This window comes from Pedobacter montanisoli (assembly GCF_022809115.1).
GTDB classification, from domain to species: Bacteria; Bacteroidota; Bacteroidia; order Sphingobacteriales; family Sphingobacteriaceae; genus Pedobacter; species Pedobacter montanisoli.
Genome location: NZ_JALGBH010000001.1, coordinates 1613794 through 1671464, shown reverse-complemented (window position 1 = coordinate 1671464; position 57671 = coordinate 1613794). Strand labels below are relative to the sequence as shown.

Sequence of the window (57671 nt, the reverse complement as noted above, 5' to 3'; positions counted from 1 at the left end):
TAGATGCAACAGACTTAAAAGGAGCTTATATCCTATTAGATGAAGCCTCGGTAACCGGAACTGCCAATATTGTAATGGCCGCTGTTTTAGCAAAAGGTACAACCACTATTTACAACGCTGCCTGCGAACCTTATTTGCAACAACTTTGCAAAATGCTGAACAGAATGGGAGCTAAAATTTCGGGCATTGGTTCTAATCTGCTTACGATTGAAGGTGTGAAAAAATTAGGTGGAACAGAACATCGCATGTTGCCGGATATGATCGAGATTGGTTCTTTTATTGGTTTGGCTGCCATGACAGAATCTGAAATCACCATCAAAAATGTATGCTATGATGAGTTAGGCGTTATTCCTGAGGTATTTAAAAAATTAGGGATCCAATTAGAACGTCGTGGCGATGATATTTTTATCCCTTCTCAAAAGCATTATGAGATAGAAACCTTTATAGATGGCTCTATTCTTACTATTGCAGATTCACCATGGCCTGGTTTTACACCAGATCTATTAAGTATTGTATTGGTGGTAGCTACACAAGCCAAAGGCAATGTGCTTATTCACCAGAAAATGTTCGAAAGCCGTTTGTTCTTTGTAGATAAACTGATTGATATGGGCGCACAGATCATTCTTTGTGATCCGCATAGAGCAAGTGTAAACGGTATCAACAAAAAATATAAATTACGTGGCATCAGCATGACCTCGCCTGATATCAGAGCCGGAGTATCTTTACTAATTGCGGCTTTATCTGCCGAAGGTAAATCTACCATCTTTAATATAGAACAAATTGAACGTGGCTATCAGGATATCGATGCCCGTTTAATTGCTTTAGGAGCAGATATTAAACGCGTGGATGCTGCCGCACCAAGTCACTAAGATTTAGTTTTGCTTGTTCTATCAAGCAGGACAAAATATTAAAAAGCAGGGTATTATATTTATAGCCCTGCTTTTTGCTTTTCCGTTCAGAAATCCCCCCTCAATCCGTTCATTTTTGCTTAAATCCAATTAAGCCAAAAATGTTAACAAAAGTTAAATTGTCGTCAACAGACAACCTTCTCTTAATCTTCATCGTCTTGAAATAAAAAACAAATTAAATTATGTATAAGCTTTTTTCCTTAGTACTGCTTTTTATTTCAGTTAATGTTTACGCCCAAACCACTATCAAAGGCATCGTTAAAAATCAAGATAACGAACCTATTCCCTACTGTTCCATCGGAATGAAAAATGCTACCATTGGTACCATATCAGATGAAAATGGCAATTATAAGCTTAGCATCCCTGATAGTCTTAACAATGAAATCGTTTTTAGTGCCATTGGCCATACAGAAAAGAAACAGTACAAAAACGAACTTATTAAGAATGGTAATATCGTTTTAGAGTACCATTCAACCGCTTTAAAAGCAGTTGTGATAAGCCATAAAAAAATGAAAGAGAAATTAATTGGTCAAAAATCAAGACCAATGTTAACTTTTTCTAAGATGTTTAACCAAAATGTGCCCACAATTGAACAGGGCAATATTTTCGACATTGAACCAAAAACAAGATTAAAGTCTTACAGTTTTTATGTTATTCCCAGTTCTAAATACCAACAGATCACATTAAAACTAAATATTTATGGGGTAGAAAATAGCATACCTGGCAATACGTTACTTAGTCAGAACATTGTATACACTGCAACAACCACAGGCTGGCAAAAAATTGATTTATCTCCATATAATCTTGTCTTTAATGATCTAAAACAAATTGCTGTAACCTTGCAGCTTGTAGATTATAAACCATTAGACAATGTAGATTTTGTATTTGGGGTATCTGCAAAGAAATCTCTTTCAAAAAATCTTCTGTTTCGTTACCAAAGTCAGGGAAAATGGGAGAAAAACGATGGTGTTTTTATTACCAACCTAGAAGTTGCCTATCTTAGGCATAACGAAGACAACGAACAATAAAGATATAGATATTATACAGTAAAGGCAGGGTTGTACATTAAATAATGTCAGCCCTGCTTTTTTCTTTCTTGATAAACTGTTATCCTATATTTAGACTATACAACCCCTGTTTTAAATAAATTCTGATATTTTTATAGGAAATTGAACAACCGAGCTTGCCCATTGGCATGAATATAAAATCAATCCCATAATGAAACAAACTATTTTAATTACCCTTCTTTTCTTATTTACACAAAGCATAACAGCACAAAAACCACAAACCCTACAAAGCGACATCCCCATTTTTTTTAAAGAGATTAAAGAAGCAACAAAAAAGAATACAAACCTTTGGGGCAAAGATTTATACGGAGCTATACTTTTAGTAGATCCGCAAACCCGCCAGCTTTTTGCAAATGAGCCCGATACTGCAAACATCTTAAAACATGATAGAAATATCTATACCGGAATACTGCCTAATAAAATCAATATTGCCAATACATCCATAAATTGGAGCGGAAAAAGATGGGCTATGATTATGCTTCCTCTTCCACAAAATAAAGAAGACAGAATCAATCTGTTGGCACATGAATTATTTCATAGTGCACAACCATCGCTAGGATTTACACTCAATAATCCAGAAAACAACCACCTTGACCAAAAAGATGGTAGAATTTACCTGCGCTTAGAGTTAGAAGCCTTAAAAAAAGCCATTCAATCAACTTCTGAAAAAGAATTGCAGCAGCACCTTACCGATGCATTGGCTTTTAGAAATTATCGCCATACACTTTATAATGGCTCAAACATAATGGAAAATTCCTTAGAACTAAACGAAGGAATAGCTGAATTTACAGGTGTAATAGTGAGTGGCAGAAATAAAACACAAGCTACAGCATTTTTCACCAAGGGTATCAGTAACTTCTTTACAAATCCCACATTTGTACGTTCATTTGCCTACCAGACTATTCCTATTTATGGCTATTTGCTGTACAACAAAGACAAAAACTGGAACAAAAAAATTAACTCAAAAACTGATCTAACAGATTATTTTACAAAAGCATTTAACATCAACATACCTACCTATTTAAAAAAGGCCGTTGAAAAAATAGCCGATGAGTATAATGGACAAACCATTATTCAGGAAGAAATCAAAAGAGAAGAAAAAATTAAGAAACTAATTGCCGACTATAAACTTAAGTTCATTGAGCAGCCTCATTTTGAAATAAGATTTGAGAAAATGAGCGTATCATTTGATCCAAGAAACATTATGCCAATAGAAGATAAAGGCACGGTTTATCCCAACATTAGAGTTACAGATTTGTGGGGTGTATTAACTGTTGAAAACGGAGCATTAATGAGTCCAAACTGGGATAAGATTTCAATAACCAATCCTATAAAAACAGAAGGTAAAAAAATAATTGGTGATGGTTGGACTCTTGACCTCACTAATGCTTATACCATAGAAAAAGATAAAATAAGCAACAACTATAAATTAACTAAGAAATAATACCCCACTAAACAAAAATTTAGAACGACAAGCCTTACTCTCAATATGAATACAAAACTATTAATGTCAACCAGTGCAATTTTAATGATAATGATCGGTTTGGTACTCAGTTTCATGCCAAAAGAAATCTTATCTGTTTTAGATATAACAACCACAGATCTTACAATGCCTCTGATCTTACAATTAACAGGAGCCTTATATTTTGGTTTTGGTATCATGAACTGGATGGCTAAAACCGTACTGATTGGAGGAATTTATGCTAAACCACTATGCATTGGCAATTTTGCACATTTTATGATAGCCGCACTTGCATTGATAAAAAACCTCATGTATAATTCAACCGCATCAAAATACATTTGGATATTAACTATAATCTATGCTTTACTGGCAATAGCTTTTGGTCTTATTTTAATGACAAATCCCGGCAAAAAGACTACTGATTAATCGACAAATGAACCTATTATTTATTTGCAGCAGAAATAAATGGCGAAGCCCTACAGCTGAAACAATCTATAAAAACAGACAAGACCATCAGGTTAAATCGGCAGGTACTGAACCCTCCTCAAAAAACAAGGTATCGTCAAAGCACATTCTATGGGCAGATATAATTTTTGTGATGGAAAGAAAGCATAGGCAAAGATTACAAGATAGATTCCCTAACGAAATGACTGATAAAGAAGTAGTCATTCTTGAAATTGAAGATGAATATCAATATATGAATGAAGAACTTGTTGAAATGATCAAGCTTTCAGTTGATCCTTACTTATAGATTGTAACCTTTCTTGCTCATACAACGTCGAAACCTTTCGAATTATCATAGAGAGACATATGGGCAATACAAATTTAAACAATCACCAAAATTTAGCTTTTAAACCAACATACTGGGTTGCATTTCTGGCCTTATGCATGGTTATGGGCGAGTTGCATGAACAAGCACATATACAAACAGGTTATTGGTTATGTGGTTGCTATGGTGAACGCAATTTTAATGTATGGGTTACTTGCTCAACTTGTAACGGCAACGGTTATATTGCTACACTCGCTGGCCCTTTATTTTCTTATGTCATCTATTGGCTCTGTGCCTATCGCATACGTTATGCTGCAACAACTACAGGTAAATGGTATGCATTTGCAGTGCTTTTTGCAACACTGCCCTTTGCACGTATTTTTACTGCGATTACTGGTGGAGGAGACGAGAAAGTATTTATTGCTTCGTTGATAGGAGAGTACTCTCCTACCACAGTACAGATAATTGCAATTCTTACGGTATTGATATTTTGCCTGCCACCTATTTTAATTGCAACCAGACAATTAACTGGAAAACGCAAATGGTGGTACCTACTGGCGCTGAACATCGGCCCATTGTTATTTGCTATGATATGGCAGTGGCAAATTATGAATAAGCTACTTGCGGCAGGAATACTGGCACAACCTTATGCCGGAACTCCATTATTGATATGGATTCATTTTCTGGTAATGCTGATCCTATTCTATTGTTTACGGTATAAATTAATACCTCAGACTAAAAGCAGATTATCACATTCAAGATCCTAAAATAAATTCAAGGCAACAGTATTTTAGTATCAAGACATCCCCTATAGCAAACCTGCGTCATACTGAACTTGTTGTTTCAACATCTAAATCTTAAAACAAAAATGCCCTTCTGTTTTTAAACAAAAGGGCATTCAAGAATAATTGATTATACCAATTATTTTTTATTATCTAAAGCTTGGTTAATTCTGTCAGATAAATCCTGTAAATGATATTTAGTCAATGTATCAGATGCAGATGCCGATTTAATGTTTTTCTCTAAATCACGCAATTGTCCTCTTACTACAGAAGAAACATCACTTAAGTTAACATCTAAGCCCGAACCTTGTGCTCTTGCAAATTGTTGTAATGCAGAAGAAGCTGGAGCTGGAGGAGCAATAACAGCGATCAATTTATCTACATAAGCTTTTTGTAAGTTTCTGCGGTAAGCATCAATAGCTGATCCACCTTTAAGCTCTGTAAAAATCGAATTATTCAAGCCATCAAACATATCAGAGATTTTATAGGCATTTGCTCCGTCTTTAGCTTCAGCAGTAATTAAGTTACCTAAAACTCTGGTCGATAATAAACGGTTAAGCGATATGTTCTGTAATCTTGAAACTACAGTAAGCGGGTTTTCGCCAATGTTATCTAATATCGTTTGATCTAATAACCATTTAGGTGTAGTAAATACCTGTTTAGATAAGAAATCCATTGCTTCTTTTTGTGTAGCGGCAGGTGTACGCTCATATACTGTACCCGGCTGATCTACAGTTTTAGGATTTTCATAAATACCACCAATATTTTTGCTTACATGACCTATATAACGACCTAATTGCGTAGTTAACTGACCATACATGTTACCTAATTCATCATAACTTTCTCCTGGCTGTTTAGTCCAGGCTTGTAGGTTCGATAAAATAACTTTTAAGTTCTTGATACCATACTCACTGGCTTTCATTGCATTGTCACTTAAATCTTCATTTTGTGAATGCGGATCATCAGGGTTAGTTTCGGTACCAAACCATAAACGTCTGTTTTTTGCAGCTTCTGTAGTCATTTTATCTAATATTTTCATATCAGACTCTACAGTCTTGCTATCAGGGAAATATTTATATCCCCATTCTATAGCCCATTTATCGTAATCGCCAATACGTGGATAAAGACCTTCTTTAGTAATATTATCTTCAGGTTGTGCTACATAGTTAAAGCGGGCATAGTCCATAATTGATGGTGTATGTCCATTAGCTTCAACCCATTTCTTGTTACGTAAATTCTCAACCGGAACGGTAGAGCTTGATCCATAATTGTGGCGTAAACCTAAAGTGTGACCAACTTCGTGAGAAGAAACGAAACGGATCAAATCACCCATTAACTCATCACTAAAGTTAACCGTTCTTGATCTTTTATCTACTGCAGCAGTTTGAATGAAATACCAGTCGCGAACCAGTTTCATTACATTATGGTACCAGTTAATATGGCTTTCCATAATTTCTCCGGTACGCGGATCCGAAATACTTGGACCACTTGCGTTAGCAATTTCTGATGGTTTATAAACAATTGCCGAGTTACGGGCATCATCTAAACTCCATGTAGAATCCTGAGCTTTAGTTGGTGCTACTTTACCAATGATCGCATTTTTAAAACCAGCTTTTTCAAAAGCTTTTTGCCAATCGTTAACACCTGCAATTAAATATGGCACCCATTTTTTAGGTGTAGCAGGATCAATATAGAAAACAATAGGTTTTGCTGGCTCAACCAATTCACCTCTTTTGTATTTAGCCATATCCTGAGGTTTAGGCTCTAATCTCCAACGTTTTACCAATTCGATATCTTTAACACCTTGAGGATTTTTATCGAAATCGATATAACCTACGGTGAAATAACCTACACGAGGATCAAAATAACGTGGTTTCATTGGATTTTTAGGAAGAATTACCAACGAAGTGTTCAACTCAACAGTAACAGAACCCGACGCAGCACCTCCACCCATAGCCGGGGCACCGCCCATACCCGAAGGAGCAGCAGTTTGTGCGTAAGTTTTTACAGTATTGATCTCTACATTGGTAGGAAAGCTCCTAACATCCTGGATATAGCTTCTGTCTGCAAGCTGAGCGCCCATTCTGAATCTGGTTTTTGCAGCAGGAGAACTGAAATAGAAAATGTCATTATCGCTGTTGATATAATCAGTAATATCAATTACACTTCCATCTTTACCCGGAGTATAAGCAGCAATATTAAAAGCAGCAGCAATAGGCTGAATACTAGAGTTTTTTAAAGACTGGTACATTGATCCAGTACTGTCTGCGCTATAAGCCCTGAAGCTCATTTTACGCATGAAGATTTTGTTATTAGGACCTTTTTCAAAACGGATAACAGCACCACCGATTTGATCGCCTGCGTAACCTTGTGCAGCTCTTACCTCTGCGCCTGATTTAGAGATACGGCTTACTACCAGAATATCTCTGTTAAGTGTAGTATCTGCTATCTCAAAAAAGTATTTATCCTCTATTTTATGGCTGGTAATCATCCCTTTACGTGTAAGGGCTTTATTGGTGATTACCTGATCATAAGGTTTTGGTTGTGGTTTTGCACTTGCAGCAGCTCCAGGCATTCCTGCCCTACGTGTAGTATCGCTGGCTGCACCACCCTGCGGCGGTCTAACCTGCGCATCAGCAAAGGCCACCACACTTGCGGTAATTAAGATTGTAAGTAATTGTTTTTTCATTTAAGTTAAGTAAGTTAAATTGTTTGTAAATATATACTTACAAAAGCAATAACCTCCATTAAAATAAATAACTTATTAGTTACAATAGAAACAAAAATCAGTGTAAAATTTTAAACAGCATTTCTTTCATTAAATCACCGTCAGTGGTATTTCCGGTGCTTTCGAGTCCTTTACTTTTCAAGTCATATTCACGCATCAGACTAATGACATCAAACATCTTTGGCAAACTAAATGTACGTGCTGCCTGTTCGTAATCTTTAATAAAATAAGGACTTACACCCAGTTCCTTTGCTGCATCTGCCTTATTAACAAGATAATGGTATTTAAGTATCTTAGTAAAGTATGAATTGAGATTGGCCATAACCATTACCATAGGATTAGCTTTGGGATTATTGGCAAAGTAATTAATGATCTGGTTACACTTAAGAATGTTTCGCCCGGCCAAAGCCTTTTGCAACTCAAACACATTATACTCCTTACTTATACCTATATTCTTTTGAATATGATCAGGCTCTATAAGCGTATCTTTATTGATGTTCAAACAAAGTTTTTCAACCTCATTTGCAATCTTGGAAAGATCTGCTCCTAAATATTCTGCCATGAGAGCAGCAGCCTGCGGAGCTATTCGATAACCTTTCTCTTTAATATAATCTTCTATCCAGGGCATTAATTTATAATCGCGCACCGGATCAGACTGAAACACAATGCCACTTGAACTAATGGCTTTGTATATTTTTTTACGTTTATCGAAATTACCGTACTTATATGCAAAAACAAGAATGGTGGTAGGCAATGGTTTCTCAAAGTAATTCAATACAAACTCTGCTTCCTTATTCCCCTCTCCTTCCTTTACCCATTTTAAATCTTGGGCTTCCTTAACAATGATCAGCTGGTATTCAGACATCATGGGATATCTCTTGGCCGCGTTAAGCACAGTAGCCATATCGGTATCTTTGCCATACAAAACGGTCTGGTTAAAACCCTTTTCTCCATCAGACAGGATATGCTTTTCCATATAGTCAACAATCTGATCTATGTAAAAAGGTTCTTCGCCCTGCAATAAATAAATAGGCTTAAATTTTCGTGCTTTAAGGTCTTTAATAATATCAACTGCGCTCATTGGCGGTAAATTTACAATTTAATTTATTTTGCTGCTATCTTTGTATCCGCTAAACTTATTAAAATACGGCATTGTAATGTTTAAACCCATTCCGTTAAATTTACCACCCTATCCTTTTAAAATTACCTTAAAAGATAATGGCCATTACATTTTTGACGAGATCAGGAAAAAACATCTATTCTTAACACCAGAAGAATGGGTAAGGCAGCATTTTATAAAGTTTTTGATCAATCAGAAAAAAGCACCCTCAACCCTTATCCAAATAGAAGGTGGCTTAAAGCTTAATCAGACCAGCAAAAGAAGCGATATTCTGATCTATAATAACAGTGGTGAAAAAATGATGCTGGTTGAGTGTAAAGCACCTCATGTAAACATTACACAGGCAACATTTGACCAGGCCAGCCGTTACAATATAATACATAAGGTAAAATGGCTTGTGGTTACCAACGGACTCCACCATTACTTTGCAAAAATAGATCACCAGCAGAATGCTTTTTCTTTTGTTGAAGAACTTCCCGATTTTGCAGAATTATAATTCTGACAACCGGGCTAACCTTTAAGGTTGTTAAAAATTGTTAAGTATTTTCTAGGTTTGCTGCCAATAATTAGTTTAGCTCTAATATTTTTAATTGACGGTATCGTATTATTAACTTATCTTTGCAGAATGTTTAAAATTAAACACTTAATTATTTTAAGTTTTACCCTGTCTCTCCTAACCTTAGGTGCATGTAAAAGCCGTTTCGAGAAACTACGTTTAAGTAACGACGTAGGCAAGAAATACCAGGAAGGGATCAGGTTTTACAATAAAAAGGATTATTCCAAAGCGCTGATACTTTTTGAAGGATTGGTTCAGAAATACAGAGGTACTGCAGAAGCAGAAGATTTAAACTATTATTATGCATATACACTTTACCGTTTAAAAGATTACACTACAGCCCGTTATAAATTCAAGGAGTTTGCTGATACTTATCCGGCAAGTAAAAATGCTGAAGAATGCAGGTATATGGCAGCTTATTGTTTTTATCTGGATTCTCCAAAATCATCATTAGATCAGGAGAACACTTATAAAGCCATAGACGCTTTACAGTTATTCATTAACTTGTATCCTAAAAGTGATAGAGCTGCACAGGCAGCAAAATATATTGGTAACTTAAGAGATAAATTAGAAACCAAAGCATTTGATAATGCTAAATTGTATTATGATTTAGGCGGATATGATATTACAAATTACAAATCTGCTGTAATTGCATTAAAAAATGCACAAACAGATTTCCCTGATATCAGGTATGCAGAAGAAATGAGCCTGCTTATTGTAAAATCGCAATATATGTACGCTAAAAATAGCTTACCTACACGTCAGGAAGAAAGATACAATGAAGCTATAGAATACTATAACGAATTTACCGAAGCTTATCCTAACAGCAAGTTTACTAAAGAAGCTGGTCAGCTAAAAGATGCCTGCATTGCAGGTATTGCCCAGGCAAAAAAATTAGTAGCTGAAGAGGCTAAGCTTATAGAAAAATACAAAGCTTTGAACGAGCAAAGCAAAACTGATACCTTAACAAAGAAATAAATTTAGCATACACGTTAATTAATATAAAAATGAGTACACCAAAACCTGCTATACCAAACACTACGGTAACCAGAAATATCCATGATCTGGATAGATCTACCGATAATCTTTATGAGTCGTTGGTAATTATTGCTAAAAGAGCAAATCAGATTTCAAACAACATGAAAGAAGAATTGCATAGCAAATTAGCTGAGTTTGCATCATCTAATGATAATCTGGAAGAAATTTTTGAAAACAGAGAACAAATAGAAATCAGCAAGCACTACGAGCGTTTACCAAAACCAACGTTAATTGCCATGGATGAGTTTTTGAATGATAAAGTATATTACAGAAACCCGTCAAAAGATCAAAAATAAGAATTTTGCATGGCGTTTTAAGCAATAGCGCATAAGCGCTATGCTTAACAGATACAAACACATGCTGGATAAAAAAAATATACTGATTGGCGTTTGCGGCAGTATTGCCGCTTATAAAGCTGCTACTTTAGTCAGGCTTCTGATAAAGGCTGGCGCAAACGTCAAAGTTATCCTCACTCCCGATGCGTGTAATTTCATTACACCGCTTACTTTAGCAACTCTTTCTAAAAATCCGGTATATACACAATACTTTGAACCCGAAACCGGTGTTTGGAGTAACCATGTTGAATTAGGGCTTTGGGCAGATTACCTGATCATTGCTCCGGCAACAGCCAATACCATAGGCAAAATGGCCAACGGTTTATGCGACAATCTCCTTACCGCGGCTTATCTCTCGGCAAAATGTACGGTATTTTTTGCTCCGGCTATGGATCTGGATATGTGGAAACATGAAACCACACAAGAGAACATACAAAGGCTGCAAGATTTTGGCAATATACTGATTAAGCCAAATAACGGAGAACTGGCAAGCGGATTACATGGTGAAGGTCGAATGGCCGAACCTGAAGAAATCATTGCATTCTTAAACCATCACATTAAAGCTTCATTACCTCTTTTGGGTAAAAAGGTATTGGTTACAGCAGGCCCTACTTATGAAGCCATAGACCCTGTTCGCTTTATAGGCAATCATTCATCTGGTAAAATGGGATTTGCTTTGGCACAGCAACTCTATCATCTTGGCGCAGAGATAACTTTAATTACAGGCCCTACGGTAGAAAAAATTGATCATGTAACCCGGATTGATGTAATAAGTGCAGCACAAATGCTTAATGCCTGTACAACACACTTTGCACAAAGTGATATCATGGTAATGAGTGCTGCGGTTGCTGATTATACCCCGGTTAATGTAGCCGAACAGAAGATCAAGAAGACCGAAAGCGAGTTCAATATTGCACTGAAAAAAACCACAGATATATTGGCTACTTTAGGTCAGCAAAAAAGAGAAAATCAGATTTTGGTAGGTTTTGCTTTAGAAACTAATGATGAAGAACATCATGCTAAAGAAAAACTGAAAAAGAAAAACCTGGATATGATCGTATTAAATTCTCTTAATGATAAAGGGGCAGGTTTTAAAACCGAAACCAATAAAATCACTATATTTAATAAAGAATTTAACAGCAAAAGCTTTAACATAAAAAGCAAAACTGATGTAGCTGTTGATATTTGCAATGAAATATTAAATTTAATGATTGCTAAACACCTCCTGCCTTAATGAAAAAGATCGCAGTTCTATTTGTATATTTTTTATTGGCTTTTAACACTTACGCTCAGGAAATCAATGCCCGGGTACAGGTTCTTGCACCAAACGTTACAAATTTAAATCGCCGCAATTTAGATGTTATGCAAAATAACATCCGTGATTTTATCAATAACAACAAATGGACAGCTGAAAGCTATCTGCCTCAGGAGCGCATAGAATGTAATCTCGTAATTACCATTACGAGCTGGGATGGCAATTCAACTTACAATGCCGAAGCACAGGTACAGTCTAACCGACCTGTATATGGCACTTCATATAACACTACCCTTCTAAATTTCAGCGATAAGGATTTTGCTTTCAATTATACTGAAGGTCAGTCTCTTGATTTCTCAGAACAAAATTATATAGGCAGTCTCAATTCACTGATTGGCTTTTATGCCTTTACCATTATAGGCTTAGATAAAGACAGTTTTAGCAAAACCGGAGGCAGTTTGTACTACCAGAAAGCACAAAATCTGCTCAATCTGGCGCAAAGCCAAGGTGGTAAAGGCTGGCGTGCAGCCGATGGTCTGAGAAACCGGTATTGGTTAAATGAAAATCTTTTGAGTAATCAGCTTAAGCCATTACGCATTTTCATTTACAATTATCACCTCAACGGATTAGATAAGCTCCAAAACAATTTAGGTTCGGGATTAAAAGGCATTATGTCTGCCCTTTCAGATCTGCAACAGTTCGATAAACAAAAACTAGGCTCTATCTTTCCTAATGTGTTTTTTGCAGGCAAAGCTGATGAAATGGTGAATGTTCTTTCAAACCTGAATGCTCAGGACCGTAACAAAGCCTTTAACCTGTTAACAGGCATAGATCCGGCCAACAATAACAAATACCAGGGCCTGAAAAAGCTATAATCAACTTATTTTTAACTTCTTATAATTTTTTCCATAAAAATATTTTGATATTACGAATATCTTCGTACATTTGAATACGAAATAATTCGTAGTAACAAATGGAGAAAAATAATATCAAACCAACGGAAGGTGAAATGGAGATTTTACAGGTGCTTTGGGCCAAAGGCAGATGTACAGTTCGCGAAGTACATGAAGCACTTGATAAAAAGGATGCGGGATACACTACTACGCTAAAATTAATGCAGATTATGCATGATAAAGGTATGGTAGAACGTGATACATCTTCTAAAACACACATCTACAACGCATTAATTAGTGAAGAAACCACTCAGCAGCAACTGGTAAATAAAATGATCGATAATGTTTTTAATGGTTCAGCTGCACGTCTGGTAATGCAGGCTTTGGGTAACCAAAAAACCAGCCATGAAGAAATAGAATTAATTAAAGATTATTTAAGCAAACTAGAAAACAAATAAATATGGAGGCAATAGTTCACAATTTGGTTAAAGCCTTAGGATGGAGCATATTACATTCGTTATGGCAGGGTGCAGCAATTTTTGCACTCTTATGTATTGGACTTGTTTTATGTAAAAACAGCACTGCCAGACTTAAGCATAATTTAGCATTTGGTTCGCTGGCACTCATTTTTGTGAGCTTTTGTATTACTTTCTTTAGTTTGTTTAAGTTACCGGGTAATGCTGTGGCTGGTTATGATGAAAACATAAATGCCCAGACCTATTATTTTTTATTGCAGCAAGCTAATTCACTCAATTTCAAAACCGAAAGATACTTCCCTTATCTTACAAGTCTCTATAGTATGGGAATTATTTTACAGTTATTTATCATTTTAAAAGGATATTTAGGTTTAAAAAGTTTAAAGAAAGCAGAGAACTTTGCAGTGCCTTCAGCATGGCAGAATGCTTTTGAGAACACCGTAGAACAATTAAATATCCGTAAAAAGGTAACTTTTTATCTTTCTCCAAAAGTTAATGTACCCTTAGTTATCGGCTTTTTTAAACCCGTAGTATTGTTTCCGGTTGCTTTGGCCACTCAATTAGATATACAACAGGTAGAAGCCATATTGATCCACGAATTATCTCATATTAGAAGAAACGATTACCTTATTAATTTAATGAAGGTAATGGTAGAAACCTTATTATTTTTTAATCCATTTGTTTGGTTAACCTCTCGTTTCATACAAATTGAACGTGAACATGCCTGCGACGATCTGGTTGTGAATTTCACTAACACACCCGTAACCTATGCACATGCTCTGTTAAAGTTAGAGTTAATTAAAAATAAACAAAAACCAAACCTTTCGCTGGCAGCGGCAGATAACAACTACCACCTATACCAGCGTATTAAAAGAATTACAAATATGAAAACCAATTACATCAACGTTAAACAGCAGTTATTTATACTGACTTTAACAATCGGCACAATCATATCTGTGGCATGGATCAATCCAACTCAGTCTGAAAAACATAAAACCATTAAAGCAAAATCAATACATGAGATTAAAAGCACGGCTACAGAAACAAAAAAACCTATTTCATTAGTACTTAAAGCCGATACTGATACCACAAAGAAAAAGAAAAGATCATTTAAACTGATTACTACTAATGATAAAGGCGAAACCATTACTTATACTTCTTTAGATGATGTTCCGGATAGTATGAGAGTTAAATTAGATGAGATGAAAAAAAGATTTGAATCTCCTGAGTGGAAAGAAAAAATGGCTAAGATAGAATTCAATGCTAAAGAGATGGAGAAAAAATTCAACTCCAAAGAATGGAAAGATCACATGGCAAAAATTGAGTTGAATGCCAAAGAAATGGAGAAAAAGTTCAATTCTAAAGAGTGGAAGGATAAAATGGCTAAAATTGAATTCGACAGCAAAGAAATGGAGAAAAAATTCAACTCTAAAGAATGGAAAGATCATATGGCTAAGATCGAATTTGATAGCAAAAAGTTAGAAGAAATGTTCAACTCTAAGGAGTGGAAGGATAAAATGGCTAAGATAGAATTCGATAGCAAAGAAATGGAGAAAAAATTCAACTCTAAAGAATGGAAAGATCACATGGCTAAAATTGAACTAAATGCTAAAGAAATGGAGAAGAAGTTCAATTCTAAAGAGTGGAAAGATCATATGGCTAAGATTGAATTCAACGGCAAAAAATTAGAAGAGATGTTTAATTCTAAAGAATGGAAAGATAAAATGGAAGAAATTAAAAAATTCCAGCAAACTCCTGAATACAAAGAATTAAGAAAGAAATATGAGAAAGACCTGGAAGAATTGAAAAAACAAAAAGGTATCTCAGGCTCTGCTTTCTTTTTTGAATCATCGGCATCACCTGTAAAATTAAGTTTGCCAGCAGTTTCTGAAAAAGATTTAGCTCTAGTTGCAAATTTAACTATCCCTACTCCACTGCCAGCTGTTCAGGTAATAGAGATTAAATAAACCAAACACACCATACAAACCTGAAGTGAAGGGTAGCTATTTTGATAGCTACCCTATTTTTTTGCCTGGACACTATTCCCAAAAGATAATTACTAAAATAGCGTTCTATTTATCTTCTTCGGTTTAACAATATTGAACTATAAAACCAGCTGTTATAAAAGCTTTTTAAATTCTTTTCTTTCCCTCAGTTTCATCTCACAATCAGAATAGGTTAATGATACCAAAAGAGATCAATCAACAAACTGTATTAAGAATTGGGAGATTTATATATGAGATTATGTTGGCAGAAGAAAAGTTCAATGATTGAAAATCATGCAAAAAAGAAAGCTTGGATAACATTCATTTAAAAAGAATTGCGGGAGATTATTATTGTTTTGGGTAAGTCTTACTTTTAAACAAAATCTATCATACTTTATTAGGTAAGAATGGAGTTTTGCAAATCTTTATGCTCAAGGCCAAACGATAAAATAATTATCCCTTTAACTGAATAATTATAAATGGTTAAAATATAAAAGGGCGTATAAAGGAGCTCAGATCCTGAAACAAGTTCAGAATGACGAGCCTTCCTTTTATACGCCCTCATTTATAAGCTTTGATTAAAGCTTAGTTGCTAGATTTCTTTGTATCGTCATTATTGATACGTCTTTCATTTTTCTTAATCCCGTCTGTAAGTTTCCCAAATTTCCAGTTCAAACTTGCAGTAAAACGACGGTAGATATTATAGTTTAAACGCTCTTGGGTAAAGTTGCTTCCCTCTGTTGAGTTTTTATAAACATTATACTGTTTAAAAGGGTTAGCTACCATAGCAAATAAAGTAAGTTTATCTTTAATCAGATCTTTACTTACGTTAAAGCCCATAAAATAGAAGCTGTTAGATTTACCCTGTAACATTACCGAAGGTGCTGAAAAATTAAATGAAACACTCGGTTTCCAGCCGTTATCAAATTTATAACTGCTGCTAAATGAAGTGTAACCTGTTAAACCGTTGTTCTTAGTATCTACTCCATTGATTACACCTTGTATCCATACCTGATTAAGGTTTCCATTAATGTTTGCATTCCATTTTGAGGTAATAGGATAATTGAAATTAATATTAAGGCCTAACAAGTTATTCTTGCCAATGTTTAATGAGGTTATCCGTGTAATATTTTGTGCTTCAAAATACTGATAAACGGTTTGTTGCGTATTGTTGGCAAAATTATAGCTCAAACTTAAGTTTAAAGATCCTTTTTTAAAGTTGCTATAGGTTAGCTCAAAGTTATTGCTGATCACAGCTTTTAAATCAGGGTTACCTGTATATTCAAAATTAGGCCTCGATTTATCTACAAAAGGATTTAAGTCATAAATACTTGGGCGTTGTAAACGCTGGGTAAAACCTAAACTGATGGCCTGGCTGTTCGCTAATTTTTTATTAAAAGATACAGAAGGCACTAAATTAAAGTAATGACTTTTTACCATTGAGTTTGTAGAACGAAAATCGCCATTAACATAGGTTGCTTCTAATCTTGCTCCTGCCTTAAATGTTAAAGTGCTATCTAGAACCAGTGTATAAGAATTATATGCTCCAAAAATATTCTGGTTATTGTAATAAATATTACTTTGCGTAGCATCATATAAATAAGTATTCTGGGCCCTATCTAAATTATAATGTTCAGAAATAGCAGAACCGTCTCTTAAAATTACCTTCGCACCTGCTTCAACAGTGATCTTTTTAAAAGGATTGATATAATCGAGCTGAAAAGTATGTTCTTTGGTTTTACTTTCATTATCCTGTTTATAATTGGTTCCAGAATAATTAACCTCGTTTAAAAAATCAACCTTATTATGTTGCGGATTTCCATAATCAGATAATTTATAAGAAAGGGTTAGTAAATGTTCTTTCTTCTTTTTAAATCCCAACTGGTAATTTAGATTGTATTCAATTCCGCCCCACTCATAACGTGTAATTCCGTTCATATCATAGTTACTTAGTTGAGATCCATCTCTCATATTAAAACGTCTGATAGAATTTTGTTCATTAAATCCACCATATGGATTAATCTCGGCAGTGATCAGGTTAAGTGAATCAATCTCATAACTTAACTCAGCACCTCCCCATGCCCATCGGTTATCTATCTTAGTTTCGCCCAGGGCTAAAAGACTTCCGGGAGTAAGGCCTGTTGTTAATCTCATATCCTGATTTCTTAAACCATCAACCTGCCATATTCCTGTTCCGCTATATACAGATGCACCAAAACTTCCCTGCTTTAAAGTTAAATTGCCATTTATACCAGGTCCGCCCGGTGTTTGGTTTCGCAGGTTAAGATTACCATTGTAACCATTGGTAGCTTTTTTATTGGTAATAATATTAATTAAACCAGCAAGCCCTTCACTTTCATATTTAGAAGGAGGTGTAGTAATGACTTCTACCTTTTGAATATTTGATGCAGGCATGGTTTTTAAAACCTCTTTTGGGTCTCTTGCCAGCATGCCTGATGGTTTACCATTGATCAGGATTTTGTAGTTGCCATTACCCTTCAATTTTATATTATCATCTGCATCAACAGAAAGCAAAGGAATTTTACGCATCATATCCAATACGCTAAGTACCTTACTCTCCGGATCAGCCTGTACATCATAACTCAACCTATCTGGCTCCTGCTTAATTACGGGTTTGCTGGCTACCACAGAAACTTCTTCCAGTTTATTGCTTTGAGAAATAACCAAGATCTTACCCAAATCAACTGATTGTTTAACTTCAAGTACTACATGCTTGGTATTGTAACCCAAAGAACCAATAACCAACAGGTAATTACCTGTACTGATCTTATCTATAGAAAAATTGCCATTCTCATCGCTCACTACACTTTTTAAAGCCGTTCCGTTTAATTGAAGAGAAACCGTAAAAAATTCGCCCGGTTTTTTAGTCAGAGAATCTAAGATGATCCCTTTTACCTGCCAGTTTTTTTCCTGGGCATTAGCCATGTTTACCGCGCACACGGCTACAAATAAAGAAAGTAAAAATAGTTTGATTGTTTTCATTTGTGCTTGTTTGTTATTTCAATGCTTTGAAGCATTTCTTTTTACAAGACGGGATTTTTTAGCCTGCGTTGCACAATAGGGTGATAAAAAAGCATACAAAGTTTTACCCAGCTGATTCCCTGATCTTTATTTTAGTTCCGGGTTTCATTTCATATAATCTATTTCAAAAGCCTGTCGTTTTTTGTTAATTTAGCACGAAGATATGCTACAAAAACTTTCTATTCGTAACTATGCTTTAATAGACAGCCTTGACATTACTTTTGGCAATGGTTTAAATATCATTACAGGCGAAACCGGAGCTGGAAAATCTATTATTTTGGGTGCCTTATCCCTCATCTTAGGACAGCGGGTAGAAAGCAAATATTTTTATAATCAAGATAAAAAATGCGTAATTGAAGGAATTTTCAAGGTTTCTAATAATGAACTGAAAGAACTTTTTGAAGCCGAAGACCTGGATTTCTTTGATGAAAATATTTTAAGGAGAGAGATTGCCATAGACGGTAAATCAAGAGCTTTTATTAACGATACACCTGTTAATCTGAATACCTTAAAATACATTGGCGAACGTTTAATTGCCATACACTCGCAACATGCTACTTTAGAAATCAACAGCAGCGATTTTCAATTACTGGTTTTAGATAGTGTAGCCGGCCAACAGGATATGCTCGTTAACTACAAATCTCAACTTAAGCAGTTAAAATCTAACGAGCAAACACTTAAAGACTTAGAAGATAAGGCTCTTGAAGCTTCCAATAAACAGGATTATGAGCAGTTTTTGTTTGATGAACTGGCTGCTGCCAATTTAATTTCAGATGAACAAAGTCAATTAGAACAGGAGCTTCAGAAACTCACACATGCCGAAGGTATCAAGATTAGTCTTAATAACTGCCTCCAACTTTTAGATGAAAATGAGCATAATGTTATCGGTCAATTAAAAGAAGCCGCTCATGCGTTAAGAAATGTAGAACAATACGATAAAGAGATTGAAACTTTGTCCGAAAGGTTAAGGTCTATCAATATCGACCTTAAGGATATCTCTTTTGAACTCGCTAAAATAGAAGAAAACACGCTACATAATGCCGAGCTTTTACAGGCTACCCAAGATCGCCTTAACCTGATCTATACTTTACAGCAAAAGCATAAAGTAAGTTCAGTTGACGAGCTCATTGATATCCAACAACAGTTAGAAACAGGTTTAAGTGAAAGTGCATCCTATCATGAAAAAATAGATGTGCTTAAAAAAACAATTTCAAAGCAACAAAGCGATTTATTTGAATTGGCAAAAAAAATAAGTGATAACCGTAAAAAAGCTACTGTTAAAGTACAAGAACATATAACTGGAGTTTTGCATAGCTTAGGTATGCCAAATGCCAAACTTTTGGTTGATTTAAAGGAAGAAGATCAGCTTAGAAAAGACGGCATTAACCAGATAGGTTTCTTGTTCAGTGCCAATTTAGGTCAGGCACCTGCGCCTGTACAGAAAATTGCATCGGGTGGTGAGTTATCTCGTTTAATGTTGGCTATTAAATCTTTGCTGGCAAAAAATACATCTTTAGCAACGCTTATTTTTGACGAAATTGACACAGGTATATCTGGCGAAACTGCTTTGAAAGTAGGTCTGGTTATGGAGAAATTAAGTGAAAATATGCAGATCATCTCTATAACACATTTACCTCAGATTGCAGCAAAAGGCAAAAATCATTATTTCGTTTATAAGAGTGAACAAGACCAGAAAACTTCTACCGGCATTAAAAAACTTGACGATAGTGAAAGAGTTCTGGCTATTGCAGAAATGTTAAGTGGTAAAAACCCTAACGAGTTTGCATTACAAAATGCAAAAGCCTTGTTAACAACCTGAGACTACTTCAGTATTTCTTAAAACTTCATTCTCTGTATCCTTATTGCATTCAATATGGCCAGAAATGCTACACCCACATCAGCAAAAACAGCTTCCCACATGGTAGCCAGTCCGCCTGCACCTAAGACCAGTACAATTAACTTAACCCCAAAAGCTAAGCCTATATTCTGATATACAATCTTTTTGGTAGCCTTACCAATCTTAATAGCCGATGCTATTTTACTTGGCATATCATTTTGGATCACTACATCAGCTGTTTCAATTGCCACATCACTACCTAAAGCGCCCATGGCCATACCTATATCACTTAAGGCCAGGACCGGAGCATCATTAATTCCATCCCCTACAAAAGCAACTACATTGCTTTGATCTGCTTTAATTTCGGTAAGTTTTGCCACCTTATCCTCTGGCAATAAATCTCCAAAAGCGCTGTCTATACCTAATTCTTTGGCCACTTTCTGCGTAATCGCATCTTTATCTCCGCTTAACATTACTACTTTTTTAACTCCATTTGCATGCAGATCAATTATTGCCTGCTTAGCATCGTCTTTAATTTCATCAGCAATGAGCACATAACCGGCATATACATTATCTACAGCCATCAAAACAATGGTTTCTACTTTCTCATCTATTTCTGCCGGATAAGCAACCTTCATTTTCTTCAATAACTTTGCGTTACCGGCACTTACCTGTTTGCCATCAATAACCGCAGAAAGTCCATGTCCTGCAATTTCTTTTACATCGCTTAAAGGTAAAAATGATTTTTCACCGTAATAAGCAACAATAGCTTTTGCAATAGGGTGGGTAGATTGGCTCTCTAAACTGGCCAACAAGGTTAAGAACTCCTGTTCATCTATCTCACTTTTGAGTTCCTTAACTTTAAAAACCCCATGAGTTAAGGTTCCTGTTTTATCCATTACAACCGTGTTCAATTGTGTGATCACATCCAAGTAATTGGATCCTTTAAACAGAATTCCGTTACCAGAAGCGGCACCAATACCGCCAAAATAACCCAATGGTATAGAAATTACCAATGCGCAAGGGCACGAAATCACTAAAAATACCAAGCCTCTGTATAACCACTGGCTAAACTCATAATCAGATACAAAAAAGTAAGGGATAAAAACCAAAGCAAGCGCAAGGAAGAATACAATAGGTGTATATACTTTTGCAAATTTTCTAATGAACAATTCTGTTTTGGCCTTTTTAGAAGTTGCATTTTGAACAAGCTCAAGAATTTTAGACAAAGCACTATCCTCAAATTTTTTTGTAACCTCTAAACTGATCACGTTTTCCAGATTCAGCATACCCGCCAATACCTGTTCACCTTTCCTAATGGTTTTTGGCTTACTTTCTCCAGTAAGTGCTGCGGTGTTAAAACTTGCGCTATCGTTTAAAAGTGTACCATCCAAAGGTGCCTTTTCGCCTACTCTAATCTGTATGGTATCTCCTATCTTAACCGTATTGGGTTGTACATCTTTATAATTGCCATTGGCTTCTAAATGCGCAATATCAGGTCTTACATCTAATAAGGCCTTAATGTTATTTTTAGCTTTGTTTACAGCCGCATTCTGAAAAAGCTCTCCTATAGAATAAAACAACATTACAGCAACCGCCTCAGGATATTCTCCTAAAGCCAATGCGCCTATGGTTGCTAATCCCATCAACAGAAATTCAGTAAAAATCTCTCCTTTTATAATGGTGCTATATGCCTCTTTCAATACAGGAAAACCTACGGGTATATAAGCTAATAAATACCAGGCTAACCTAATATAACCTTCGAAAAAAGAAGCTTTAACATAATCTAACCCTATACCACCTAACAATAAAAGCAAACTCAGCAGAGCAGGGATATATGTTTTAAATGAAGAAGCGTCACCATGTGAATGATCATGATCATCATGAGAGTGATCATGCTTAGCATGAACACTGCAACAAGCTGCTTCAGTTTCTGTATGCGCGTGTTTTGTGAATTCCATTTTTGTTATTTAGAATTATTCAAAACTAAGCATAATAAGTATTTTAAACATAGCTTCAAAGTTATTTTTATGTCAAACACAATAAAAAATGTTAAAAAATGTTAATTATATAAACTGCTACAAAAATGAAATTGTTTAAAATATCGTTTTTATATAATGAAATTTTCCGCAAGCTTGGCTTAGACAAAATTTATTACTGGTTTAACAAGTAATATTTCTATTGCTTTTTAATAATTGTTTCAAACATTTAATTAACTTTCGTGTCCAGAACTTAATTTAAAGGCATGAAAGTTAATTATCTTAAAAATTACTTTGCTGCTTTGGGTATCATTGCAGGAAGCTTTACAGCTTACGCCCAAAGTGCACCCAAAAAATTTATTGACCCGGCAAATATGGACTTGAGCGTTAAGCCAGGCAATGATTTTTACGAATATGCAAGCGGAACCTGGATTAAAAACAATCCTGTTCCAGCCAAAGAAACCCGTTGGGGATCTTTTAACGAACTCAGAGATTTTAATGTAAACGCAGTAAGAAGTCTTGTAGAAGCTGCTGCTGCCAATAAAACTGCTCCGGCAGGCTCAGTTACCAAACGTGTAGGCGATTTCTATGCTGCCGCAATGGACAGTTTAACCATTGAAAAATTAGGTTATACACCTATAAAAGCAGATCTTGAAAGAATTAAACACATCGCAAACCTTAATGATGTACTCAATCAGGTTACTTATATGCGCAGCAATGGCATTGGCAGCGCTCTATATGGATTTGGTGTGGGCCAGGATCGTAAAAATGTGACCAAGTATATGGTAAACATTTCACAGGGTGGTACTACCTTAAGTGATAGAGATTATTACCTAAAAGATGACAGTAGAAGCGTGAAAATAAGAGAGGCTTACGATGCTTACATGACCACTCTTTTTAACCTTATAGGCTACGATAAGGAAGAAGCTGCAAAAAAAGCTAAAACCGTTTTTGGGATTGAGAAAAAATTAGCAGAGGCGCAAATGAGCCGTCTTGAGATGAGAGATCCTTATAAAACATACAATAAATTGACCATTTCTGAATTCAATAAAATAACACCAGATATCAACTGGAGCACTACACTAACTAATCTAGGTGTAAAAGGCCAAGATAGCGTTTTGGTAAACTCACCTAGTTTCTTTAAATCCCTAAATGGATTATTGAACTCGGTTTCTGTTGCCGACTGGAAATCATATTTAGAATGGAATATACTTAAAGGAGCGGCCAATAACTTAAGCTCTCCATTTGTTAATGCAAGTTTTGCCTTTACGCAGGTTCAGACCGGACAAAAAGTACAAACTCCACGCTGGCAGCGCATGTCTTCGTTAACAGATGGGGTTTTGGGTGATTTACTTGGACAACTTTATGTAGCTAAATATTTCAAACCTGAGGCCAAAGCCCGTATGGATGAGATGATCAAAAATCTACGTAAAGCTTTTGAGATCAGAATCAAAAATCTGGATTGGATGAGCGATGCCACTAAGGAAAAAGCACTTGCAAAACTACATGCTTTTTATCCTAAAGTAGGTTATACCACAAAATGGAGAAATTATGATGGCTTGGTGATCAAACGTGATACTTATTTCCAGAACCTACGTAATGCTGGCATTTGGGGTTTCAAAGATAACATCAGCCAGCTAGGTAAACCTGTAGACCGTACACGTTTTGGTATGACTCCTCCAACGGTAAATGCGTATTATAGCCCAACCATGAACGAGATTGTTTTCCCGGCAGGTATATTACAATTCCCGTTCTTCCATCCTGGTGCTGACGATGCGGTAAATTACGGAGGTATCGGCGCGGTTATAGGTCATGAAATGAGTCATGGTTTTGATGATACAGGTAGTCAATATGACAAAGATGGAAACCTAAAAAACTGGTGGACTGATGAAGACAGAGCTAAGTTTAATGCCAAGACCAAACTTTTAGGCGAACAATTTGATGCTTATACAGTTTTAGATACTATTCACGTAAATGGTAAATTAACCATGGGTGAGAATATTGGCGATTTAGGTGGTTTAAACGCCGCTTATACCGCGTTTAAAATGACTAAACAAGGTCAAAGTAAAGCGAAAATAGATGGCTTTACTCCTGATCAGCGTTTCTTCCTGGCATGGGCGCAGGTATGGAGAGGAAATATTCTTCCTGAAACAGCTGCTCAGCTGATTAAAACCGATACACACTCGCCAGGCCCATACAGAACAATTGGTGCTCCTGTAAATATGGATGCATGGTATGAGGCTTTTGATGTGAAGCCAGGTGATAAATTATACAAAAAACCTGAAGACAGAATTAGACTTTGGTAAAATAAAAAAGGAGGCTTAAAGCCTCCTTTTTTATTGGTACTTAGCCTGTGTCTTTTTGGGCAATTTAGCCAAGATCAAAGCTCTGGAATCTTGAATTCTTTGTTTTAGCTCTTCTTCTTTTAAGACTTCCAGATTTTCTACTTCAATCCATTGTCTTTTAGCCATATGACTGGCCTGCTTTATTCCTGGTCTGGCAACCAGTTCATCAAATTCTTCAGGGTTGCATTTAACAGAAAATCTGCAATGGTCATCAATGGCTATAATGATAAAGATCTTCTCTTCTATCAAAAAACATAAGTGTTCCCATTTAATATCTTCTGTAGTACCGAGTAGCGATAAACAAAATTCTCTAAGGCTTTCTATATTCATACGATAATAAGTATTTCTATTCACCTATAAATTTAAAAACAAAAAGAGCATATTGATGTTTAATCATTAATTTTAGAGAATGAATGTTTTAGTACAAACTGCCGACGGGTCTAATACTTTATTTAATCCTATTATTGGCGAACATTACCATTCTTCGCATGGTGCACTGCAGGAAAGTGAGCACGTTTTTATCCAATCGGGATTAAAACATTTTCTAAGCTTAGAAGAAACCAACCATGTACGCATACTTGAAGTAGGCTTTGGTACCGGCCTCAATTTTATATTAACACTTGATTTCTGCCTGCAAAACAATATCAAATTACAATATACCGGCATAGAAGCATTTCCTTTATCAGTTGATATAATTAAACAAACTGGTTATCAGAATTTTGTTACTCCAGAAACCTGGGATATTTTTACTGAAAATTATGAAAAGGCTAAAACGAGCAAAGTACAACTTACAGCTAATTGCACACTTGAAATCAAACATTTGGCACTTGAACAGTTTACCAGTACAGATAAGTACGATATTGTTTATTATGATGCTTTCTCAGTAAGACATCAACCCGAAATGTGGAGCAATGAAATTATTGCTCATACCTGTAGTTTCTTAAAAAGCCGAGGTATTTTTATTACTTACGCTATTACAGGAAATTTGAAACGAGCAGTAAAAAGTTGTGGATTTGAAATAGAAAAGATCAAAGGAGCTCCTGGGAAAAGAGAAATGTTAAGGGCATTAAAACATTAAATATATCATACCATGAAAGACCTAAAATTACCATTTATTGCTCATTTTGCCTTAGTGTTGTTAGCCATCCTGATGTCAGGGTATTTAGCAATCTTAGGTAAAAGTCTGTTAGCTCCTCTTCTATTTTCTTTACTGATGGCACTCTTACTTTTACCGTTGACTAATTTTCTTGAGTATAAACTTAAATTCAGAAGAAGTCTTGCTGCCATAGTAGCTGTGATTGCCATGATAGCTGTATTATATGCTATTATTTATTTCTTTGCAGCCCAGCTTAGCGAATTATGGACCGATTGGCCATTACTGGTAAAAGAGGTTACCAAAGCTTTTCATGAGCTTCAGATCTGGATATCCAAAACATTCCATATCAATACCTATAAACAACAATCTTATATTAGCAATACTGCCGAACAGGCCTTATCAAGTGGTGCTGCAGTATTAGGTACCACTATAATTACGCTCTCTTCCAGTCTTTTATTTTTGGGTTTTACTATACTTTTTACCTTTTTCCTGCTCAACTATCGTCGTTTGCTCTTTAGATTTTTAACTTCTGTATTTAAAGAAGAGCACAAAGAAAAGGTAAACAGTATAGTTAACGAAATACAACGCATCATTAAAAAATACATTACAGGTTTATTCATACAAATGCTTATTGTAACTACCCTAATGATAACAGCGCTGTCCATCTTAGGGGTTAAATATGCAATTTTACTGGGGCTTGTTGCCGGCATTTTTAACATTATACCTTATTTGGGCATCGCTATTGCATTGATCATAAGCACACTCATAACCTTTGCAACCGCTGGTGGCGCTCAGGCACTTGTAGTTGTGTTTATATTTGTTGGTGTACATGCCATTGATGGGAACATACTGATGCCTCTGGTTGTAGGATCAAAAGTTAAAATCAATGCTTTAATCGCCTTTATAGGTATTGTTCTGGGCGAAATGATCTGGGGTATAGCAGGTATGTTCTTATGTATCCCCTATCTGGCCATGATGAAAATTATTTTTGCCAATATAGATGAGCTTAAAGCATGGGCTATTTTATTTGGCGAGCAACCCAAAAGAAAAACAAGAAAACGCCGTAGTTTTCAACTTACCAAAAAAATACGCATAGAAGAAGCAGAGTAAACATATGTCAGATCAAAATCATCCAAAGGCACCACATTTACTAAGTACCTCAGCCAATTTGCTGGGCTTCTGTTTCATTGTTTTAACCTCTGTAAAGATCTCAAAACTCAATCAATCTACTTATATTGATGAAGGTGCCGCATTGGCCATTGTTATTTTTATGACCAGTTGTTTTCTTTCTTTCCTGTCCTTACGCAGTAAGGCACATGCAAGATCAAATAAGCTAGAAGGTGCAGCTGATGTTTTGTTTCTTTGCGGTTTAATTGTTCTTTTTATCACCACAATTTTGATTGTATTAAATATTATTTAAATAAAATGCCTGCAAATATAGCTCCTTTAAGTGCCGCAACACCCGAACTCGCTTTTCTACGTTTATTGAATGTGCTGGATACACTACGTACACAATGCCCATGGGATAAGAAACAAACCATGGAAACGCTGAGGCATTTAACCATAGAAGAAACTTACGAATTATCTGATGCAATTCTGGATGGGGATATGCAGGAGATTAAAAAAGAGTTGGGAGACCTTATGATGCATCTGGTATTTTATGCCCGTATAGCAAGCGAAACAAATACCTTTAACATCACCGATGTATTAAATGGTGTGTGTGATAAGCTTATTAACCGTCATCCTCATATTTATGGCGATGTGGAAGTAAAGAATGAAGATGATGTAAAAAGAAACTGGGAACAACTTAAATTAAAAGAAGGTAATAAATCTGTTTTGGCAGGTGTCCCTTCATCTTTGCCTGCTTTGGTTAAGGCCGGAAGAATACAGGAAAAAGCAAGAGGAGTTGGTTTTGACTGGGATAAAAAAGAACAGGTATGGCAAAAAGTAGAAGAAGAATTACAAGAATTTAAAGCAGAGTTCAATATAGAAAAGGACGAAGATATTGATACCGAAAAAGCAGAAGCAGAATTTGGTGACTTGATTTTTTCTCTCGTAAATTATGCCCGTTTTATCAATATAAACCCTGAAAATGCATTGGAAAAAACCAATAAAAAATTTATAAAGCGTTTTCAATATTTAGAGCAGAAAGCCAAGGAAAATGGAAAAGCTTTACAAGATATGACTCTTGCCGAAATGGATGTATATTGGAATGAAGCAAAAAGACATTGAAATGAATAAACCGCAAAACGTTGATGAGTATATAGCTACTTTTCCGGCTGATATACAAAAATTATTACAAGAAATCAGATCTTTCATTAAAGACCTTCTTCCCGCTGAAGCCACTCAGGTTATCAGTTATGGCATACCTACATTTAAGCTTAATGGTAATCTGATACATTTTGCCGGTTATATAAATCACATCGGACTTTATCCCGGCGCAGCAGCCATTGTTCATTTTGCAGATGAGCTTAAAAATTACAAAACTTCAAAAGGCACCATACAATTTTCAATTACAGAACCGCTTCCTAAACCATTGATCAAAAAGGTTGTATTGTTCTGCCTTCAACAAAATCTTAATAAGAAAAAATAACCCCGCAAAACAAACCAAGCCAGCGAGGTTATCTATTACGATTTTATACTTTTTGCTTAGTAAGCTGCCGTAAAACGTTGTTTAACATGTTTGCTTTGCTCCAGTTCATCTGCAATAACTACTGCAACATCTTCTACAGAAAGTATAGAGTGACCATTTTCATCAAACACTGGATTCTCTAAACCTAGTCTGTAATGTCCCGTTCTCCCTATCTCAATACCCGGATGCATTTCAATTGCAGGACTGAAATAGGTCCAGTCTAAATTATTTTCTTTTTTTAGGGTTTCAAGGTAGTCTCTGGCAGCTGTAGCACCCGGTTTAATATTTTCAGGAAAATCTATTCCGTCAACCAGTTGTTTACCATCAATATACAAACTGCCGGCCCCACCAATCACAATAAATCGTTTAACGCCAGCTTCGATTACTGCTTTTTGAATGCTTTCTGCGCCTTCAATAAAATCATGATAAAGATTAGGATTGGTCCATCCTGCGTTAAATGCACTGATTACCGCATCTGCTCCTTCAATTGCATGCTTTAATTCATCAGAATTGGTAATATCTATACTTTTAGTTTCAACATTCTCTTTTGCATCCACCTTCTCAGTATTACGGACAATCGCTAAAACTTGATGCCCCCTATTTGCCAGTTCATTTACCAGATTTTTGCCAACAAACCCTGTGGCTCCAATTACTACTACTTTCATATATCTATATTTTAATTATAATTGTAACTATTCTTATTACAGTTTAAGATAAAAAATTTTACTTAAACTTTTGCGCAAACTCCAATAAGGTTTGCTTTCCTAAAGCCTCAACCAAAGCCTTTTCTGCATCCCTATACAAAGTATCGAGATGTGTATTAATTTGCTTTCCTACTAAACAGTTTGGATTGGGTTGTTGTTTACTTCCTAAAATAGCTGTTTCTCTTATGCTACTATAGATTTGAGACAATATAATATCCTGAGGGTTTTTCGCTAAACTTACTCCGCCATGTTTTCCCTCCTTACTTTGAACAAAACCTTTTTGCTTTAAACCTTGTAAGGCTTTACGTACCATTGCAGCATTGATATTGATACTGCCTGCAATATATTCTGATGACAACAGCTCACCTTGGTTTTTAGTTAACAAAACCAGTATATGTAAGGCAATGGCAAATCTTCCGTTATTCATTCTGTATCAAAAAATATTACAGTTCAAAAGTAACAAACAATAATTAATCTTAAAAATCAATCAGACAATTCATTTTAAATATGATAATAGATTGACCTTAACTATTTTAAACTCTATCTTTGCAAAAGTTAACCCTACAACATTCAAATTGAAGAAGATCTTTAAAATTACTGGCATAACACTGGTTTCTATTCTGGCCTTATTATTCCTTATTCCTCTCTTAATTCCTCAAACGGTAAATCAAAAAATTACCAGTCTCATTAATAAAAACATTAAGGGCGAGGTTGCATTTAAAAGTACAAGTCTGTCTTTTTTTAGCCATTTCCCTTCCCTTACTCTAAACTTAAACTCATTTTTGCTCAAGGGTTCTGAACCCTTTAAAAATGATACTTTATTGTATGCCGAACAATTATCATTAGGTGTGGACTTGTTTTCTTTATTTGGCAAGCAGATTAAAGTGGACAAATTCTATATAGACAATGGCAAGATCAATATATTGGCCGACTCTGCCGGAAGGGCAAATTATAATGTTTACGAAAGCAAGCCAGCAACAGATAAACCTGCTGATACAAGCAGCACAGCTTTAAAGATCAGTGGTATTTATATCAAGAATACCAATCTGCTTTACCATGATAAATCTATACCCATGCTGATTAAGGCAGAAGAGCTCAATTATAGTGGAACAGGTGACTTAAGCCATGCTATATTTGATCTAAAAAGTAGGTTAAAGATAAAAAGTGCAAATATCTATTACGCAAACACACCTTATTTATTAAACAAGAAACTTAACGCTAAACTCGTTACCAAAATAAATACAAATTCTCTTGACCTTATTTTTGACGAGAACAATCTCCGTATCAATGATTTACCTATTCAATTTGTAGGTAGATTCTCTTTCTTAAAAGATGGATATGACTTGGATTTCAGGACCAAAGCTAAAGAGACCGATTTGCAAGGAATTTTTTCAGCTCTTCCACCTGAAATTGCCGATCGTATGGAGCGCACAAAAATTAAAGGATATGGAGAAATAGATGCAGCTTTAATTGGAAAATACATGGCCCACAATCACACCATGCCTTCTTTAACTTTTAATATGAAGATCAGGGATGGAGAAATCACCAATCCAAATACTCCACAAACCATTAAGAACCTATTCCTTAACCTGCATACCTCTCTGCCAGGGCTTAATCCGGATAGTTTAAATGTAAACATGGATAGTTTGTTCTTTAATATTGATAAAGACTTTTTTGCTTCGGTAACCAAGATAAAGGGTTTAAAAGAACCTGAGATTTATACCCGAACCCGTTCTAACATTAACCTCGAAAACTGGGCTAAAATCATCAATTTAGACAGCGTAGTTATGAAAGGTAAATTGGTTATGAACATCAACGCTGACGGAAAATTCAGTAGAAAAATTATTAAAAGTGGCATAAGAAAAACAGATACTGTTATCGCAACTGTACCTCGCTTTGATGCAGGCATAACATTAACTAACGGGTATTTCAAATATGCCGCTCTGCCATCTGCCATTGATAAAATCAGTTTTAATTTTACAGGTCATAATAATGACGGGGACTATAAAAACACGGTATTAGCCTTTAACGATGTAGATATTAATGCAATGTCTAATTATATAAAAGGGCACGCCCGTTTACAAACCATTAATAACTTTACCATAGACGCAGGATTAAAAACTGTAATCAATTTTGCCGAGATCAAAAATTTCTACCCGATTAAAGACCTGGTTTTAAAAGGGAAACTATCTATAGATCTAAATAGTAAAGGTTCTTATAACAAATCAAAAAAGCAATTTCCTGTAACTACAACCTCGGTTAAACTGGACGAAGGCTACATTAAAACTGCTAATTTTAGTGAAGCCCTTGAAAAAATCAATATAGATGCCATGATCGTAAACACAGATGGCACACTTAAAGGCACTACCTTAAATATTAAACCTATTTCATTTGAAATGGCCAATCAGCCTTTCTTATTAAAAGCACAGGTTAACAATCTCGACAATGTTTCATATGATATTGCTTCGAGAGGTAGTCTGGATCTTGAAAAGATCTATAAAGTATTTGCGGTTAAGGGTTATCAGGTTAAAGGCTTTATTTATACTAATTTTTCATTAAAGGGTATCCAAAGCGATGCCATGGCAGGTAGGTATAACAGGTTAAACAATAGTGGTATTATGCGCATTAAAGACCTGGATATTAATACAGATATTTTCCCGAAAAGTTTTATGATCAGCAGTGGGAAATTTTCTTTTACACCTTCTGTTCTAAAATTTGACGAATTTAAAGCTTCATATGGCTCATCAGATTTCAATCTTAATGGCGACCTGAATAATTACATCAACTATGTATTTGATGATAAAGAGAAGCTCAAAGGAAAGTTTGTGTTGAACAGCAATAAGCTCGTAGCTGATGAATTTATGGTCTTTGCCGATGGTAATGACACACAAGCGAATAAATCGAGTACCAAAGGTGTAATATTGGTCCCTAGCAACTTAGATATTATTTTCCAAGCAAATGCAAAACAGGTTCTTTATAATGGCTTAAATATTAAAAATGCCAAAGGAAATATGCAAGTTAGCAATGGCAGCATAAATCTTAAAGAAACAGGTTTCGAATTAGCAGGCGCAACTGTTAATATGAGCGCAATGTATAAAAGTATGTCTCCATTAACGGCTATGTTTGATTTTAAACTTGCCGCAGAAAACTTTGATATTTCAAGAGCATACAAAGAGATACAGCTCTTCAGAGACATGGTTTCATCTGCCTCTAATGTTAAGGGCTTAGTTGGACTGAATTATCAGTTAAGTGGTAAATTAAATGATGAAATGTACCCTATTTTTCCTTCTATTAAAGGTGAAGGTGTTTTAACTCTGAAAGACGTTAAACTTGCTGGATTTAAGATGATGAATGCCGTGAGTAAAACAACTGGCAGAGACAGTTTAAATAATCCTCATTTAAAAGATATAGAAGTAAAATCTACTATTAAGAATAATGTCATCACTATAGAACGCACCAAAATGAAAATAGCCGGTTTCAGACCGCGTTTTGAAGGGCAGGTAAGTTTTGATGGCAAAATAAATTTAAGTGGCAGATTAGGTTTGCCTCCATTCGGCATTATTGGTATTCCTTTAAGCGTAACCGGTACACAGGAAAAGCCCGTGGTTAAATTAAAACGTAATAAAGAAGGTAAGCTGGAAGAAACAGAAGAGAGCAATTAAAAATTGCCCTCTTCCTGAAAATAACTATTACTTTACTATTTTATTATTTTTATAAAACATTAAAGTCAGCTCAAATAATCGGTTATTTAGAAATGAGAGCAGGTTACTAAACCGCTTTATTATTTCCGCCGATCTCTTAGTTATAGACTCAATCATCAATAACTAACTACATTCTAATTTAAGCAAAAATGTTACAAAATCAAATACCAATTAGTAGGTATTTTGAAAAAACAAAAAATCAGTTTTAGATACCCCCTTATTCTCTTTTACGGTTCATAAAAAAGCCCCCGATTTTTAATCGGAGGCTATCAGAGAATACATTTTTATTTAACTCATTTTAAGCTTTTTCTGTATGTCATTAACATAAGCTTTAAACTTCTTGTCTGTTTCAATTAAGTCTTCTACCGTTTGACAAGCATAGATTACTGTTGAGTGATCTCGGCCTCCAAAAAATGCACCAATGGTTTTTAACGAAGATTTGGTATGGCTTTTAGATAAATACATAGAGATTTGACGTGCCTGTACAATCTCTCGCTTACGGGTTTGCGATTTCACCATTTCTACCGGAACTTCAAAGTACTCGCAAACCAATTTTTGGATATACTCCATTGATATCTCTTTGGATGTATTTTTAATAAAATTCTTAAGCATCTGTTTAGCTAACGCTAAATCGATGTCTTTCTTATTTAAAGTTGACTGTGCAAGTAAAGAAACCATTGCACCTTCAAGCTCTCTTACGTTATTGTCTATGTTGTGCGCAACATATTCTATTACTTCTCCTGGTAATTCTATACCATCGGCATACATTTTCTTTTTAAGAATGGCTACCCTGGTTTCAAGATCAGGCACCTGTAAATCTGCCGATAATCCCCATTTGAATCTGCTCAATAAACGTTCTTCTAACCCGGCTAAATCTCTAGGAGCTTTATCAGATGTTAAAATAATCTGCTTACCTGATTGGTGTAAATGGTTAAAGATATGGAAGAAAATATCCTGCGTTTTTTCTTTTCCGGCAAAATTATGTACATCGTCCATAATGATCACATCCATTGCCTGGTAGAAATTAACAAAATCGTTAATCGTATTATTCTTTAATGAGTCTACAAACTGCTGGCAAAATTTCTCACACGAAACATAAATAACCAGTTTATCTGGCAGGTTACGTTTAATCTCGTTACCTATAGCCTGAGCCAAGTGTGTTTTACCCAAACCCACGCCACCATATATCATTAAAGGATTAAAAGAAGTACCTCCCGGTTTTGCAGCCACAGCATAACCAGCTGATCTGGCTAAACGGTTGCAATCTCCTTCAATGTAATTATCAAAAGTATAATTAGGATTTAACTGAGGATCTACGTTCAGTTTTTTAAGGCCCGGTATAATGAACGGGTTTTTAATATCTTTATTAATGGCTACCGGAATAGGCATAGACTGATTTTTAGCTTCTGCTCCATTTCCGTTTGACGGCATGTTAGTGGTGTAAGGAGATCCTGTACTTGAAGAGTTATCGACTACGATATTGTATTCTAAACGTCCCTCCTCGCCCAATTGCTTTTTTACTGTTTTTCTTAACAGCCCAACGTAGTGCTCTTCTAACCATTCATAAAAGAATAAACTTGGTACCTGGATGGTTAAAACTTTACCTTCTAATTTTAAAGCTGATATCGGCTCAAACCAAGTTTTAAAACTTTGGTTCGGGATATTGTCTTTAATGATTTGGAGGCAATTATTCCATACTTCTGTACAAGTTTTTTCCATAGTAATTATTATAATTTATTGGTTTTCAGTCCTAAGAAGCGGCACTTATTAGAGCGCTTTTGCGAACTCGAATATTCAAAAAATTATCCACAAAAAAAATAAAATTTAGAATTAATTTGTAACTACTTAACCAGCAATATCATAATAGGCTTAACCTAAATTTTTAATGTGGATAACTATTTTTTAACATTAATTTTAATACTCTCCAAACACTTCCCTCATCGTATCTGCTATTTCACCAAGCGTAGCGTAGGTCTCTACCGCAACCAAAATAAAAGGCATTAGATTTTGATCAGATTTTGCAGCATTTTTCAACTGTTGCAATGCTTTATCCACTTCTTCGTTATTACGTTCAGTTCTTAAATTGATTAATTTCTGTACCTGTACCTGTCTAATAGAATCATCTATTTTCAGCACATCATTTAATTCCTCTTTCTCCTGAACGAATTTATTTACACCTACAATAATTCGTTCTGCATTTTCAATCTCTTTCTGATACTGATAAGATGAGTTGGCTATTTCCTGTTGTATATATCCGTTTTCTATTGCTGTAACAGAGCCACCCATCACATCTATTTTATCCATATATATATTAGCAGCCTGCTCTATCTGATCTGTCAGCTCTTCAACAAAATAAGAACCAGCTAAAGGATCAACAGTTTCTGTCACGCCGGTCTCAAAAGCAATAATCTGTTGCGTACGTAAAGCGATTTTTGCTGCCGCCTCTGTAGGCAAGGATAAAGCCTCATCGTAACCATTGGTATGCAAAGACTGTGTACCTCCCAAAACTGCAGCCAAAGCCTGGTTCGATACTCTCACTACATTATTTAAAGGTTGTTGTGCTGTAAGAGTAGATCCGCCAGTTTGCGTATGAAAACGCAACATCATAGCTTTTGGATCGGTAGCGCCTAATGACTTGGTAATATTCGCCCACATTCTGCGGGCAGCTCTGAACTTGGCTATTTCTTCGAAGAAATTATTATGACAGTTAAAGAAAAAGGATAGCCTTTTTGCAAATACATTAATATCAAGTCCTTTTTCTAATGCTGCTTTTAAATAAGCTTTACCATTAGATAGAGTAAATGCCAGTTCTTGCACAGCTGTTGAGCCCGCCTCTCTGATATGATAACCTGATATAGATATGGTATTCCATTTTGGCAATTCTTTACTACAGTATTCAAATATATCTGTAATGATACGCATAGAAGGCTTTGGCGGATAGATATAAGTACCACGAGCCGCATACTCTTTTAATATATCATTTTGTATTGTCCCAGAAATTTGCTGCAAGTCTGCTCCCTGCTTTTTGGCTAAAGCAATATACATTGCTAATAAAATAGAAGCTGTAGCATTTATCGTCATAGAGGTGGTTATCTTTTGCAGCTCGATTCCATCAAAAAGAATTTCCATATCTTTTAATGAATCTATAGCTACACCCACTTTTCCCACCTCACCTTCAGCCATCTGGTGATCTGAATCATAACCTATTTGTGTAGGCAGGTCAAAGGCAACCGAAAGCCCCATGGTCCCCTGTGCCAAAAGATAATGATACCGTTTATTAGATTCTTCTGCCGTTGAGAAACCGGCATATTGACGCATCGTCCACAAACGTCCACGATACATATCTTTTTGTATTCCCCGCGTAAACGGAAATTGTCCTGGCAACTCCTTGTTCTCTTTCTCAAAAGTATATACAGGTTTTATTTCAATACCTGATGTAGTTTTTATTTCTTTCTCTGTCATTCTCTAATATGTTTAGAACATTTTAGCCACGTCTTTTCTCAACATGCTCAATGTAAGTTCATAGGGGTTTTCATCAATATTGCTCATATGCTGGAGTATCCTTTTACTCATATCTACCCCACTTTTGTCGTCAGCCAAACCATGAATAGCATTGTTGATCATCGCAATGGTATCATCTTTCAGTTTTCTTATCACATTCCATGTAGTTGCGTCAATGTAAAGCTGTTGAGTTATATTGTGTTGATATTCTGCATTGATCTCATTTAACGCCACAGCTTGTAAAGTAGTCATGTCTATACCCTGTTGATGTAGTCTTATTAACAAATTAGCTGGATTGATTCTGTCTACAAATATGGTTAAACGCTCATAGGCTTGTAAGCGTAAAGATAATAGAGTTTGGTGGTCTTTGTTTTGGTTTTTATCTGCTTTTAATTTAAAGTAATCCTGAAGATCTCCTTTAATTAATAAATACCCCATATAGACTGTAAAAGATCCACCTAATGCTATGGCTACAATCTGTAATATAAGCTGATTAAGATTCATTGAATTTGTTTATTTACCGTAATATTAATAAAGCTAGGGACAAAAATGTACATAAATATTTATATTTGTTAATCGTAAATAGAAATAAAATGAGTAACTCAGTTGATACCACATTTGCACCAGTAACTTTTACAGAAGGGGCTATAAAAGAGTTAAAAAAGTTAAGGAGCCAACAAGAAATTGCTGACAACTTTGGACTACGTGTCGGAGTTGAAGGCGGAGGTTGCTCGGGAATGAACTATGTTTTAGGTTTTGACCAAAAAAAAGACGGAGATCAGGAATATATCATTGATGATATTAAGGTTTTTATGCATAAAGCCCACCAGATGTACCTGCTTGGAATGCAAATTGATTGGCAAGATGGCTTAAATTCTAGGGGATTTACTTTTAATAACCCTAATGCAGCGAGTACATGTGGTTGTGGAACCAGTTTCTCTGTTTAAAAATAATTTGTAACATTTAATCAAGTCTCGTTGTCTTAACAACGAGACTTTTTATTTTTACAATAAATTGAATAGCCTCTTTAACTCATGAATTATACCGAAAACGTAAGATTAGCATTTCAGTCTATAAAGAGTAACCGTTTGCGTACTATGCTTACCGCATTGATCATTGCAATTGGTTTATCAGCATTGGTAGGCATTTTAACAACTATTGCCGCCATAGAAAAGAAAATGACTGATGCGTTTTCTAGTATGGGAGCCAATTCATTTACAATCAGAAACCGCGGAACAGGTATCAGAATTGGTGGCCCCGGACAACGTCCCAAGAGTTATAAACCGATAAGATATGAAGATGCGCTGAAGTTCAAAGAACGTCTTAATACGCCTGCAAAAGTTTCTATAAGTGTATTTGCCAGTGGTGGTTCTACGGTAAAGTATGGTGATGAGAAAACCAATCCTAACACCAATATACAAGGCATTGACGAAAATGGATTAAATGCTCAAGGGCTTGAACTTGCAGAAGGCCGCAGCTTTAATGCAAGCGAAGCACTTAACGGACCGAATATCTGTATTATAGGTGGTGAAATTGCTAAAACCTTATTTAAGGGCGAGAGTGCTGTAGATAAAATAATTGCAGCCGGGAATAACCGCTTAAGGATAATTGGTGTTCTGGCTACCAAAGGTTCGAGCATGGGAGGAAGTGTTGACAGGGCCGTATATGTGCCTCTTTTCAAGGCAAAACTTATCAATGCAAATGCCAACCCATCTTATACCATTACGGTAATGTCGCCGAGCAGTGATATTATAGACAATATTATAGGCGAAGCAACTTCTACTTTTAGGAGTATAAGAAAAATCAAAGTAGGCGAAACCAATAATTTTGAGATTACAAAAAGTGATGCCATTGCACAAACGCTGATAGAAAACCTCCAGGTAGTGGTAATTGGTGGTGTTGTTATAGGCGTAATCACCTTATTGGGTGCATCTATTGCGCTAATGAATATCATGCTGGTATCTGTAACAGAACGTACAAGAGAAATTGGCGTTAGAAAAGCGATAGGCGCTAAACCTTCTGTAGTTAGAAAACAGTTTTTAATTGAAGCAATTGTAATCTGTCTTTTGGGAGGTGCATTTGGTATTCTTTTGGGCATTGGTATAGGCAACCTCATTTCCATGTTTATGGGTGGAGGTTTTATCATTCCATGGAAGTTTATTATCGGCGGATTTATCCTTTGTGTAATTGTAGGTATCGTATCTGGTTATTATCCTGCAAAAAAAGCTTCAAAATTAGATCCAGTAGAGGCTTTGCGCTACGAGTAATCAATAGCTATAGCAATATATTGCTTAACTGTGAGCTATTGATCAGCTTAGCTACATGCGGAGAAAACAGACTGGCTTTTAATGCATCTGCATGACGGGTATGGTGCATATCGCTCCCTAAAAAATCTATACAGTTATGATCAACCAGTTCTTCTGCTATCTTTTTACTTCCCTTTCCATAATAACCTGTTAAAGCTATGGTGTTGAGCTGAAACAAGCATCCTCTTTCTTTAATCTGCAGATAGTTCTCTATAGATCCATGATAAAAAGAATACCTTTCGGGATGTGCCAGAACGGGGTAAAAGCCTGCATCCTGTATCTTAAACAGAATATCAGTTAAATTAGATGGCGGATTGATATACGACAATTCGAAAAGCAGGTAATTATTTCCAAAGCTTAATATTTCTTTACGAGCGAGTTTATTAAGAAAAGCCTCGTCCAGGTAATATTCAGCCGCCGCATCTACTTCCAAATCAATATTATTAGCTTGCAAGGCCTCTCTCAATCTATCTAAGCCACGGTTGATGGTATCGGGCGTATTACGATAGAAATCTGCCATAATATGCGGTGTTGCAATAAGTTTACGGTAACCTAAGTCTATAAATCTTTTAGCCAGTTCAATAGAATCATGAATATCTTTAGCTCCATCATCTATGCCCGGGATAATATGCGAATGCATATCTGTACGAATAGTGCTAAAGTCTATCTCTGGTTCTTTAGGTTTTTTCTTAAATAGATTAAACAACACGTATTTATTTTAATATCAAATTTCTTTGGGAAGTTTCAATTCTTTAGCCGTAAAGGCTGCATCACTTTGGTATATATGTTCCAAAAGTTCATTAAAGTCTCCCGTCAGATCAAATCTCAAATCCTCATGGAGTTTCACAAATTTTTTATGAATATTCAAAACTGATTTTACTACATAACTAGCCAATGTTTGTTCATAATTTCTGGCAGAAGAAAAAAGTTTGAATTTAAATTTTAACGGAGCATGCTTTAAAACCTGAAGTTTTAGTCTAATTTCTTCAAAATCTGATTTGGTAACTTTTGCAAAATGATTGATTTCTTTATTGAGTTTACGCAGGCTCAACAGCACATCTTTTGCCGTTAACTTCGGTTGTGTACGTAGAGCTTCACATACATCCTTAATTTCTGCTTCCAAATGTCCAACCCTTTCTTCCAGATTACTTTCATCTTCTAAAAGCATGAAATGGAGCCGTTCTGTAAGCACTTTATCTTTGGCAACCAGTCTCAACAAAAGCTTATCCTTCTCCTTTACAGGTAAAGATAAAATAGCTTGTTTCAGTTCCTGATGCTCACTAAGTTTCATTTTAAAAAGGATTTTCCTTCAGATATTTTTCCCATCTCCAGGCAGAAGCCATCATTTCATTCAAGTCTAATTCTGTTTGCCAGCCCAAAACCTGTTTTGATTTGGTTACATCTCCGTAAATCTTTTCAATATCTCCTTCTCTGCGTGGTGCAATCTGGTAATTCAGCTTTTCTCCTGTTGATTGTTCAAAAGCATTGATGATTTCCAATACAGAAGAGCCTTTACCCGTCCCTAAATTAAATACATCATAGCCTTCAACTTTTCCTTCTTCCAATCGTTTAATTGCAGCAACATGGGCTTTAGCTAGATCAACAACGTGGATATAATCTCTTATGGCCGAACCATCAGGTGTATTGTAATCATCACCAAAAACCTTTATCGGACCTCTTTTACCGATGGCCGATTGTGTTATGAATGGTACCAGATTTTGGGGAACTCCGTTAGGCAACTCTCCAATTAAGGCACTGGCATGTGCTCCCACCGGATTAAAGTAGCGTAAAGCAATTACATTTAAACCTTTCGTTGCTTTAGCCGTTTCTACCAAAATCTCTTCGGCAATTTGTTTAGTGTTCCCGTAAGGTGATTCTGCTTTTTTAACAGGGTTATGCTCTGTTACAGGTAAAGTATCTGGCTGTCCATATACAGTACATGATGATGAAAACACAAAATTGGTTTGAGGATACGCAACCAGCAGATTAATAAGGCTGTAAAAGTTATTTTTATAATATTTTAAAGGTTGTTCAACAGATTCGCCTACGGCCTTATATGCTGCAAAATGAATAATACCGTTAATATCCTGGTTATTCTTTGCGAATTCATCAACCGCTCTACTATCTTGTAAATCCAGTTCTACAAACTCGTGTCTTTTGCCTGTTATTTTATATAGCTGATCTAATATTCTGATATTCGAATTAGACAAGTTATCTACAATTAGCACCTCATAACCTGCATTGTACAATTCAACAACCGTATGAGACCCAATATAACCAATGCCTCCTGTTACCAATATTTTTTTCATCCTACTTATTGTAAGTCGTAAAATCTTTATGCTCTATTTTTGCTAATGCTTCAGCAGATAAAGATTTGAAATATTCATAAGTTATCTTTAATCCTTCTGCTCTGTTTACTTTAGGCTCCCAGTTTAACAATTCCTTTGCTTTAGTGATATCAGGTCTTCTTTGTTTAGGGTCATCCTGTGGCAAAGGTTTGTAAACAATTTTCTGGTCTGTACCTGTTAATTTGATAATTTCTTCACAAAATTGTTTAATGGTTATTTCATCAGGGTTACCAATATTTACTGGGCCTGCATAGTCAGAATGCAGCAATCTGTAAATGCCTTCGATCAAGTCATCAACATAACAAAATGAACGAGTTTGGCTTCCGTCTCCAAAAACAGTCAGGTCTTCTCCCCTTAATGCCTGTCCAATAAAAGCAGGTAATACCCTCCCATCGTTTAGACGCATTCTTGGTCCATATGTGTTAAATATACGTACAATGCGGGTTTCTAATCCATGGAAAGTATGATAAGCCATTGTAATGGCTTCCTGGAAACGCTTAGCTTCATCATAAACCCCGCGTGGGCCAACAGGATTTACATTTCCCCAATATTCTTCAGGCTGAGGATTAACATTAGGATCTCCATAAACTTCAGAGGTAGAAGCGATTAACATCCTTGCTCCCTTGGCTTTAGCCAGCCCTAAAAGATTATGCGTACCTAAAGAGCCTACTTTTAAGGTTTGTATAGGAATTTTCAGATAATCAATTGGGCTTGCAGGAGAGGCAAAATGTAAAATATAATCGAGTTTGCCGGGTACATGCACAAATTTTGAAACATCATGATGATAAAATTCAAAATTTTCGAGTTTAAAGAGGTGTTCTATATTTTGGAGATCACCAGTAATTAGATTATCCATGCCAATTACATGATAATCTTCTTTAATAAACCTGTCGCATAAATGCGAGCCTAAAAAACCGGCTGCACCAGTTACTAAAACTCTTTTACGTTCCATTTAGCTAATAATTTTACGACCGATACTGTTATAATAATAACCTAAATCTATCATCTTTTGAAGATCAAAAAGATTACGGCCATCAAAAATCACTTTATTTTTAAGAATACTTTCCATCTTTTCAAAATCAGGATTTCTGAATAGCGACCATTCTGTAGCGATCAATAAAGCATCTGCTCCTTCTAAAGCTTCATACTGTGTTGAAGCGTATTTTATTTTATCGCCCAGTAATACTTTTACATTACCCATAGCCTCAGGATCAAAGGCAACAACTTCTGCACCTGCGTTCAGTAATTCATTAATAATATACAATGCCGGAGCTTCTCTTATATCATCTGTTTCAGGTTTAAACGCTAAACCCCATAATGCAAATTTCTTGCCTTTTAAATCTCCTTTATAGTAAGCTTGTAATTTGTCAAACAAGATTGTTTTTTGTTTCTCATTTACGTCCATTACAGCTTTCAGAATCTTGAAATCATAGTTATGTTCAACAGCGGCTTTTTCTAAGGCCTGAACATCTTTTGGAAAGCAACTGCCGCCATATCCAATGCCAGGAAACAAGAATCGTTTACCAATTCTGTCATCAGAACCAATACCCTTTCTTACCGCATCAACATCCGCACCTACAATTTCACATAGATTAGCAATCTCGTTCATAAACGTGATTTTTGTTGCCAAAAAAGAATTTGCAGCATATTTAGTCAGTTCAGAAGAGCGTTCATCCATATAATAAATAGGGTTTCCCTGTCTAACGTATGGTGCATATAATTCGCCCATCAGTTTACGTGCCCTTTCACTACGTGTACCAATTACCACCCTATCAGGTTTCATAAAGTCATCTACAGCAACGCCTTCTCTCAAAAATTCAGGATTTGAAACCACATCCACTTCTACACTGGTGTTTTCAGCAAAAACAGCAGCTACTTTATCTGCCGTACCTACCGGAACGGTAGATTTATTTACAATCACCTTATAATCGGTAATTAACTTAGAAATATCTTTTGCAGCACCTAAAATGTAAGACAAATCGGCTGCTCCGTCTCCTCCTGGAGGCGTTGGAAGGGCCATAAAAATAATCTCAGCATCTTTAATAGCATCAGCCAGATTTGTAGTAAATGACAATCTGTTTTGTGCAATATTACGATGAAAAAGCACATCCAGTCCCGGCTCATAAATGGGTAACTGACCAGCTTTCATTTTGTTAACTTTTTCTTCTATAATGTCTACGCAAATCACATTATTACCTGTTTCAGCAAGGCAGGTACCTGTTACCAAACCTACATATCCGGTACCGATTACAGCTATCTTCATATATTTATGAGCTTTAAACTTTTTATTATTTATCTTCGAGCGAAGATAATAAATTATGCAGCAAAATGCGTGTACTTTATAATATTGGTATTTTTTTTTACGGGTTGATCATTAAGCTGCTAGCTGCTTTTAATACTAAAGCCAAACTCTTTATAAATGGCCGAAAAGGTATTTTTACACAGATTCAAAACCGATTAAAACCCGAAGACAATCCTATATGGTTTCACTTTGCATCTCTGGGAGAATTTGAGCAGGGAAGACCTGTTCTAGAAAAATTAAAATCGCAATTGGCAAGTACTAAAATAATCATTACTTTTTTCTCTCCTTCGGGATACGAAATAAGAAAAAATTATCCTTTAGCCGATGGCATTTTTTATCTACCCTTAGACACTCCTCACAATGCTAAAAAATTTATAGAAACCGTCAACCCAAAAATGGCTGTCTTTACTAAATATGAATTTTGGCCTAACTATTTTGAAGCTTTATATACTAAACATATTCCACTTTATGTAATATCAGGTATTTTTAGAAAAAATCAGATTTTCTTTAAATGGTATGGTACATTTTACAGAAATGTGCTTAAATGTGTAAGCCATTTTTTTGTGCAGAACAAGGAAAGTTTGCTATTACTCAATAAGATAGGCTTGAACAATGTTGATATTAGTGGCGATACAAGATTTGACAGGGTTTATGAAAATGCACAAAATCCTAAAGACCTACCTATAATCAAAGCTTTTTGTGAACAATCTCCAATATTAGTTGCAGGAAGTACCTGGCCTGATGATGAGAAACTTTTGGTTGATTTAGCAGAGCAAAATCCAGATTGGAAACTGATCATTGCTCCACACGAAATTCACGAAACACACATTAATGCCATAACAACATTATTTCCTAATAGTGTTAAATTTTCTGATTTGAGAACATCAAAGGCTAATCGCCAAACACAAACCCTAATTATAGACAATATTGGAATGCTCTCATCTCTCTACCAATATGGCAGGATAGCCTACATTGGTGGTGGTTTCGGCGCAGGTATTCACAATACGCTTGAAGCTGTTGCTTTTGGCATGCCCGTTATTTTTGGCCCCCATTACCATAAATTTCAGGAAGCTAAAGACTTAATAGAAATCAATGCGGCTAAAAGTATAAATGATCGGACTGAGCTTGCTGCTGCTTTCGAGTATTTCAACAAAAACTCCTGTGGTCATTTGGCTAAATCGTATGTAATAAATAATACCGGAGCCACAGACAAAATCCTACAAAATATTATAAAATAAAACTTATCTGGTCAGATCAGCCAAAGCTTCAATAAATAAAGGGTGTGAATTTAAGCTTTCAACCAACTGAACTTTCTCACCTCCCAAAGCTTTAAAATCATGATCATATTCAACCCCTATTTCATGAATAGTTTCCAGACAATCTGCCACAAATGCCGGACTGAAAACAAGTACCTTTTTTATCCCTTTTGCAGCCAAATCTTTTAGTACTTCAGAAGAATAAGGTTTGGCCCATTCTGCCTTCCCTAAACGACTTTGAAAACAAACAGTATAATTTTCAGTCTTAATATCTAAATAAGCGGCTATTTTCTTTGAAGTATCATAGCATTGCGCTTTATAGCAGAATTTATTTATAGCAGTAAGTTGATCACAGCAATCTGGTCTTTGCAGACAATGTTTACCCGTATCGTCTGCTTTAAGTAATTGTCTTTCGGGAACGCCATGATAGCTGAAAAGATAATGGTCGAATTGCTTGTAATTCTGACTGATAGCGTTCTCTGCAAATACTTGTATCATCTTATCATTATCATGAAAAGAATTGATAAAAGATATAGGAGGGATAGTTTGCCATCTCTTCACCTCATCCATTACTTTTTCTATAACCGATCCGGTTGTAGCTGATGCATATTGTGGAAATAAAGGAATAACGGTTATACGGTCTACCTGTTTTGCTTTAAGGTTTTCTAATCCCTGCTTAATTGACGGGCTTTGATAACGCATGGCCAACTCTACATGATACTCATCACCTAAGGATTGTTGTAACAATTGAGCCTGTTCTAAACTGTAAATCATTAAAGGCGAGCCTTGTTCAGTCCAGATAGCCTCATAAAGCTTGGCACTTTTTGGCCCTCTGAAAGTAGTGATAATACCTTTAACGAGTAGTGCTCTATTAAATTTAGGGATATCTATTACTCTTCCATCCATTAAAAATTCATCCAGATACTTTCTTACATCTTTAACAGATGGGCTGTCAGGAGTACCTAAATTCACCAATAAAACACCTTTTTTAGTCATTATATATAGCAGCAGCTTGATTATCTATACCTGAAAGAGATTTTCTTTTTAACCTAATAGGTTTCGAGTGTATGTTTTACATTTTCCATTAACCACATTGGGGTAGATGTGGCCCCGCAAATACCTACTTTATCGTTTGCTTGAAACCACTCTTTTTCTAATTCATCAATATTAGACACGAAATAAGTATTTTCATTATGTTTCTTGCATACGTCATGTAACACTTTTCCGTTTGATGACTTCTTGCCTGATACAAAAATGATTTTATCGAAATCTTTTACAAAATCTGCCAGTTCCTCGTAACGGTTAGATACCTGTCTGCATATCGTATCATTGGCTTTCACTTCATAACCTCTGTTAATCAGCTCGTCTTTAATCTGGTAAAACTTATCTACGCTTTTTGTAGTTTGGCTATACAAAGTAAACTTTTGAGGTAGTTCAGCCCCATCCAACTCTGCTAAATCCTGAAAAACTATAGCATTTCCGTTAGTCTGTCCCTGTAGACCTATCACCTCTGCATGACCATGCTTTCCAAAAATCAGAATCTGTTCATCATCATCATGAGAATTTTTAATACGGTTTTGTAGTTTTAGAACCACCGGACAAGAAGCATCAATTAGTGTAAGATTATTTTTTAAGGCAAGTTCGTAAGTAGAAGGAGCCTCTCCATGTGCTCTGATCAGTACTTTTTCATTATGCAGATCCTGTAATTTTGTATGATCGATAATTCTAAGTCCCTTAGTCTTTAAACGCTCTACCTCTTCATCATTATGGACAATATCACCTAAGCAATAAAGGTACTCTTCATGATCAAGGATATCTTCTGCCATATCTATAGCATACACCACTCCGAAACAAAAGCCAGAAGATTTATCTATACTAACGTTTAAATTATAACTCATTTTAAAAATCTCTACACAAAGCTACAAATAAACATTGTGTTTTAGCTTAAATACACCCTGTCTTCTTCGCCTTCAACATCTATAATTACATCCACATGTTCTTTTAATACCGTTGAAAGCTCCAAGCCTACAAAATCTGTAGCTACAGGGAAAATTTTATGGCTTCTATCTACTAAAACAGCAGTACGTATTTTTTTATGCGGTGTATTGAGAAAAACACCTAAACCATAAGCTAGTGTTTTGCCGCTATTCAATACATCATCAACCAAAATAATTACTTTATTCTGCCAAGCACTTTCTTCCAAGTCGGTTTTAGAAATGAGTTTGCTACTTTGTCGCTCAACCTCAATTTTAAGTAAGGTTATTTTTAAAGCACTTATTTCGGTTAACACTTTTTGGAGTTTTAATGCCAGTTTATAACCTCTCTCCCACATTCCTGCCAGTACGATCTCTTTCTCATCAATACTATCTTCAAGTATCTGGTAAGCCATCCGGTTTATTTTTTGTTCAATCTGATTTTTATCTAAAATAAGTACTTGATTTTGCGACATATCTTATTGGGTTTTCCTCTTACAAAAAAACGATTTTAAAGGGGCAATTTCAAAATTTGATTTTTCTTTTAATTTTCATGCAACTTTTTACCCCCTCCAAGCGTCTTATCATTATAAAACCAATTTTATTATGATAAACAAATTTACTTTCAGACTTTCATTAACTATTCTTTTATTTACAATTGCTTCAGGGTTCAGCTTTGCTCAAGATAGCAGAAATGTAAATGCAAAGAATTTTAACAATATCAGCGTAAGCAGTGGTATTGATCTTTTCCTTACTCAGGGAAACACAGAAACCGTTACTATAAAAGGACGTGAAGAAATTATTAAGGATGTAATTGTTGAACAAAATGGAGCACAATTAACCATTAAATATAAAAGAGGTGTAAACTGGAGTGGTTTATTCAGGAACAGTAAAATAAACGTTTACATAACTTATAAAAAATTAAACACAATCTCTGCAAGTGGCGGTAGTGATGTTAAAACTGAAAACACCCTTAATACTGACATTCTTAACATAACTGCAAGTGGCGGCAGTGATATTTCTTTATCTGTAAAATGCAAAGATCTGTCTATTTCTGCAAGTGGTGGCAGTGATATTGACATAGAAGGAAATGCAGAAAATATGCAGCTTAACGCAAGTGGTGGCAGCGATGTAGATGCTTTTAATTTAAAAGCAAATTATGCTAAAGTTAGTGCAAGTGGGGGTAGTGACATCAATGTTAATGTTGAAAAAGGATTAGAGGCCAATGCAACAAGCGGATCCGATGTAAAATACAGAGGAAATGCAAGTCTTAAAAAGACATCTAATTCTAAAAGCAGTGACGTAACTCGCGTCAATTAATTTCCTCCAAACAAACTACTAAACAAAAAGGCTTTCTTGAACAAGAAAGCCTTTTTGTTTATCCCAAAGTTGAATTACTTTGGGTAAGGATAAAATACATAATTAGCCCCTTCGGGAACAATTACAAATACGCACATAAAATCCTGTGGGTTTTTATAATTCTTTAAGAAATGTTCTTTCTTTTCGGGTTTAATGATGCCTTTTTCAATAAACTCTTCTAATGTAGAAGCCTGTATGGTCCAGTTTGTATTTAATTCTTCTCTATTTAAGATCACCTCTCCTAGTTTAACTTCATGCTGATGGGCTATAAAAATTGGAGCTGTAGATATGCCTTCTGTTAAAATATCCATTGCCACTTCTTTTACTGATTCGGCATAAAAAGCTAAATCTTTTTCCAAACTCACCAAAGGACTTTCTTTCTTCTCTTTTCTATCCTGTTGCCCATTCTGTCCGGCTCCGTTTAATAATTCTTCCGATTCCATAATATTAAAATATATTGAAGCTATCTTATTTAATTAAGTTTAAAAGTACCACATTCTCCACATGCTGTGTATGCGGAAACATATCTACAGGTTTAATTCTGCCAATGTTATACTTTTCTTTTAACAAGGCCAGATCCCTTGCCTGTGTTGCAGCATTACAGCTTACATAAACAATTTTCTCTGCCTCTATTGTTAATAATAAATCAACCACATCCGGGTGCATTCCTGCTCTTGGAGGGTCTGTGATGATTACATCCGGTTTACCATGATGCTCTACAAAATCTCTGGTCAATATGTCCTTCATATCTCCTGCATAAAACAGCGTATTGGTAATACCGTTCAGTTCAGAGTTAAACTTTGCATCTTCAATAGCAGTAGGAACATATTCTACACCCACTACTTGTTTTACATCTTGGGCTACGAAGTTTGCAATGGTTCCTGCACCTGTGTACAGATCATACACCAATTCGTCTCCTTTAAAGTCTGCAAATTCTTTGGTAATGCGATAAAGCTCGTAAGCCTGGGCAGAATTTGTCTGGTAAAAAGATTTAACGCCTATTTTAAATTTAACTTGTTGCCCATTGGTAAGTGGCATCTGTTCAAATATAAAATCACGCCCCGAATAGGTAATCACTTCCTGATCAAAAATGGTATCGTTTTTCTTTTGATTGATGATATAAAGTAAAGAGGTAATTTCTGGAAATTGCTCTTTAATGAAGTTCATTAATGATTCTACCTGTCCTTCCTCAGGGTAAGCAAATACAACACAAACCATAATTTCGCCTGTTGAAGAAGTACGAATGATTAGGTTTCTCAAAGTGCCTTCGTGATTGCGCAGATCATAAAAACTATACTGGTTTTTTAACGTATAATCTTTTATAGCCAGTCTTATCTGGTTACTTGGATCTGCCTGCAGGTAGCAATGTTCAATATCTAAGATTTTATCAAAACGACCAGGAACATGAAAACCCAATGCTCTCATTTCTCTCCCTTCTGCCTCCACATCCATATCTTCTCTATCCAACCATCGCTTATTGGAAAAAGTAAATTCTAATTTATTGCGATAATATCTGTTCTCTGACGAAGCCAATATCGGCTCCATTTGTTGCGTATCGACCTTTGCTAAACGTTGTAAAGCAGCTTCTACGCTTTTTTGCTTGAATGTAAGCTGAGCATCGTATGTCATTTGCTGCCATTTACAACCTCCGCAGGTTCCAAAATGACTGCAAAATGGTTGTTCACGTAAGTCTGATGCAACAAGTGTCTTTTCAATTACAGCTTCGGCAAAATTCTTTTTCTTTCTGACGATCTTTACATCAACCACATCGCCTGGTACGGCTTTATCTACAAAAACAACTAATTCTTCAGCCTTACCTACGCCTTTGCCTTCTTCTGCAATATCAATAATACTTAGGTTAGGTATAATAACAGGTGCGGTATTCTTCTTCCTTTTATTCATTTGCTGCAAATATACATCAAAAACAGGATGAATTGCAGACTCTCTCTTGTTAAGCGTGACAAGAAACTTATTAATAAAGTAACTGGATTTTATTTGCTTAACCAGTTAAGCAAAGTACCTAATACACCATCGATCAAGTTAAAGCTCATATCAAAGCTTTGATCAACCATTACAGATATTTCTAACGTTTCTTTACTCATGGCTAATTTTTCTTCAAAAATAAAGAATTTGAACCAAAAACCAAAATGGTATTACGTTAAATTTTTGTTAATTTAAAAAGAAATTAAATCTGGTTATAAAGAAAAAGGCCTCGAAATTCGAGGCCTTTTTCTTTTAGTATATGATACTTATTAAGGGTTAAATGCCAATGATACATAGTACATTGCACCAACCTCAGGGTTACCATAAGAGGTAAAGTAGTATTTATTCAGGATGTTTGACCCTCCAACTTTAATGATAGAATTTACAGAAGGAACTTTTAAGTTAACCTGAGCATCAACAGTAGCGAATGCAGGTACTTCTCCACCAGCAAATGATGACATCCAGTTAAATTTATCCTGCCAACGATAGTTAATATTGAAACCAACATTTTTAAATACCTCTCTGTTACCTAAACCTAGGTTATAACGTATAGTAGGTGTATTAAAATCATTAACATAATCTGCAGGTAGATCTCCTATTTTATTGTAAGACACGTTACCACTTAAATTATACTTGCCAACAAGATAATCTAAACCTAAAGCACCTCCGTAAGTTTTAACCTTACCGTCAGCATTAACAGGAACACCAAATTTCACGAAACTTCCTGCATTGTTTTGGTAAACATTAATTCCTGTAATGAAATCCTTAAACGTGCTCATATATCCATATAAATCGATCATGAAATTAGAAGTGATCAATCCTTTATAACCTAATTCATAAGAAGTAACACTTTCTGGGCGTACACCTCTTGGATCAAAAGTATATTGCTCAAGTGGACCGGTTCCGGCACTTGCATTTCTAAAACTTTTTTCTGTATAAGGTTTATTGGTTAAAAGGCTGTATTTATTTAAAAACTCAGGAAGACCGCCTATTAAACGCTGACTACCACCACCAACTGATAAATCAATATATTGATTTTGGGTAGTTGGGTTACGATAACCGGTTTGATAAGAAGCACGAATGTTCTGGTTTTTCGCTACGGTAAGAACTCCTGTTACACGAGGTGTAAAGCGACCTTCAAAGTTTGTACTCTTGTCATAACGTCCGGCAAAAGTAAGTTTAAATATATCTCCGAATTTTTTACCAACTGTACCAAAAGCACCATATTCATTGATATCTATTGTTTTGTTTAGATCATCAAAAATAGTACCTCCTGAATTTAAGTCGAATCTACGAGCCGATGCGCCTACCTGAAACTCCACTACATTATCAAATAATCTTGAGAAGTTGTACATACCCTCGTAGTGGTATAAATTGGTTTTATCATTAAACTTAGCTCCATAAATTCCTTTAGCCATATCTGTTTGACTGATATAGGTATTTTTAATTTGTGAAGCATAGTTATTAAAGGTAGCTGAGCCTGGAGCAACTCTGTCTTTATCTGCATTTGCACGACTAAGCGTATGAGCCTGATCATCTGTTTGCCCACCTAGTTTAGCACCAATATAAGTTCCTATATAAGTTGGGAACCAAGAAGTAGATGCAGTAGTTTTTTCATTGATGTAACTACCCAAAATCGAAGAAATATAAGAATCTCCTGAGCGCTCTTGTGTAGTATAAGCTCTTAAATAGAAGTCTTCTCCTTTTAACTCTAATTTATATAAGCCTATATTAAAGTTGCGTAAAGAGTAACGGTCTGAACCAGTATATACTGATGTACCTGTACCCCAGTTAGCCTGAGCTATCAATTGTACAGTTGGTGTTATGTTATAATATAAACCTCCTGATAATTTCAATGATTTGGTATTGTAATCTACAAGATCCATCTCATTATATCCGGTACGAGAAACATTCTGATTTGGTAAAAAAGCAGGGTTTCTTGATGCATAGTAGAAAGGTAAATACTGGTTTAATAAAGTAGGTCTTAATGCAGCAGGTATACCTGGATTGGTATTAATCAGGTTTACATAAGTAGGATATGGTGTACCGGCAGGTAAAGCGTTGAATGTTGTTTGCGGATTAAACAATCCTCCTGTAGCAGCTAAAATAGCTGCTCTGGTCTGAGCTTCAACCGCACCATTTACACTTCTCATGTTTTGACTAACCTCATCACCATAAACATTCACGCCGTCATAATTTGGATCTGATTGACGCGTACCTGCTTTTGGAGCATTATTAGCCCTATCATAGTTCGAATAATTTGTTCCATACCAATCTTTAGCCTGTAAAAATGAGAAAGCAAATTTTACCCCAAACTTGTTGTTCCATGATTTTGCCAATCTAGCATCAACTTGGTTAAAAGGCTGAACTTTAGAATTATTGTCGCTTACGTGGTTGATACCTGTTTTAAATTGGAAACTTGCTCCCGGATATTTAAAAGGATCTTTTGAGGTCATCAACAAAGTACCACTAATACCACCTGCTCCATATAATGCAGAAGAAGCTCCAGGTAATAATTCCAGGTTATCTACATCCAGTTCAGTAATACCAACAATATTACCTACCGAGAAATTTAATCCCGGAGCCTGATTGTCCATACCATCTATTAACTGGTTAAATCTGGTATTACCATTTGCATTAAATCCTCTGGTATTGTACGATCTGAAAGTTAAACTCTGTGTACTCATTTCAACACCTTTAATATTCTGAATCGCATCATAGAAAGAAGGAGCAGCAACCTCTTTGATCTGAGCTGCACCCATACGCTCTATGGTAACCGGCGATTCTAAAATACGTTCAGGAGTTCTCGAAGCAGAAATTACCACTTCCTGACCTAATACTACTCCGCTTTCTTCAAGCTGGAAACTCAAATTGCCTGCATTTCCACTTACACTCTGCTCTATCGATTTATATCCTATGTAACTTACAGATAAAATGAAAGGAGGTTTTTCAGTGGTAGAAAAAGAGAATTTTCCGTTGGCATCAGTAGAGGCGCCAACATTCTTCCCTTTTATCGTAACGCTTACGCCCGGCATGGGCTCATTTGTTTGTTTATCGGTAACCGTACCGCTAACAATTGTACTTTGTGCAAATGTTGTTAAACTTACCAACAGCATTACAAAAAGAACAAAAAATGTTTTTGTAGAAGTTTTGTTCATACGTTAAAAGTAGTTTATATTGTTTATTAACTATAAACTTAGCACAAATTCCGATACTTACAAATTCTATTTAAAATAATATTGCATATATTGGCATTTAGAATATAAAACCTAAAAACCATCAAATAATTAGATTTATATCACATATATTTTATTATTTTAACGCTGATAGATTGTTGAATTTATGATGAATAAAATAAAAGCCCTGATTTGTATAATCATTCCTATTATTCTGGCATACCTGCTCAATACTAAATTTGGAGATACGCCTCCCCTTTTAAAATTCTTAAATCCATTTACTGGATTTTGGCAAAATGCCGAAAGTACCACAGTAAATAAAAATCATAACATCGTTTTAAAAAATGCTAAAGATAAAATAGACATCTATTTTGATGACCGCATGATACCGCACGTGTTTGCGCAGAATGATCATGATTTATATTATGCTCAAGGCTATATTACCGCTATGCACAGGCTTTGGCAAATGGATTTTCAGACGCGTTTTGCTGCAGGCAGAATATCTGAAGTGGTAGGCAAAAAAGCCATAGAGTTAGACCGTTACCAACGCCGGATGGGTATGCTTTACGGTGCTGAGAATTCGCTTAAGGGCATGATGGCCGATCCTAAAGCAAAAGAAATGATCATGGCTTATACGCAAGGTATCAATGATTATATTAAAAGCTTAAAAGATTCTGATTTACCTGTAGAATACAAGTTGCTGGATTTTAAACCCGAACCTTGGCAACCTATAAAATGTGCGCTATTGTTAAAACAAATGTCGGCCGTTTTAGCGATGGGTTCTGATGAGTTCTACATGACCAATATTTTAAACAAATTTGGCCCTGATGTAACCAAAGATTTGTTTCCTGATTATCCTTTTAAAGAAGATCCGATTATACCGGTTGGAACCAAGTGGAATTTTAAGCCACTGCCTATTCCCCAAACACCTAAATCTTTTACAGAGATGATGACCACAGGCATTATCACCAAACAAAAAGAGGAAGGTATCGGAAGTAACAACTGGGCTGTATCTGGCACAAAAACAGCTTCTGGATTTCCTATATTGGCTAATGATCCGCACTTAGACTTAAGTTTACCTTCAATCTGGTATCAGATCCAGTTACATGCACCCGGAGTTAACACTTATGGCGTATCACTACCTGGGGCTCCCGGTATTATCATAGGATTTAATAACCAGATTGCCTGGGGTGTTACCAATGTAGCTGCCGACGTACTTGATTTTTACCAGATCAAATTCAAAGATGAAACACATAAAAATTACTGGTATAACAACCAATGGAAAAACACAACTGAACGTATAGAAAGAATTAAAGTGAGGGGGACAAAAGATGAATTGGATACGGTTATTTACACACATCATGGCCCTGTTGTTTATTTTCAGAAACCAGTTTTCAGCAAAGCTGATAATGTACCTACAGGTAATGCCTTAAGATGGATTGCTCATGAAGAGTCTAATGAATTAATGACCTTTTATTATTTGAACCGCGGAAAAAATTATGATGATTACAGAAAGGCACTAACCTATTTTACAGCCCCTGCTCAAAACTTCATATTTGCCAGTGCAGATAATGATATCGCTATTACTCCTAATGGTAAATTTCCTTTGAAATGGAAAAATCAGGGCAAATTTATTCTAGATGGAACAGATCCTGCTTACGATTGGCATGGCTGGATACCTTCAGATCAAAATCCTACGGTTAAAAACCCTCCCCGCAACTTCGTAAGTTCTGCCAACCAATCCTCAACAGATACAACTTATCCTTATTATATCAACTGGGAATTTTCTCCATATGAAAGAGGTAAACGTATAAATGACCGATTAGCTGCGATGAACAAAATCAATGCTGACAGTATGCGAAATCTCCAGATGGATAGTTATAGTATTTTTGCAGAAAATCTGTTGCCTTACATTTTACCATTGGTAAATAGTTCATCTTTAAATGCTACTCAAAAAGAAGCATTTAATACCGTAAAAAACTGGAATAAGTTTTTTAATGCGCATGAAATTGGAGCAAGTGTTTTTGACTTATGGGCTAAACGTCTATTTTTTGAAATATGGGATAACAAGTTTACAGATCCGAAAGTTCCTATGCGCTATCCTTCAAGAGATCGTACCATAGAACTTATACAGAAAGATTCTAACTCTAAATGGTTTGATAATGTAAAAACCACTAAAAAAGAAACCTTAAACGATCTGGTTAATCAGTCTTTTATATTTACCTGCGATAGCTTACAACGCAAAAATGGGCCTATTGGTAAAGATTGGGAATGGGCAAAAATTAAAGATTCACACGTGCCACATTTAGCTAAAATACCGGGTTTTGGTTCTAAAACCTTGCTAATTGGCGGATCTAAAAGCACCGTTGATGCTTTAGGCGAAAGCAATGGCCCATCTTGGAGAATGGTTGTAGAACTGGGCAAGAAACCTAAAGGTCACGGCGTATATCCCGGAGGTCAGTCTGGTAATCCTGGAAGCCCTTTTTATGACAATATGATTGATACATGGGCCGAAGGTAAGTTATATGATTTATTCTTTATGCAATCACCAGATGATCAATCAGGAAAAATAATCTCTCATTATAAAATCTCAAAAAAATAAAACATGGTCTTTATTGTTATTATCATACTTTCATTTTTACTGCAGCTCATCTTACCTTGGTGGGTAATTTTAGTACTATCTTTTGCCGTATGCGGAATGATTGGAAAAACAGTTAAAATCTCTTTTTGGCAACCCTTTTTAGCCATTTTTGTGCTTTGGGTTGCGATGGCTCTTTATAAAAGCATGCCTAACAACCATGTTTTAGCAACCAGAGTAGCCGAAATGATAGGTATTAAATTATGGTTTATCATTTTACCTTTAACTGCCTTAATTGGTGGCTTAGTTGCAGGCATAAGCGGCTATTGTGGTTTTTGTTTCAGGAAAGCTGTTTTAAACGATAAAGCTAAAAACAACTAAAAATTGTATTTTTGCTCAGTGAACATGGTCGCTGAGCAATTTTTCTCCATAAAATCAGAAGATGATTTTAACAAAACTGCACTTGAAGTTTTTAACTTTCAGGTTAAAAATTGTTTAATATATGCTCAATATATTAAGCATCTCAACATCAATCCCGATCAAATAGATCATTACGAGAAAATACCTTTTTTACCTATCAGTTTTTTTAAAAGTAATACCGTGCTGAGCTCTGATTTACCTGTACAAATTACTTTTAGCAGCTCTGGAACCACCGGACAAATTACCAGCAGACATTTGGTAACAGATCTTAGCCTATATGAAAACAGCTTTAACAAAGCCTTTGAATTATTTTACGGTTCTGTTAAAGACATCTGCTTATTGGCTTTGCTTCCATCTTATTTAGAACGTGAAGGTTCTTCGCTTATTTATATGGTAGATGATTTATTGAAACAAAGTCAGCATCCTAAAAGTGGTTATTTTCTGCATAATCATGAAGACCTGCACAATACGCTTTCAGAACTTAAGCAAAGTGGACAAAAAACCATTCTTATTGGTGTAACTTATGCTTTGCTCGATTTTATTGAGCAGTATCAAATCGATTTTCCTGAACTGATTGTAATGGAAACAGGAGGAATGAAAGGTAAGCGAAAAGAAATGGTAAGAGAAGAGTTGCATCACGCCTTATGCGAAGGATTTGGTGTTCAAGACATCCACAGCGAATACGGGATGACAGAACTTCTTTCTCAGGCTTACTCAAAAGGTAAAGGAATTTTCTTTACTCCACCCTGGATGAAAGTTTTATTACGAGACACTTCTGATCCTCTATCACTAATTTCTTCTCAACAAATTGGTGGTATTAACGTGATTGATCTGGCCAATGTTAATTCCTGCGCTTTTATAGCAACTCAAGATTTGGGTAAAATACATAACGATAAAAGTTTTGAAGTCATTGGCCGTTTTGACAATGCCGATATACGTGGCTGCAATTTATTGGTACAATAAATTGGATTACATTTTCAATCGTTGATCAAAAAAGAAAGGCCTTACATTAAGTATCTTTATTTTCCTCGCATCTATATGATTAGGATTAATCACATAATTATATTCCTCCTCAACCAATACTGAGGGCACCCTCATTGCTAAAAAGTCGCCTTTTTCTAAAAAACTGGTACCCAATCGCTTTAAACTGCCCTCATTTTCAATTTGCTTCCAGTCACAGTTAAGCACACCAACATCTAAAAAATAGATTTTATCTTCAGGAATTTCAATAGCAGCTAAATTATATGACCTAACTAAGTGTCTTTGGCTAAGATGAACCAACACTTCCATTACAGCCATTGCTCTACTCGACGCTAAATATAAAGCAGGAACACCTTTTTCATTCCAACGCCCCCCATAAAGTTTTGCTCCGGTACCACTCAGATCATGAGTAAATGCGGGAGAAGATATCCTGTATAGTATCATCAGCTAAAAACCCCATGCTCTATTCTTCCCAATAAGTCTAGTATAATATCAAAGCCAATACTTGTATCTAATAGATTAAACGGAATTTCTCCATTTATAGCGTAATTAGGCGTTTTAACCCAATCTGTAAATGCAGTACTGCTCCCTAAAACTTCTGCTCCACGTTCATATAAGCGTGCTAGTTCAATAGCTTTATCTGCATACTCTGTTTTTATTAACGTTGAAGGTGTATAACGCTGTAAAGTTCGCTCAGAAATATGTAAGACTGTTGCGAGGTCTTCTATAGTGAGTGACAATTTTTTAGCTAATGCTAATAATGTTTTTTTTGAAATAC

General features: G+C 35.6%; 52 protein-coding genes (2 of these 52 only partly in view). 28 read left to right on the top strand and 24 right to left on the bottom strand.

What is annotated here, in order from left to right; translation table 11 throughout:
* The 6 genes from murA to MMF97_RS07395 form a co-directional block, all read left to right on the top strand.
* A protein-coding gene (gene murA / locus MMF97_RS07420; RefSeq protein ID WP_243361048.1) for a UDP-N-acetylglucosamine 1-carboxyvinyltransferase crosses the window boundary here: on the top strand, positions 1–869 show its 3' portion. 457 nt of this gene lie to the left of the window's left edge; the window shows 869 of its 1326 coding nt (coding positions 458–1326); its start codon lies off the left edge, out of view; the stop codon is at positions 867–869.
* Between the two features lie 221 nt (positions 870–1090).
* A complete protein-coding gene (locus MMF97_RS07415; RefSeq protein ID WP_243361046.1) occupies positions 1091–1936 on the top strand; it encodes a carboxypeptidase-like regulatory domain-containing protein in 846 nt (281 codons plus the stop codon).
* Between the two features lie 190 nt (positions 1937–2126).
* Complete coding sequence (locus tag MMF97_RS07410; RefSeq protein ID WP_243361044.1) at positions 2127–3419, top strand: hypothetical protein; 1293 nt, start codon at positions 2127–2129, stop codon at positions 3417–3419.
* Positions 3420–3464: 45 nt separating this feature from the next.
* Positions 3465–3863: a hypothetical protein gene (locus tag MMF97_RS07405; RefSeq protein WP_243361042.1), complete on the top strand. Its 399-nt coding sequence runs from the start codon at positions 3465–3467 to the stop codon at positions 3861–3863.
* A gap of 7 nt (positions 3864–3870) precedes the next feature.
* Positions 3871–4188, top strand: a complete 318-nt coding sequence (locus MMF97_RS07400) for a low molecular weight protein tyrosine phosphatase family protein (protein ID WP_243361040.1) — start codon at positions 3871–3873, stop codon at positions 4186–4188.
* Between the two features lie 59 nt (positions 4189–4247).
* Positions 4248–4973 (top strand): hypothetical protein, encoded by a 726-nt coding sequence (locus tag MMF97_RS07395; RefSeq protein ID WP_243361038.1) that lies wholly within the window; start codon positions 4248–4250, stop codon positions 4971–4973.
* 154 nt (positions 4974–5127) lie between these two features.
* Here MMF97_RS07395 and MMF97_RS07390 read toward each other — a convergent pair whose 3' ends face one another.
* Complete coding sequence (locus MMF97_RS07390; RefSeq protein WP_243361036.1) at positions 5128–7677, bottom strand: zinc-dependent metalloprotease; 2550 nt, start codon at positions 7675–7677, stop codon at positions 5128–5130.
* 97 nt (positions 7678–7774) lie between these two features.
* Positions 7775–8797, bottom strand: coding sequence for a DNA polymerase III subunit delta (gene holA / locus MMF97_RS07385; protein ID WP_243361033.1), 1023 nt, complete (start codon positions 8795–8797; stop codon positions 7775–7777).
* Between the two features lie 76 nt (positions 8798–8873).
* Here holA and MMF97_RS07380 point away from each other — a divergent pair, with 76 nt between their 5' ends.
* The 7 genes from MMF97_RS07380 to MMF97_RS07350 all read left to right on the top strand — a co-directional run bounded on the left by MMF97_RS07380 (position 8874) and on the right by MMF97_RS07350 (position 15356).
* Positions 8874–9332 carry a type I restriction enzyme HsdR N-terminal domain-containing protein gene (locus MMF97_RS07380; RefSeq protein WP_243361031.1) on the top strand — a complete coding sequence of 153 codons (459 nt, stop codon included), beginning with the start codon at positions 8874–8876 and terminating at the stop codon, positions 9330–9332.
* A 129-nt stretch (positions 9333–9461) separates the two neighbouring features.
* Positions 9462–10370, top strand: coding sequence for an outer membrane protein assembly factor BamD (locus MMF97_RS07375; protein ID WP_243361029.1), 909 nt, complete (start codon positions 9462–9464; stop codon positions 10368–10370).
* 29 nt (positions 10371–10399) lie between these two features.
* Positions 10400–10726, top strand: a complete 327-nt coding sequence (locus tag MMF97_RS07370) for a DNA-directed RNA polymerase subunit omega (RefSeq protein WP_243361028.1) — start codon at positions 10400–10402, stop codon at positions 10724–10726.
* Between the two features lie 61 nt (positions 10727–10787).
* The gene (gene coaBC, locus MMF97_RS07365) at positions 10788–11999 is read left to right on the top strand and encodes a bifunctional phosphopantothenoylcysteine decarboxylase/phosphopantothenate--cysteine ligase CoaBC (RefSeq protein WP_243361187.1); all 1212 of its coding nucleotides are present in this window, start codon (positions 10788–10790) and stop codon (positions 11997–11999) included.
* Positions 11999–12895, top strand: coding sequence for a type IX secretion system protein PorD (gene porD / locus MMF97_RS07360; RefSeq protein WP_243361026.1), 897 nt, complete (start codon positions 11999–12001; stop codon positions 12893–12895). Before coaBC ends, porD begins: the two co-directional genes overlap by 1 nt.
* A gap of 98 nt (positions 12896–12993) precedes the next feature.
* Positions 12994–13371, top strand: a complete 378-nt coding sequence (locus MMF97_RS07355; protein WP_243361024.1) for a BlaI/MecI/CopY family transcriptional regulator — start codon at positions 12994–12996, stop codon at positions 13369–13371.
* A 2-nt stretch (positions 13372–13373) separates the two neighbouring features.
* A complete protein-coding gene (locus tag MMF97_RS07350) occupies positions 13374–15356 on the top strand; it encodes a M56 family metallopeptidase (protein ID WP_243361022.1) in 1983 nt (660 codons plus the stop codon).
* A gap of 603 nt (positions 15357–15959) precedes the next feature.
* On the opposite strand, the gene MMF97_RS07345 is transcribed toward MMF97_RS07350, so the two are convergent.
* Positions 15960–18377, bottom strand: a complete 2418-nt coding sequence (locus MMF97_RS07345; RefSeq protein ID WP_243361021.1) for an outer membrane beta-barrel family protein — start codon at positions 18375–18377, stop codon at positions 15960–15962.
* A 202-nt stretch (positions 18378–18579) separates the two neighbouring features.
* On the opposite strand from MMF97_RS07345, the gene recN reads away from it, so the two are divergent.
* Positions 18580–20235: a DNA repair protein RecN gene (gene recN, locus MMF97_RS07340; protein WP_243361019.1), complete on the top strand. Its 1656-nt coding sequence runs from the start codon at positions 18580–18582 to the stop codon at positions 20233–20235.
* Between the two features lie 17 nt (positions 20236–20252).
* On the opposite strand, the gene MMF97_RS07335 is transcribed toward recN, so the two are convergent.
* On the bottom strand, positions 20253–22214 hold the full coding sequence (locus tag MMF97_RS07335) for a heavy metal translocating P-type ATPase (RefSeq protein WP_243361017.1): 1962 nt from the start codon (positions 22212–22214) through the stop codon (positions 20253–20255).
* Between the two features lie 284 nt (positions 22215–22498).
* Between MMF97_RS07335 and MMF97_RS07330 the strand changes: the two genes are divergently transcribed.
* The gene (locus MMF97_RS07330; RefSeq protein WP_243361016.1) at positions 22499–24538 is read left to right on the top strand and encodes a M13 family metallopeptidase; all 2040 of its coding nucleotides are present in this window, start codon (positions 22499–22501) and stop codon (positions 24536–24538) included.
* A gap of 30 nt (positions 24539–24568) precedes the next feature.
* Here MMF97_RS07330 and MMF97_RS07325 read toward each other — a convergent pair whose 3' ends face one another.
* Positions 24569–24907: an MmcQ/YjbR family DNA-binding protein gene (locus MMF97_RS07325; RefSeq protein WP_243361014.1), complete on the bottom strand. Its 339-nt coding sequence runs from the start codon at positions 24905–24907 to the stop codon at positions 24569–24571.
* A gap of 79 nt (positions 24908–24986) precedes the next feature.
* On the opposite strand from MMF97_RS07325, the gene mnmD reads away from it, so the two are divergent.
* The 5 genes from mnmD to MMF97_RS07300 are packed head-to-tail and all read left to right on the top strand — an operon-like array spanning position 24987 to position 28266.
* Positions 24987–25655, top strand: a complete 669-nt coding sequence (gene mnmD / locus MMF97_RS07320) for a tRNA (5-methylaminomethyl-2-thiouridine)(34)-methyltransferase MnmD (RefSeq protein WP_243361013.1) — start codon at positions 24987–24989, stop codon at positions 25653–25655.
* A gap of 12 nt (positions 25656–25667) precedes the next feature.
* A complete protein-coding gene (locus MMF97_RS07315) occupies positions 25668–26783 on the top strand; it encodes an AI-2E family transporter (protein WP_243361011.1) in 1116 nt (371 codons plus the stop codon).
* A gap of 4 nt (positions 26784–26787) precedes the next feature.
* Entirely contained in the window at positions 26788–27093 is a 306-nt protein-coding gene (locus MMF97_RS07310) for a hypothetical protein (protein ID WP_243361009.1), read from the top strand.
* A 5-nt stretch (positions 27094–27098) separates the two neighbouring features.
* On the top strand, positions 27099–27905 hold the full coding sequence (mazG, locus tag MMF97_RS07305; RefSeq protein WP_243361007.1) for a nucleoside triphosphate pyrophosphohydrolase: 807 nt from the start codon (positions 27099–27101) through the stop codon (positions 27903–27905).
* Position 27906: 1 nt separating this feature from the next.
* Positions 27907–28266, top strand: a complete 360-nt coding sequence (locus MMF97_RS07300; protein ID WP_243361005.1) for an iron chaperone — start codon at positions 27907–27909, stop codon at positions 28264–28266.
* A gap of 56 nt (positions 28267–28322) precedes the next feature.
* Here the strand turns inward: MMF97_RS07300 and MMF97_RS07295 are convergent, their stop codons facing one another.
* A complete protein-coding gene (locus tag MMF97_RS07295) occupies positions 28323–28970 on the bottom strand; it encodes an NAD(P)-dependent oxidoreductase (protein WP_243361004.1) in 648 nt (215 codons plus the stop codon).
* A gap of 58 nt (positions 28971–29028) precedes the next feature.
* Entirely contained in the window at positions 29029–29436 is a 408-nt protein-coding gene (locus MMF97_RS07290) for an RrF2 family transcriptional regulator (RefSeq protein WP_243361002.1), read from the bottom strand.
* A gap of 148 nt (positions 29437–29584) precedes the next feature.
* On the opposite strand from MMF97_RS07290, the gene MMF97_RS07285 reads away from it, so the two are divergent.
* The gene (locus MMF97_RS07285; RefSeq protein WP_243361000.1) at positions 29585–32671 is read left to right on the top strand and encodes an AsmA family protein; all 3087 of its coding nucleotides are present in this window, start codon (positions 29585–29587) and stop codon (positions 32669–32671) included.
* A 327-nt stretch (positions 32672–32998) separates the two neighbouring features.
* On the opposite strand, the gene dnaA is transcribed toward MMF97_RS07285, so the two are convergent.
* The 3 genes from dnaA to MMF97_RS07270 all read right to left on the bottom strand — a co-directional run bounded on the left by dnaA (position 32999) and on the right by MMF97_RS07270 (position 36715).
* Positions 32999–34429, bottom strand: a complete 1431-nt coding sequence (dnaA, locus tag MMF97_RS07280; RefSeq protein WP_243360998.1) for a chromosomal replication initiator protein DnaA — start codon at positions 34427–34429, stop codon at positions 32999–33001.
* A gap of 195 nt (positions 34430–34624) precedes the next feature.
* Positions 34625–36172 (bottom strand): acyl-CoA mutase large subunit family protein, encoded by a 1548-nt coding sequence (locus tag MMF97_RS07275; RefSeq protein ID WP_243360997.1) that lies wholly within the window; start codon positions 36170–36172, stop codon positions 34625–34627.
* A gap of 12 nt (positions 36173–36184) precedes the next feature.
* Complete coding sequence (locus tag MMF97_RS07270; RefSeq protein ID WP_243360995.1) at positions 36185–36715, bottom strand: DUF7935 family protein; 531 nt, start codon at positions 36713–36715, stop codon at positions 36185–36187.
* A gap of 89 nt (positions 36716–36804) precedes the next feature.
* Between MMF97_RS07270 and MMF97_RS07265 the strand changes: the two genes are divergently transcribed.
* On the top strand, positions 36805–37158 hold the full coding sequence (locus tag MMF97_RS07265; protein ID WP_243360992.1) for a HesB/IscA family protein: 354 nt from the start codon (positions 36805–36807) through the stop codon (positions 37156–37158).
* An 87-nt stretch (positions 37159–37245) separates the two neighbouring features.
* The gene (locus tag MMF97_RS07260; protein ID WP_243360990.1) at positions 37246–38478 is read left to right on the top strand and encodes an ABC transporter permease; all 1233 of its coding nucleotides are present in this window, start codon (positions 37246–37248) and stop codon (positions 38476–38478) included.
* Positions 38479–38485: 7 nt separating this feature from the next.
* On the opposite strand, the gene MMF97_RS07255 is transcribed toward MMF97_RS07260, so the two are convergent.
* The 5 genes from MMF97_RS07255 to MMF97_RS07235 are packed head-to-tail and all read right to left on the bottom strand — an operon-like array spanning position 38486 to position 43128.
* Positions 38486–39226 carry a tyrosine-protein phosphatase gene (locus MMF97_RS07255; RefSeq protein ID WP_243360989.1) on the bottom strand — a complete coding sequence of 247 codons (741 nt, stop codon included), beginning with the start codon at positions 39224–39226 and terminating at the stop codon, positions 38486–38488.
* A 15-nt stretch (positions 39227–39241) separates the two neighbouring features.
* Complete coding sequence (locus MMF97_RS07250; protein WP_243360987.1) at positions 39242–39808, bottom strand: hypothetical protein; 567 nt, start codon at positions 39806–39808, stop codon at positions 39242–39244.
* A gap of 1 nt (position 39809) precedes the next feature.
* Positions 39810–40826: a UDP-glucose 4-epimerase GalE gene (gene galE, locus MMF97_RS07245; RefSeq protein WP_243360986.1), complete on the bottom strand. Its 1017-nt coding sequence runs from the start codon at positions 40824–40826 to the stop codon at positions 39810–39812.
* 1 nt (position 40827) lies between these two features.
* The gene (locus MMF97_RS07240) at positions 40828–41817 is read right to left on the bottom strand and encodes a UDP-glucuronic acid decarboxylase family protein (RefSeq protein ID WP_243360984.1); all 990 of its coding nucleotides are present in this window, start codon (positions 41815–41817) and stop codon (positions 40828–40830) included.
* Positions 41818–43128 (bottom strand): UDP-glucose dehydrogenase family protein, encoded by a 1311-nt coding sequence (locus tag MMF97_RS07235; protein WP_243360983.1) that lies wholly within the window; start codon positions 43126–43128, stop codon positions 41818–41820.
* 65 nt (positions 43129–43193) lie between these two features.
* Between MMF97_RS07235 and MMF97_RS07230 the strand changes: the two genes are divergently transcribed.
* A complete protein-coding gene (locus MMF97_RS07230; RefSeq protein ID WP_243360981.1) occupies positions 43194–44405 on the top strand; it encodes a 3-deoxy-D-manno-octulosonic acid transferase in 1212 nt (403 codons plus the stop codon).
* Between the two features lie 3 nt (positions 44406–44408).
* Here the strand turns inward: MMF97_RS07230 and hemH are convergent, their stop codons facing one another.
* From hemH to MMF97_RS07215, 3 genes are read right to left on the bottom strand one after another with little or no spacing between them, the layout of a single operon-like run.
* On the bottom strand, positions 44409–45419 hold the full coding sequence (gene hemH, locus MMF97_RS07225) for a ferrochelatase (protein WP_243360978.1): 1011 nt from the start codon (positions 45417–45419) through the stop codon (positions 44409–44411).
* Between the two features lie 53 nt (positions 45420–45472).
* The gene (locus tag MMF97_RS07220; protein ID WP_243360977.1) at positions 45473–46321 is read right to left on the bottom strand and encodes a 4-hydroxy-3-methylbut-2-enyl diphosphate reductase; all 849 of its coding nucleotides are present in this window, start codon (positions 46319–46321) and stop codon (positions 45473–45475) included.
* Between the two features lie 41 nt (positions 46322–46362).
* On the bottom strand, positions 46363–46872 hold the full coding sequence (locus tag MMF97_RS07215; RefSeq protein WP_243360975.1) for a phosphoribosyltransferase family protein: 510 nt from the start codon (positions 46870–46872) through the stop codon (positions 46363–46365).
* A 130-nt stretch (positions 46873–47002) separates the two neighbouring features.
* Between MMF97_RS07215 and MMF97_RS07210 the strand changes: the two genes are divergently transcribed.
* Positions 47003–47716: a head GIN domain-containing protein gene (locus tag MMF97_RS07210; RefSeq protein WP_243360973.1), complete on the top strand. Its 714-nt coding sequence runs from the start codon at positions 47003–47005 to the stop codon at positions 47714–47716.
* Positions 47717–47790: 74 nt separating this feature from the next.
* On the opposite strand, the gene MMF97_RS07205 is transcribed toward MMF97_RS07210, so the two are convergent.
* The 4 genes from MMF97_RS07205 to MMF97_RS07190 all read right to left on the bottom strand — a co-directional run bounded on the left by MMF97_RS07205 (position 47791) and on the right by MMF97_RS07190 (position 52896).
* Positions 47791–48198, bottom strand: coding sequence for a hypothetical protein (locus MMF97_RS07205; protein ID WP_243360971.1), 408 nt, complete (start codon positions 48196–48198; stop codon positions 47791–47793).
* Between the two features lie 25 nt (positions 48199–48223).
* Positions 48224–49657 carry a 23S rRNA (uracil(1939)-C(5))-methyltransferase RlmD gene (gene rlmD / locus MMF97_RS07200; protein WP_243360969.1) on the bottom strand — a complete coding sequence of 478 codons (1434 nt, stop codon included), beginning with the start codon at positions 49655–49657 and terminating at the stop codon, positions 48224–48226.
* Positions 49658–49746: 89 nt separating this feature from the next.
* A complete protein-coding gene (locus MMF97_RS07195; RefSeq protein ID WP_243360967.1) occupies positions 49747–49857 on the bottom strand; it encodes a phenylalanyl-tRNA synthetase subunit alpha in 111 nt (36 codons plus the stop codon).
* Positions 49858–50007: 150 nt separating this feature from the next.
* Entirely contained in the window at positions 50008–52896 is a 2889-nt protein-coding gene (locus MMF97_RS07190) for a TonB-dependent receptor (RefSeq protein WP_243360965.1), read from the bottom strand.
* Between the two features lie 184 nt (positions 52897–53080).
* Here MMF97_RS07190 and MMF97_RS07185 point away from each other — a divergent pair, with 184 nt between their 5' ends.
* Genes MMF97_RS07185 through MMF97_RS07175 form a run of 3 tightly spaced genes read left to right on the top strand, consistent with a single transcriptional unit; the run spans position 53081 to position 56875 of the window.
* A complete protein-coding gene (locus tag MMF97_RS07185; protein ID WP_317228601.1) occupies positions 53081–55516 on the top strand; it encodes a penicillin acylase family protein in 2436 nt (811 codons plus the stop codon).
* Positions 55517–55519: 3 nt separating this feature from the next.
* A complete protein-coding gene (locus MMF97_RS07180) occupies positions 55520–55873 on the top strand; it encodes a hypothetical protein (RefSeq protein WP_243360963.1) in 354 nt (117 codons plus the stop codon).
* Positions 55874–55897: 24 nt separating this feature from the next.
* Entirely contained in the window at positions 55898–56875 is a 978-nt protein-coding gene (locus MMF97_RS07175) for a LuxE/PaaK family acyltransferase (protein ID WP_243361183.1), read from the top strand.
* Between the two features lie 6 nt (positions 56876–56881).
* On the opposite strand, the gene MMF97_RS07170 is transcribed toward MMF97_RS07175, so the two are convergent.
* Together MMF97_RS07170 and parS are read right to left on the bottom strand one after the other, a co-directional pair.
* Positions 56882–57337 (bottom strand): RES family NAD+ phosphorylase, encoded by a 456-nt coding sequence (locus MMF97_RS07170; RefSeq protein WP_243360961.1) that lies wholly within the window; start codon positions 57335–57337, stop codon positions 56882–56884.
* On the bottom strand, positions 57337–57671 hold the 3' portion of the coding sequence (parS, locus tag MMF97_RS07165; protein ID WP_243360959.1) for a type II RES/Xre toxin-antitoxin system antitoxin. The gene runs 145 nt beyond the window's last position; 335 of the gene's 480 nt are visible here — the last part of the coding sequence; its start codon lies off the right edge, out of view; the stop codon is at positions 57337–57339. The genes MMF97_RS07170 and parS overlap by 1 nt, the downstream gene beginning before the upstream one ends.

What these genes read in the sequence shown, in the direction of transcription:
- MMF97_RS07310 (WP_243361009.1), top strand. Translation starts at nt 26,788, where the DNA reads ATGTCAGATCAAAATCATCCAAAGGCACCACATTTACTAAGTACCTCA.
- MMF97_RS07375 (WP_243361029.1), top strand. Translation starts at nt 9,462, where the DNA reads ATGTTTAAAATTAAACACTTAATTATTTTAAGTTTTACCCTGTCTCTC.
- MMF97_RS07235 (WP_243360983.1), bottom strand. Translation starts at nt 43,128, where the DNA reads ATGAAGATAGCTGTAATCGGTACCGGATATGTAGGTTTGGTAACAGGT.
- MMF97_RS07325 (WP_243361014.1), bottom strand. Translation starts at nt 24,907, where the DNA reads ATGAATATAGAAAGCCTTAGAGAATTTTGTTTATCGCTACTCGGTACT.
- MMF97_RS07215 (WP_243360975.1), bottom strand. Translation starts at nt 46,872, where the DNA reads ATGTCGCAAAATCAAGTACTTATTTTAGATAAAAATCAGATTGAACAA.
- MMF97_RS07190 (WP_243360965.1), bottom strand. Translation starts at nt 52,896, where the DNA reads ATGAACAAAACTTCTACAAAAACATTTTTTGTTCTTTTTGTAATGCTG.
- MMF97_RS07350 (WP_243361022.1), top strand. Translation starts at nt 13,374, where the DNA reads ATGGAGGCAATAGTTCACAATTTGGTTAAAGCCTTAGGATGGAGCATA.
- MMF97_RS07265 (WP_243360992.1), top strand. Translation starts at nt 36,805, where the DNA reads ATGAGTAACTCAGTTGATACCACATTTGCACCAGTAACTTTTACAGAA.
- MMF97_RS07415 (WP_243361046.1), top strand. Translation starts at nt 1,091, where the DNA reads ATGTATAAGCTTTTTTCCTTAGTACTGCTTTTTATTTCAGTTAATGTT.
- MMF97_RS07260 (WP_243360990.1), top strand. Translation starts at nt 37,246, where the DNA reads ATGAATTATACCGAAAACGTAAGATTAGCATTTCAGTCTATAAAGAGT.
- MMF97_RS07250 (WP_243360987.1), bottom strand. Translation starts at nt 39,808, where the DNA reads ATGAAACTTAGTGAGCATCAGGAACTGAAACAAGCTATTTTATCTTTA.
- rlmD (WP_243360969.1), bottom strand. Translation starts at nt 49,657, where the DNA reads ATGAATAAAAGGAAGAAGAATACCGCACCTGTTATTATACCTAACCTA.
- MMF97_RS07390 (WP_243361036.1), bottom strand. Translation starts at nt 7,677, where the DNA reads ATGAAAAAACAATTACTTACAATCTTAATTACCGCAAGTGTGGTGGCC.
- coaBC (WP_243361187.1), top strand. Translation starts at nt 10,788, where the DNA reads ATGCTGGATAAAAAAAATATACTGATTGGCGTTTGCGGCAGTATTGCC.
- hemH (WP_243360978.1), bottom strand. Translation starts at nt 45,419, where the DNA reads ATGACTAAAAAAGGTGTTTTATTGGTGAATTTAGGTACTCCTGACAGC.
- MMF97_RS07170 (WP_243360961.1), bottom strand. Translation starts at nt 57,337, where the DNA reads ATGATACTATACAGGATATCTTCTCCCGCATTTACTCATGATCTGAGT.
- MMF97_RS07270 (WP_243360995.1), bottom strand. Translation starts at nt 36,715, where the DNA reads ATGAATCTTAATCAGCTTATATTACAGATTGTAGCCATAGCATTAGGT.
- MMF97_RS07295 (WP_243361004.1), bottom strand. Translation starts at nt 28,970, where the DNA reads ATGAAAGTAGTAGTAATTGGAGCCACAGGGTTTGTTGGCAAAAATCTG.
- MMF97_RS07345 (WP_243361021.1), bottom strand. Translation starts at nt 18,377, where the DNA reads ATGAAAACAATCAAACTATTTTTACTTTCTTTATTTGTAGCCGTGTGC.
- mnmD (WP_243361013.1), top strand. Translation starts at nt 24,987, where the DNA reads ATGAATGTTTTAGTACAAACTGCCGACGGGTCTAATACTTTATTTAAT.
- mazG (WP_243361007.1), top strand. Translation starts at nt 27,099, where the DNA reads ATGCCTGCAAATATAGCTCCTTTAAGTGCCGCAACACCCGAACTCGCT.
- MMF97_RS07300 (WP_243361005.1), top strand. Translation starts at nt 27,907, where the DNA reads ATGAATAAACCGCAAAACGTTGATGAGTATATAGCTACTTTTCCGGCT.
- MMF97_RS07355 (WP_243361024.1), top strand. Translation starts at nt 12,994, where the DNA reads ATGGAGAAAAATAATATCAAACCAACGGAAGGTGAAATGGAGATTTTA.
- MMF97_RS07220 (WP_243360977.1), bottom strand. Translation starts at nt 46,321, where the DNA reads ATGAGTTATAATTTAAACGTTAGTATAGATAAATCTTCTGGCTTTTGT.
- MMF97_RS07175 (WP_243361183.1), top strand. Translation starts at nt 55,898, where the DNA reads ATGGTCGCTGAGCAATTTTTCTCCATAAAATCAGAAGATGATTTTAAC.
- MMF97_RS07315 (WP_243361011.1), top strand. Translation starts at nt 25,668, where the DNA reads ATGAAAGACCTAAAATTACCATTTATTGCTCATTTTGCCTTAGTGTTG.
- recN (WP_243361019.1), top strand. Translation starts at nt 18,580, where the DNA reads ATGCTACAAAAACTTTCTATTCGTAACTATGCTTTAATAGACAGCCTT.
- MMF97_RS07275 (WP_243360997.1), bottom strand. Translation starts at nt 36,172, where the DNA reads ATGACAGAGAAAGAAATAAAAACTACATCAGGTATTGAAATAAAACCT.
- dnaA (WP_243360998.1), bottom strand. Translation starts at nt 34,429, where the DNA reads ATGGAAAAAACTTGTACAGAAGTATGGAATAATTGCCTCCAAATCATT.
- MMF97_RS07205 (WP_243360971.1), bottom strand. Translation starts at nt 48,198, where the DNA reads ATGGAATCGGAAGAATTATTAAACGGAGCCGGACAGAATGGGCAACAG.
- porD (WP_243361026.1), top strand. Translation starts at nt 11,999, where the DNA reads ATGAAAAAGATCGCAGTTCTATTTGTATATTTTTTATTGGCTTTTAAC.
- MMF97_RS07210 (WP_243360973.1), top strand. Translation starts at nt 47,003, where the DNA reads ATGATAAACAAATTTACTTTCAGACTTTCATTAACTATTCTTTTATTT.
- MMF97_RS07395 (WP_243361038.1), top strand. Translation starts at nt 4,248, where the DNA reads ATGGGCAATACAAATTTAAACAATCACCAAAATTTAGCTTTTAAACCA.
- MMF97_RS07290 (WP_243361002.1), bottom strand. Translation starts at nt 29,436, where the DNA reads ATGAATAACGGAAGATTTGCCATTGCCTTACATATACTGGTTTTGTTA.
- MMF97_RS07370 (WP_243361028.1), top strand. Translation starts at nt 10,400, where the DNA reads ATGAGTACACCAAAACCTGCTATACCAAACACTACGGTAACCAGAAAT.
- MMF97_RS07410 (WP_243361044.1), top strand. Translation starts at nt 2,127, where the DNA reads ATGAAACAAACTATTTTAATTACCCTTCTTTTCTTATTTACACAAAGC.
- MMF97_RS07330 (WP_243361016.1), top strand. Translation starts at nt 22,499, where the DNA reads ATGAAAGTTAATTATCTTAAAAATTACTTTGCTGCTTTGGGTATCATT.
- MMF97_RS07180 (WP_243360963.1), top strand. Translation starts at nt 55,520, where the DNA reads ATGGTCTTTATTGTTATTATCATACTTTCATTTTTACTGCAGCTCATC.
- holA (WP_243361033.1), bottom strand. Translation starts at nt 8,797, where the DNA reads ATGAGCGCAGTTGATATTATTAAAGACCTTAAAGCACGAAAATTTAAG.
- MMF97_RS07195 (WP_243360967.1), bottom strand. Translation starts at nt 49,857, where the DNA reads ATGAGTAAAGAAACGTTAGAAATATCTGTAATGGTTGATCAAAGCTTT.
- MMF97_RS07230 (WP_243360981.1), top strand. Translation starts at nt 43,194, where the DNA reads ATGCGTGTACTTTATAATATTGGTATTTTTTTTTACGGGTTGATCATT.
- MMF97_RS07380 (WP_243361031.1), top strand. Translation starts at nt 8,874, where the DNA reads ATGTTTAAACCCATTCCGTTAAATTTACCACCCTATCCTTTTAAAATT.
- MMF97_RS07335 (WP_243361017.1), bottom strand. Translation starts at nt 22,214, where the DNA reads ATGGAATTCACAAAACACGCGCATACAGAAACTGAAGCAGCTTGTTGC.
- MMF97_RS07240 (WP_243360984.1), bottom strand. Translation starts at nt 41,817, where the DNA reads ATGGAACGTAAAAGAGTTTTAGTAACTGGTGCAGCCGGTTTTTTAGGC.
- MMF97_RS07185 (WP_317228601.1), top strand. Translation starts at nt 53,081, where the DNA reads ATGATGAATAAAATAAAAGCCCTGATTTGTATAATCATTCCTATTATT.
- MMF97_RS07400 (WP_243361040.1), top strand. Translation starts at nt 3,871, where the DNA reads ATGAACCTATTATTTATTTGCAGCAGAAATAAATGGCGAAGCCCTACA.
- MMF97_RS07405 (WP_243361042.1), top strand. Translation starts at nt 3,465, where the DNA reads ATGAATACAAAACTATTAATGTCAACCAGTGCAATTTTAATGATAATG.
- galE (WP_243360986.1), bottom strand. Translation starts at nt 40,826, where the DNA reads ATGAAAAAAATATTGGTAACAGGAGGCATTGGTTATATTGGGTCTCAT.